The organism is Novosphingobium sp. AAP83 (assembly GCF_001295795.1).
Lineage (GTDB): Bacteria > Pseudomonadota > Alphaproteobacteria > Sphingomonadales > Sphingomonadaceae > Novosphingobium.
This window is the reverse complement of the sequence record NZ_LJHY01000020.1, coordinates 1-57671: the sequence shown is the minus strand read 5'-3', so window position 1 is coordinate 57671 and position 57671 is coordinate 1. Positions and strand designations below refer to the sequence as shown.

47 protein-coding genes, 1 tRNA gene and 1 pseudogene (1 of these 49 running past the window's edge) are annotated in these 57671 nt (G+C 59.6%); 26 read left to right on the top strand and 23 right to left on the bottom strand.

Going from position 1 to position 57671, the window contains the following annotated elements:
• The 3 genes in view from pspB to IP81_RS20195 are tightly spaced (at most 3 nt apart) and all read right to left on the bottom strand, a layout consistent with a single transcriptional unit that may run on beyond the window.
• On the bottom strand, positions 1-113 hold the start of the coding sequence (gene pspB, locus IP81_RS10795; protein ID WP_054108006.1) for an envelope stress response membrane protein PspB. Its footprint begins 193 nt before the window's first position; 113 of the gene's 306 nt are visible here — the first part of the coding sequence; the start codon lies at positions 111-113; the stop codon falls past the left edge of the window.
• A 3-nt stretch (positions 114-116) separates the two neighbouring features.
• Positions 117-953 (bottom strand): phage shock protein PspA, encoded by an 837-nt coding sequence (pspA, locus tag IP81_RS10790; RefSeq protein ID WP_054108005.1) that lies wholly within the window; start codon positions 951-953, stop codon positions 117-119.
• Positions 950-1108, bottom strand: coding sequence for a hypothetical protein (locus IP81_RS20195; protein WP_157573171.1), 159 nt, complete (start codon positions 1106-1108; stop codon positions 950-952). The genes pspA and IP81_RS20195 overlap by 4 nt, the downstream gene beginning before the upstream one ends.
• Positions 1109-1279: 171 nt before the next feature.
• Here IP81_RS20195 and pspF point away from each other — a divergent pair, with 171 nt between their 5' ends.
• Together pspF and recF are read left to right on the top strand one after the other, a co-directional pair.
• Positions 1280-2305, top strand: a complete 1026-nt coding sequence (gene pspF / locus IP81_RS10785) for a phage shock protein operon transcriptional activator (protein ID WP_054108004.1) — start codon at positions 1280-1282, stop codon at positions 2303-2305.
• Positions 2306-2346: 41 nt separating this feature from the next.
• Entirely contained in the window at positions 2347-3414 is a 1068-nt protein-coding gene (recF, locus tag IP81_RS10780; protein WP_054108003.1) for a DNA replication/repair protein RecF, read from the top strand.
• An 8-nt stretch (positions 3415-3422) separates the two neighbouring features.
• On the opposite strand, the gene IP81_RS10775 is transcribed toward recF, so the two are convergent.
• Positions 3423-5984, bottom strand: coding sequence for an ABC transporter permease (locus IP81_RS10775; protein WP_054108002.1), 2562 nt, complete (start codon positions 5982-5984; stop codon positions 3423-3425).
• The gene (locus tag IP81_RS10770; RefSeq protein ID WP_054108001.1) at positions 5981-6673 is read right to left on the bottom strand and encodes an ABC transporter ATP-binding protein; all 693 of its coding nucleotides are present in this window, start codon (positions 6671-6673) and stop codon (positions 5981-5983) included. The genes IP81_RS10775 and IP81_RS10770 overlap by 4 nt, the downstream gene beginning before the upstream one ends.
• A 68-nt stretch (positions 6674-6741) precedes the next feature.
• Between IP81_RS10770 and IP81_RS10765 the strand changes: the two genes are divergently transcribed.
• Positions 6742-7422, top strand: a complete 681-nt coding sequence (locus IP81_RS10765; protein WP_054108000.1) for an arylesterase — start codon at positions 6742-6744, stop codon at positions 7420-7422.
• 153 nt (positions 7423-7575) lie between these two features.
• On the opposite strand, the gene IP81_RS10760 is transcribed toward IP81_RS10765, so the two are convergent.
• From IP81_RS10760 to IP81_RS10750, 3 genes are all read right to left on the bottom strand, one after another.
• Positions 7576-7992, bottom strand: a complete 417-nt coding sequence (locus tag IP81_RS10760; RefSeq protein ID WP_054107999.1) for a DUF805 domain-containing protein — start codon at positions 7990-7992, stop codon at positions 7576-7578.
• Between the two features lie 53 nt (positions 7993-8045).
• On the bottom strand, positions 8046-8462 hold the full coding sequence (locus IP81_RS10755; protein WP_054108121.1) for a DUF805 domain-containing protein: 417 nt from the start codon (positions 8460-8462) through the stop codon (positions 8046-8048).
• Between the two features lie 156 nt (positions 8463-8618).
• Positions 8619-11306, bottom strand: a complete 2688-nt coding sequence (locus IP81_RS10750) for a TonB-dependent receptor (protein WP_054108120.1) — start codon at positions 11304-11306, stop codon at positions 8619-8621.
• 320 nt (positions 11307-11626) lie between these two features.
• On the opposite strand from IP81_RS10750, the gene typA reads away from it, so the two are divergent.
• The gene (gene typA, locus IP81_RS10745) at positions 11627-13453 is read left to right on the top strand and encodes a translational GTPase TypA (protein WP_054107998.1); all 1827 of its coding nucleotides are present in this window, start codon (positions 11627-11629) and stop codon (positions 13451-13453) included.
• A gap of 168 nt (positions 13454-13621) precedes the next feature.
• Here typA and IP81_RS10740 read toward each other — a convergent pair whose 3' ends face one another.
• Together IP81_RS10740 and IP81_RS10735 are read right to left on the bottom strand one after the other, a co-directional pair.
• Positions 13622-14743: a DUF262 domain-containing protein gene (locus IP81_RS10740; RefSeq protein ID WP_054107997.1), complete on the bottom strand. Its 1122-nt coding sequence runs from the start codon at positions 14741-14743 to the stop codon at positions 13622-13624.
• A gap of 10 nt (positions 14744-14753) precedes the next feature.
• On the bottom strand, positions 14754-15551 hold the full coding sequence (locus IP81_RS10735) for an FRG domain-containing protein (protein WP_082356103.1): 798 nt from the start codon (positions 15549-15551) through the stop codon (positions 14754-14756).
• A gap of 258 nt (positions 15552-15809) precedes the next feature.
• Between IP81_RS10735 and IP81_RS10730 the strand changes: the two genes are divergently transcribed.
• A complete protein-coding gene (locus IP81_RS10730) occupies positions 15810-16118 on the top strand; it encodes a DUF1778 domain-containing protein (protein WP_054107995.1) in 309 nt (102 codons plus the stop codon).
• Positions 16119-16502: 384 nt separating this feature from the next.
• Positions 16503-17696 carry a glycosyltransferase family 1 protein gene (locus IP81_RS10725; RefSeq protein WP_231626448.1) on the top strand — a complete coding sequence of 398 codons (1194 nt, stop codon included), beginning with the start codon at positions 16503-16505 and terminating at the stop codon, positions 17694-17696.
• Positions 17697-17706: 10 nt separating this feature from the next.
• Here IP81_RS10725 and IP81_RS21260 read toward each other — a convergent pair whose 3' ends face one another.
• A complete protein-coding gene (locus tag IP81_RS21260; protein ID WP_231626445.1) occupies positions 17707-18087 on the bottom strand; it encodes a PadR family transcriptional regulator in 381 nt (126 codons plus the stop codon).
• A gap of 9 nt (positions 18088-18096) precedes the next feature.
• Here IP81_RS21260 and IP81_RS21255 point away from each other — a divergent pair, with 9 nt between their 5' ends.
• From IP81_RS21255 to IP81_RS10705, 4 genes are all read left to right on the top strand, one after another.
• The gene (locus tag IP81_RS21255) at positions 18097-18411 is read left to right on the top strand and encodes a hypothetical protein (protein WP_231626431.1); all 315 of its coding nucleotides are present in this window, start codon (positions 18097-18099) and stop codon (positions 18409-18411) included.
• Between the two features lie 52 nt (positions 18412-18463).
• Complete coding sequence (locus IP81_RS10715; protein ID WP_054107992.1) at positions 18464-19786, top strand: replication-associated recombination protein A; 1323 nt, start codon at positions 18464-18466, stop codon at positions 19784-19786.
• The gene (locus IP81_RS10710; protein WP_054107991.1) at positions 19783-20655 is read left to right on the top strand and encodes a hypothetical protein; all 873 of its coding nucleotides are present in this window, start codon (positions 19783-19785) and stop codon (positions 20653-20655) included. Before IP81_RS10715 ends, IP81_RS10710 begins: the two co-directional genes overlap by 4 nt.
• 25 nt (positions 20656-20680) lie before the next feature.
• Positions 20681-20756, top strand: a tRNA-Thr gene (locus IP81_RS10705).
• Positions 20757-20778: 22 nt separating this feature from the next.
• Here the strand turns inward: IP81_RS10705 and IP81_RS21675 are convergent.
• The 3 genes from IP81_RS21675 to IP81_RS10690 form a co-directional block, all read right to left on the bottom strand.
• A complete protein-coding gene (locus IP81_RS21675; RefSeq protein WP_369800731.1) occupies positions 20779-21948 on the bottom strand; it encodes a hydratase in 1170 nt (389 codons plus the stop codon).
• A 361-nt stretch (positions 21949-22309) separates the two neighbouring features.
• Complete coding sequence (locus IP81_RS10695) at positions 22310-23449, bottom strand: ATP-grasp domain-containing protein (protein ID WP_054107990.1); 1140 nt, start codon at positions 23447-23449, stop codon at positions 22310-22312.
• The gene (locus tag IP81_RS10690) at positions 23446-24888 is read right to left on the bottom strand and encodes a cytochrome P450 (RefSeq protein WP_082356102.1); all 1443 of its coding nucleotides are present in this window, start codon (positions 24886-24888) and stop codon (positions 23446-23448) included. The genes IP81_RS10695 and IP81_RS10690 overlap by 4 nt, the downstream gene beginning before the upstream one ends.
• A gap of 76 nt (positions 24889-24964) precedes the next feature.
• On the opposite strand from IP81_RS10690, the gene IP81_RS10685 reads away from it, so the two are divergent.
• Together IP81_RS10685 and crtD are read left to right on the top strand one after the other, a co-directional pair.
• Positions 24965-25726, top strand: coding sequence for a hypothetical protein (locus tag IP81_RS10685; RefSeq protein ID WP_197274597.1), 762 nt, complete (start codon positions 24965-24967; stop codon positions 25724-25726).
• Positions 25727-25732: 6 nt separating this feature from the next.
• Complete coding sequence (gene crtD, locus IP81_RS10680; protein ID WP_054107989.1) at positions 25733-27250, top strand: 1-hydroxycarotenoid 3,4-desaturase CrtD; 1518 nt, start codon at positions 25733-25735, stop codon at positions 27248-27250.
• An 18-nt stretch (positions 27251-27268) separates the two neighbouring features.
• Here crtD and crtY read toward each other — a convergent pair whose 3' ends face one another.
• Complete coding sequence (gene crtY, locus IP81_RS10675) at positions 27269-28483, bottom strand: lycopene beta-cyclase CrtY (RefSeq protein WP_054107988.1); 1215 nt, start codon at positions 28481-28483, stop codon at positions 27269-27271.
• 242 nt (positions 28484-28725) lie between these two features.
• On the opposite strand from crtY, the gene IP81_RS10670 reads away from it, so the two are divergent.
• The 3 genes from IP81_RS10670 to IP81_RS10660 all read left to right on the top strand — a co-directional run bounded on the left by IP81_RS10670 (position 28726) and on the right by IP81_RS10660 (position 34676).
• Positions 28726-29910: an aspartyl/asparaginyl beta-hydroxylase domain-containing protein gene (locus IP81_RS10670; protein WP_054107987.1), complete on the top strand. Its 1185-nt coding sequence runs from the start codon at positions 28726-28728 to the stop codon at positions 29908-29910.
• A gap of 301 nt (positions 29911-30211) precedes the next feature.
• On the top strand, positions 30212-33154 hold the full coding sequence (locus IP81_RS10665; RefSeq protein WP_082356100.1) for a TonB-dependent receptor domain-containing protein: 2943 nt from the start codon (positions 30212-30214) through the stop codon (positions 33152-33154).
• Between the two features lie 85 nt (positions 33155-33239).
• Entirely contained in the window at positions 33240-34676 is a 1437-nt protein-coding gene (locus IP81_RS10660) for a sulfotransferase (RefSeq protein ID WP_054107986.1), read from the top strand.
• Here IP81_RS10660 and IP81_RS10655 read toward each other — a convergent pair.
• Entirely contained in the window at positions 34666-35664 is a 999-nt protein-coding gene (locus IP81_RS10655; protein WP_054107985.1) for a hypothetical protein, read from the bottom strand. The genes IP81_RS10660 and IP81_RS10655 overlap by 11 nt on opposite strands.
• Positions 35665-35784: 120 nt before the next feature.
• On the opposite strand from IP81_RS10655, the gene IP81_RS10650 reads away from it, so the two are divergent.
• The 7 genes from IP81_RS10650 (at position 35785) to IP81_RS10620 (ending at position 49046) form a co-directional block, all read left to right on the top strand.
• Entirely contained in the window at positions 35785-37578 is a 1794-nt protein-coding gene (locus IP81_RS10650; RefSeq protein WP_054107984.1) for a tetratricopeptide repeat protein, read from the top strand.
• An 881-nt stretch (positions 37579-38459) separates the two neighbouring features.
• On the top strand, positions 38460-38804 hold the full coding sequence (locus IP81_RS10645; RefSeq protein ID WP_054107983.1) for a hypothetical protein: 345 nt from the start codon (positions 38460-38462) through the stop codon (positions 38802-38804).
• Positions 38804-39538, top strand: a complete 735-nt coding sequence (locus IP81_RS10640) for a cellulose synthase operon protein YhjQ/BcsQ (RefSeq protein WP_054107982.1) — start codon at positions 38804-38806, stop codon at positions 39536-39538. The genes IP81_RS10645 and IP81_RS10640 overlap by 1 nt, the downstream gene beginning before the upstream one ends.
• On the top strand, positions 39535-43962 hold the full coding sequence (gene bcsA / locus IP81_RS10635; RefSeq protein ID WP_054107981.1) for a UDP-forming cellulose synthase catalytic subunit: 4428 nt from the start codon (positions 39535-39537) through the stop codon (positions 43960-43962). Before IP81_RS10640 ends, bcsA begins: the two co-directional genes overlap by 4 nt.
• The gene (locus tag IP81_RS10630) at positions 43959-47603 is read left to right on the top strand and encodes a cellulose biosynthesis protein BcsC (RefSeq protein ID WP_054107980.1); all 3645 of its coding nucleotides are present in this window, start codon (positions 43959-43961) and stop codon (positions 47601-47603) included. The genes bcsA and IP81_RS10630 overlap by 4 nt, the downstream gene beginning before the upstream one ends.
• 5 nt (positions 47604-47608) lie before the next feature.
• Positions 47609-48049 carry a hypothetical protein gene (locus tag IP81_RS10625; protein WP_054107979.1) on the top strand — a complete coding sequence of 147 codons (441 nt, stop codon included), beginning with the start codon at positions 47609-47611 and terminating at the stop codon, positions 48047-48049.
• Complete coding sequence (locus IP81_RS10620; RefSeq protein WP_054107978.1) at positions 48039-49046, top strand: glycosyl hydrolase family 8; 1008 nt, start codon at positions 48039-48041, stop codon at positions 49044-49046. The genes IP81_RS10625 and IP81_RS10620 overlap by 11 nt, the downstream gene beginning before the upstream one ends.
• 9 nt (positions 49047-49055) lie before the next feature.
• Here IP81_RS10620 and IP81_RS20905 read toward each other — a convergent pair whose 3' ends face one another.
• Together IP81_RS20905 and rsgA are read right to left on the bottom strand one after the other, a co-directional pair.
• Positions 49056-49220: a hypothetical protein gene (locus IP81_RS20905; protein ID WP_197274596.1), complete on the bottom strand. Its 165-nt coding sequence runs from the start codon at positions 49218-49220 to the stop codon at positions 49056-49058.
• A 2-nt stretch (positions 49221-49222) separates the two neighbouring features.
• The gene (gene rsgA, locus IP81_RS10615) at positions 49223-50245 is read right to left on the bottom strand and encodes a ribosome small subunit-dependent GTPase A (RefSeq protein WP_197274595.1); all 1023 of its coding nucleotides are present in this window, start codon (positions 50243-50245) and stop codon (positions 49223-49225) included.
• Positions 50246-50549: 304 nt separating this feature from the next.
• Here rsgA and IP81_RS10610 point away from each other — a divergent pair, with 304 nt between their 5' ends.
• Positions 50550-51401 (top strand): 23S rRNA (adenine(2030)-N(6))-methyltransferase RlmJ, encoded by an 852-nt coding sequence (locus tag IP81_RS10610; protein WP_054107977.1) that lies wholly within the window; start codon positions 50550-50552, stop codon positions 51399-51401.
• Between the two features lie 96 nt (positions 51402-51497).
• Here IP81_RS10610 and IP81_RS10605 read toward each other — a convergent pair whose 3' ends face one another.
• The 3 genes and pseudogenes from IP81_RS10605 to IP81_RS21490 form a co-directional block, all read right to left on the bottom strand.
• A complete protein-coding gene (locus IP81_RS10605; protein ID WP_054107976.1) occupies positions 51498-51815 on the bottom strand; it encodes a response regulator transcription factor in 318 nt (105 codons plus the stop codon).
• Positions 51816-51967: 152 nt separating this feature from the next.
• Positions 51968-52285, bottom strand: a pseudogene (locus IP81_RS21670) (KUP/HAK/KT family potassium transporter); the annotation flags it as partial.
• Positions 52286-52342: 57 nt separating this feature from the next.
• Positions 52343-52471 (bottom strand): hypothetical protein, encoded by a 129-nt coding sequence (locus IP81_RS21490; RefSeq protein WP_255352421.1) that lies wholly within the window; start codon positions 52469-52471, stop codon positions 52343-52345.
• A 158-nt stretch (positions 52472-52629) separates the two neighbouring features.
• Here IP81_RS21490 and IP81_RS10590 point away from each other — a divergent pair, with 158 nt between their 5' ends.
• The 3 genes from IP81_RS10590 (at position 52630) to alr (ending at position 56051) form a co-directional block, all read left to right on the top strand.
• The gene (locus IP81_RS10590) at positions 52630-53097 is read left to right on the top strand and encodes a GreA/GreB family elongation factor (protein WP_054107973.1); all 468 of its coding nucleotides are present in this window, start codon (positions 52630-52632) and stop codon (positions 53095-53097) included.
• Between the two features lie 135 nt (positions 53098-53232).
• Positions 53233-54771: an amidohydrolase family protein gene (locus tag IP81_RS10585; RefSeq protein WP_082356098.1), complete on the top strand. Its 1539-nt coding sequence runs from the start codon at positions 53233-53235 to the stop codon at positions 54769-54771.
• On the top strand, positions 54771-56051 hold the full coding sequence (gene alr / locus IP81_RS10580) for an alanine racemase (RefSeq protein WP_054107972.1): 1281 nt from the start codon (positions 54771-54773) through the stop codon (positions 56049-56051). Before IP81_RS10585 ends, alr begins: the two co-directional genes overlap by 1 nt.
• Positions 56052-56125: 74 nt before the next feature.
• Here alr and IP81_RS10575 read toward each other — a convergent pair whose 3' ends face one another.
• Positions 56126-56854, bottom strand: a complete 729-nt coding sequence (locus tag IP81_RS10575) for a Crp/Fnr family transcriptional regulator (RefSeq protein ID WP_054107971.1) — start codon at positions 56852-56854, stop codon at positions 56126-56128.
• Between the two features lie 267 nt (positions 56855-57121).
• Positions 57122-57574 carry a tRNA (cytidine(34)-2'-O)-methyltransferase gene (locus IP81_RS10570; protein WP_054107970.1) on the bottom strand — a complete coding sequence of 151 codons (453 nt, stop codon included), beginning with the start codon at positions 57572-57574 and terminating at the stop codon, positions 57122-57124.
• Positions 57575-57671: the final 97 nt, after the last annotated feature.

Below are 57671 nucleotides of genomic sequence, written 5' to 3'. Positions count from 1 at the left end.
TCGCCATTGGTCAGGGTGGCCCCCGTTTTCCACTTGGTGATGTAATGCAGGATCATCCACGGCAGGCCCACAAAGATGGCCAGAACTGCCGTCAGCGGAATCAACTCTTCCATGACTCAGCCTTCCTTGCCCAGCATGCGCTTCATCGCATCAAGCTCTTCGTCGATCTTGTCCTGCCCTGCCAAAGCGGCAATTTCATCGGCCAGACCGGGCTTGCTGCTTTCAGCAAGGCCCAGCGCATCGGCGCGGCCTTCGGCATAATCGACGCGGCGTTCAAGCTGGTCGAACCGTGCCATCGCCTCGTCCACCCGCTCGCTGGCCAGCAACGTGCGCAGACGGACGCGGTTTTCGGCGCTTTCAAGGCGCGCGGCAATCGCGGTCTGGCGGCTGCGGGCTTCGCGCAGGCGGGTTTGCAGCTTTTCGATGTCGATTTCATAAGCGCGCATCGCATCATCCAGCACGCCGATTTCGGCCTGAAGCTGCACCGCCATATCAGCAGCCTTCTTCTTTTCCACCAAGGCCGCGCGGGCCAGATCTTCGCGGTCTTTCGAAAGCGCCAATTGCGCCTTTTCCGACCAATCGGCCTGAAGCCGGTCCAGCTTGGCCACATGGCGGCCCATTTCCTTCTGATCGGCAATGGTGCGCGCCGCAGAAGCGCGAACTTCGACCAGCGTTTCTTCCATTTCCATGATGATCATGCGGATCATCTTCGAAGGATCGTCAGCCTTTTCCAACAAATCGTTGAAATTGGCGGCAATGATGTCGCGGGTCCGCGAAAAGATGCCCATCAGGTTTACTCCGGTGTTGAAAGATGATGACGAAAAAGCGGGGCCAGAAAAAGCAGGGCGGGCGCGATCATTTGTGCCGGGATTTGTGCGAAGGCGCTCCATTTCCGCATCAAGGCGGGTGATGCGCCGCCCCTCGGCCCGGGGCGGGCTCAGATCATCGCTCATGCAAGTTCACCGGTAATGGCCGCTGTCGATGCCATCACGCTGGGCACGGCATCGACTTGCTGGGTCAGCGCAAAGACGCACAGAACAACGATCGCACCAATGCTGGCAAGGCTGGCGCGTCCAAGCTGGGTGGAAAAGAAGTGGGCGGTGTACATCTTGCGAACCTTTCGGCGGGTGTTTCGGCCTCTCAGCCGGGATTGTTAATGTTATAGCAAAGGGTGTGCCAAACCGCCGAAGTGCCGGTTTATCGGCAAATTTGCGCATAAGCCTTTCCCTTAACCTAGGATATATTGCCAAACCTTGGGATTTATCGCTATTCATTGGCAATGGATCGGGAAGTTCAATTCATGGGGCAATCGGGCGCGTTCCTTGACGCGGTCGAACGTGCCAGCCGCGCCGCGCCGATGCGCCGCCCTGTGCTGGTGATTGGCGAACGCGGGACCGGCAAGGAACTGATCGCCGAACGCCTCCACCGCCTGTCCCCACGCTGGTCAGAACCGCTGATCACGATGAATTGCGCGGCCTTGCCCGAAACGCTGATCGAGGCTGAGTTGTTCGGGCACGAAGCCGGCGCTTTCACCGGTGCCACCCGCGCCCGCACCGGCAGGTTTGAAGAGGCTGACAAGGGCACGCTGTTCCTTGACGAACTCGGCACACTATCAATGGGCGCACAAGAACGCCTGCTGCGCGCGGTGGAATACGGCGAAGTCACCCGCATCGGTTCCAGCAAGCCGGTGCGCGTTGATGTGCGCATCGTGGCCGCCACCAACGAAGACCTGCCCAAGATGGCTGAACAGGGCCGCTTCCGCCCCGATTTGCTGGATCGGCTCAGCTTTGAAGTGATCACCCTGCCCCCGTTGCGTGTGCGCGAAGGCGATGTGGCCGTGCTTGCCGATTATTTCGGACGGCGCATGGCCGCAGAATTGCAGTGGGACACATGGCCCGGCTTTGCTCCGCAAACACAAAAGGCGCTTGAGGAATACCTCTGGCCCGGCAACGTGCGCGAATTGCGCAACGTGGTCGAACGCGCGGTTTATCGCTGGGATGATTGGACCAACGCCATCGCCAGCGTCCAGTTTGATCCCTTCGAAAGCGCGTGGAAGCCTATTTCGCCGCCCCGCGCGGCTGAGGCGGTGGACACCGCCCCCGCACGCAGTTCCCCTGCGCCCGCGCCCGATCTCGATGGCGTCAACGATCTGCGCGCCGCCGTCGAAGCCCACGAACGCACGATCATCGAACACCACCTCGCCCGCAACCGCTATAACCAGCGCCAAACCGCAAAAGCCCTCGGCCTCAGCTACGACCAGTTGCGCCACTGCATGAAAAAGCACGGGTTGATGGAGCGGGGGTAGGCTTTGCACCAAACCGCAAAACCCCCTAACGCGTCGCTCCTATGTCGCTCACCCGCCTCACCTTGCGCGATTTTCGCAATCATGCCGCCACGCGGCTCGAAGGTATGCGCGCATTCAACGTGCTGGTGGGGGAAAACGGCGCGGGCAAGACCAACGTGCTCGAAGCGATCAGCCTGCTTGCCCCCGGACGCGGCCTCCGCCGCGCGCAACCGGCGGAAATGGCCGGACGCAACGGCAGTGGCGGTTTTGCCGTAGCGGCTGAAATAGAAGACGGCGCGGTCCAGATCGGCACCGCCACCGATCCGCAAACCCCGAACCGTCGCATCGTGCGCATCAACGGCGCAGAAGGCCCCGCCGCGCGGCTTGGCGAATGGCTCTCGATCACCTGGCTTACCCCTGCGATGGACCGCCTTTTTGCCGAAAGCGCAGGCTCGCGGCGGCGCTTCCTTGATCGCCTCGTGCTCGCCCGTGATCCCGGCCACGCCCGCACTGCCACCCGCTATGAAACCGCGCTGCGCGAACGCAACCGCCTGCTTGGCGAAGCGTCTGAACCCGATCCGGTGTGGCTGGATGGCATCGAGGCGCAAATGGCCGACAGCGGCGCAGCACTCGCGTCATCGCGCGCCGCGCTGGTATCAGACCTCAGCCTGATCCTCGAAACCGTGCCCGAACACCCCTTCGCACGGCCCCTGCTCCACTATGCCAGCGAAGTACCGCTGAACCCCGAAGCCTTGCGCGCCAGCTTGCGCGAAGGCCGCCGCCGTGATCGCGCAGCAGGCCGCTCGCTCACCGGACCGCACCGCGATGATCTGGCCGTCACGCTCGCCGCCAAGAACGCGCCTGCCGCCGATTGCTCGACCGGCGAACAAAAGGCTATGCTGATCGCCATCGTCCTTGCCCATGCTGGCCTGACCGCAGGCGAACGGCCGCGCCTGCTCCTGCTCGATGAAATCGCCGCGCACCTCGACCCGATCCGCCGCACCGCCCTGTTTGAACGCCTCGCCCAATCGGGCGCGCAAGTGTGGATGACCGGCACCGAAATCGCCCCCTTCGCCGAAATCGCCGATGCCAGCGCAGTGTGGACCGTGCGCGAAGGGGTAGCGGTCTAAATCCTTGCCTACAGCTCGCGCAGCACTTGCGCAGGCCTTGTCCGCAACAAGCCAACCGAGCCTATAATCGCCAGTCCCATCACCAGCGCCACGCCGCCGCCCAGCACGCCAAGGATGCGCGGCCAATCGGGCAGCCAATCGAACTCGAACAGCAGCACGATCACCCCCCACGCAACGCCGGTGCCCAGCAACAAGGCAACGCCTGCCAGCAGTGCGGAAAGCAAGCCGTATTCGGCCAGCAACAGCACAAGCAATTGGCGACGGCTTGCTCCCAGCACGCGCAGGATCGTGTTGTCATACGTCTTGCGTTCACGCGCCGCCGCAATCGCGCCTGCCAGCACGGCCATACCCGCAAGGATCGCCACACTGGCCGCAGCAAGGATCGCCGTGCCCATTTGCGAAAGAATTTCCCGCGCCTGTCCCAGCACCGGCCCGATTTCAACCACCGAGCTTGACGGCAGGGCCTTGACCAACCCTGACAGGATCGCGCGGCGCACTTGCGGGGTTTTGGCGGTGGCGGGCAGGCTTACCGTGGCGGCAAGGTTGTGCGGGGCATCGGCGATGGCATTGGGGCTGAACACCAGCACATAATTGAAGCCCATGTTCTCCCAGTTGATCTGGCGGAACGAGGCGATTGTGGCGCTACGTTCAACGCCAAGGATCGAAACCGCAATCCGGTCGCCCAGTTTCAGGCCGAGCACGGTGCGCAAATCGTCATCAACCGAAACGAGCGGTTCGCCGGTGTAGCCGGGCGTCCACCACGCGCCTTGGGTCAGCACATTGCCTTCGGGCAAGGTATCGGCATAGGTCAGCCCGCGATCCCCGCGCAGCGGCCATGCGTTGTCGGGTATCTGCTTGAGGTCCGCCACGCGGGTCATCGCCGATGCCGGTCCATAGGCAACGATAGAGCCGCGCAGGGCCGCCACGGTGCGGATATCGGCAGCGGGCGCGGCCCGTTTCACCACGGCGGTGAACGCGTCCATCCGGTCACGCGGCACATCGAGCACGAAGTAATCGGGCGCGCGGTTCGGCACGCGGCTGACGATATTGCCATCAAGGCTGGTCTGCACGCCCGCTAGCAGCACGAAAGAGGCAAGACCAAAGCCCAATGCGACAACCAGCGCAGAGGTCTGCGCGCCGGGCCGGTGGAGGTTGGCCAGAGCCATGCGCGCGATTGCGCCCTTGGGCCGGGGCAATCGCGCGGCAAGAGCAGTCAGGCCCTTACCCAGCAATGTCAGCAACACGAAAAGCGCAGCAGCGCCGCCCAAAAACCCCGCCGCCAGCAGCGGCTGCGGCGCGGTACAAATCGCCAGCGCGGCAATCCCGGCAAGGCCAAGGCCCACTGGCAGGAGTACCGCGCGCCACTGCGAGGCCAGCGGATTCACCCGCGCCCGCATCAACGCCATCGCCGGAAAATCGCGCGCACGCACCAGCGGCGGCGCAGCAAAGGTCAGCGATATCAGCGCACCATAAGCCGCCGCAATGGCAAGCGCGCGGGCATCGATCACCAGCCCGGGCTCAATCGGCAGCAAGCCTTTCAGCGCTTGGCCGAGCAGCGGCGTGACCGAGATGCCAACCGCCAAGCCGCCAACGATCGCCAGCGAAGAGGCGGCGGCAAGCTGCAACAGGAAAATGCGCGCGATATCGCCACTGGATGCACCAAGGATCTTGAGCGTGGCGATGCTGTTGCGGCGCGCTTCGAGGTAGGAATTCACCCCGTTGCCGATACCGATGCCCGCAATCGCCAAGGCCGCCAGCGCCACCAGCACAAGGAACTGGCCCATGCGCGATACGAAGCGATCAAGGCTGGGCGAGGCCTTTTCGCGCGTGCGCACTTCATACCCTGCCAGCGGATACTTGGCCTTAATGCCCTCACCCAAGGCCACGGGATCGGCGCTGGCCGGAAGCTTCACGCGCAGCTTGGTGCGCACCATTGATCCGGGCTGCACCAGCGCCGAGGCCGCCAACGCTGCCTTGCTGATGATGATCGTGGGGCCGAGCGCGAACCCTTCGGCGAGCCGGTCCGGCTCACCACCGATCACCCCGCCGACAGTAAGCACGGCCTTACCGACCTGAATTCTATCGCCAACTTTGACGTCCAGGCGGTCCGCCACGCCCGGCGCGATCCATGCCGAAAGGCCCTGTGGCGCACCGGCTGCGGTTCCATCGGCAAGGGTGAAGCGCCCGTAAAGCGGCCACCGGTCGTCCACGGCTTTCAGTTCGACAGGCGTGGCGTTGGTAGCCCCCGCCGCGTCAGAAGAGGGTGGCCCGCCAACCCGCACCGCCATAGCCTGCAATCGCGCGCCTTCGGACACCTCGCCCATCGCGGCAATGCTCGTGCGCTCATCGGCAGATGGCTGCCGCGCCGCCAGCGTAAACTCCAGATCTGCGCCAAGCATTTCGCGCCCGCGCGTTTGCAATTCCCGCTCGATCGCGCCGGTCAGCGTGCCGATGGCGGAAAGCGCGGCAGTGCCCAGCACAAGGCAGACGAGCAGCAGCCGCAGGCCCTTGAAGCGCCAATCAAGCCCGCGCCGCGCAAGGCTCCAAGCCGCCCGCCATGACAGGTTCACGCGGCGCTATCCGATATGATGCGTCCATCGGCCAAGCGCACGATCCGTCCGCAGCGTGCCGCCAGCACCTCGTCATGCGTCACCATGATAAAGGTTGCGCCCGCTTCACCCGCACGGGCAAACAGCAGATCGGCCACAGCCGCGCCATTGGTGTTATCAAGGTTGCCGGTGGGTTCATCGGCAAAAAGAATGGCGGGTTTGGGCGCCAGCGCGCGGGCAATGGCAACGCGCTGCTGTTCACCTCCCGAAAGCTGCGCCGGATAATGGTGCAGGCGGTGGCCGAGCCCGACCGCGACCAGTTCAGCCTCTGCCCGCGCCATGGCATCTGGCATACCAGCCAACTCCAGTGGCGTTGCGACATTTTCCAGCGCAGTCATCGTGGGGAGCAAGTGAAAGGCTTGCAACACGATCCCGATACGTCCGCGCCGCGCGGCGGCAAGGCCGTCCTCGTCAAGTGCGGTGAAATCTGCTCCCGCCACGCACAGCGTGCCGCCGCTGGCCCGCTCAAGCCCCGAAAGGATCGCGAGCAGCGACGACTTGCCCGAGCCGGACGGACCGAGCAGCGCCAGCGTCTCGCCCGCGTTCACCGACAAATCGATGCCGCGCAGGATTTCAACCCGCGCCTCGCCATTGCCGAGCGAGAGCGTAAGGGCCTTGGCCGCGATTAGTTGGGGGTGGGTTCTTGTCACAAGCCTCAGGTGGCATAGATTGGTTGCAGGGCGCAACCGACACTTGGGGACGCGCCGCAGGAGTTACAATGCGCTACACCTCTTTGGTCGCCGCCTTTTTGATTGTGGGATGCTCTGCCGAAAAAGCGCCTGACCCCGCGCCTATGGCATCGCAATCCGCAGCGCCGGTACCAGCCAATGCGCCAGTAATCCTTGCGTTCGGCGACAGTTTGTATGCCGGATACCAGCTCAATCCGGGCGAAGGCTATCCGCCACGGCTGGAGGCCGCTTTGCTCGCAGCGGGAACGCCGGCGCGCTTGGTCAATGCGGGCGTTTCAGGCGATACCACCGCAGCGGCATTGCAGCGTCTGGTGTTCACGCTCGACAACCAGCCGGTGAAGCCTGCCCTCGCGCTGGTGGGGTTGGGCGGCAACGATATGCTGCGCGGGTTGCCCCCTGCCGAAACACGCGCCAACCTTGATGCGATCCTGAACGAATTTGACAAACGCCAGATTCCCGTTGTGCTGACAGGAATGTTGGCCGCGCCCAATCTTGGTGAGGATTATGCCTCAAAATTCAATGTGATCTGGCCCGAACTTGCCAAGAAACATAAAACCGGTCTGGTGCCGTTCTTCCTGCAACCGGTGCTGGGAAACAAGGCGCTGATGCTGGATGACAACGTGCACCCCAATGCCCAAGGCATCGAACGGATCGTCGCGGCCACGCAAACAACGGTGGCAACAGCGCTAAAAGCTGCGGTGGCAAAATAATAACCCGTTCACGGAAGCCACCCTTTTTCTTCCCCCCTCCCGTTTACGGGAGCCGCCCCTTCTTCCCCCCTCCCGTTTACGGGAGGGGTCGGGGGTGGGCCTTTCGGGGGTGGGCCTAACCTTTTATCCGATGGGCGCGCTCCCCTCACCCCCTCAGCGAAAAACATCCACCGGCGATGGATTCTTCGGATCAGCGCCAAACCGGTTGGTCCCACGCGTGCCGTCCAGACACATCAACACAAACAGCGCAAACCAGCCGAACAGCGGGATCAGCCACAGTAAAAGCAACCAGCCGGACCGGTCCTGATCGTGCAAACGCCGCACCGAAACAGCCAACCCCGGCACCACGCTCACCAGCCAGAACAAACCGCTGATCCAGCCCCCTGATCCGACCAGACGGCTGCCATAAACAAACGCCCCATTGCCGCGTTCAACATCGTTGGTTCCGAAAACGATGTTCAGCAGCACCATCACAAGGAAATAGAACAGTGCAAAGCCCCAATATTCCTTGCGACGCGAACGCCCGCCAAACTCTGCATAGCGGCGGTATGACAGGGTCATCCAGTTCATGATGGCGCTTTCGAGTTGTGGAGCGCGACACCTTGTCGCGCTCCAACAGAATTTCAGGCAAAAACGTCGGCATTTGTGGGATCTTTGGGATCGTTGCCAAAGCGATTGGGGCCGCGCGTTCCATCAAGGCACATGAAGATGAATACGATCAGCCCGCCCACATAGGGAATAAAGCCAAGCAGAACCATCCAGCCCGATTTGTCCTGATCGTGGAAACGACGCACCTGAACGGCAATAGACGGGATGATGCTGCCCAACACGAATACCGCCAGAGCCAACACACCCACCCAAAACAGCGGACCGGGTTCGGACTGGCCGCTTTCATCCATTGTCATGCCGCCTGCCAGCATCAACATCACGCAAAGCATTGCCAGAAGGAAATTGAACAGGATAAACATCCAATATTCCTTGCGCTGTGATCGCCCCGAAAAATCGGCATAGCGTTTGTACGGCATCAACATCCATTCCATCGTCATTCCCCCATTTGCGTCCCGCGCTGTCGCGCAGCGTGCGAAAATGACCACGAATTACGCTCGCCTGCAAGTATCGACCGTCACCATCGCTGTTGAAACAAAAAAGGGGGCCGCAAAGCCCCCTTCTTCGTCAGCAAATATGACCCGGCTGGATCAGAACACAAACCGTGCAGCAACACCATACGTGCGTGGCTGGTTGGGATAGCCGGACAGCGAACCGACCTGCGCAGGGCTATCGAAGATCTGCATCAGCGTGCGGTCATTCAGCAGGTTGCGTCCCCATACCGTCAACGACAGGCCGTTTTCAAACGCATATGTCAACGATGCGTTCATATCGTTGATATCCTGACGGAATTCGCGGGCCGCTGCCAGTGCAAGGCTAACATCGCGCGATCCATCGGGATTGCGCACCACAAGGCCGGGCAGGCCTTCGACCAGATTGAACGGCGCTTCGTAGTGGTAATCAAGGTGTACGATCACCCGGTCACCATTGGCCAGCGGCTTGTTGTAATCCAGCGCAAGCGTTGTCGACAGCGGCGAAACGCCCGCAGGCGTGGACCCGCTCAGGTCACCAAACGCTGACAGCAAGAAGCTATCAAATTTGGGATCGAGATAGGTCATGGCGACAGACAGTGTCAGGTCGTCGGTCGGGCGAACCGATCCGTCAAATTCGATCCCGAACACCGATTGTTTGCCTGCATTGGCCAGGAAGAAGCCGGTGCCGGTGAACAGGTTCGATTGGAAGCCCTGGATCGATTGCTGGAACACTGCAAAGTTGGCCGAAGCAACGCCCCAGTTGCCCTTCATGCCGAATTCGTAAAGCGTGGCATCTTCCGGCGCGGCAAAGCGGCTTCCCTGGCTAAGGTTGTTAACGGCAAGGTTGCGTTGCCGCAGCGAGATCAGATCGGCTCCAGTCGGGCGGCTATCGCGCGAAAGGTTGACCGAGGCAGCCTTATAACCCGTGGCGTAAGTGGCATAGACGTTGACCGTATCGGTCACTTCCCAAGCCAGACGCGCGATATAGCTTAGGTCGCCATCGCTAACCCGGCCCGCTTCCACAGCGTTTGGCACGTTCTGGAACGGTGGGAAGAATTGCAGCGGCGTCAGGCCCAGCAGCGGGTTAAGCGCAGGGTTGGTCGAAGCCGCTGTCGCGCCTGCAACAATCGCCTGGAAAATCGGTGCGGTTGCCGGCGCGCTGGCGAATGCCCCTACGGCAGCCTGATCGGCAGGATTGACCCCGCGCCCGATCAATCCTTGCGCAATACCCCCGGCCCGCGCAAGCGCAACGAAATCAAGCCCCGCAAACACGTCGTTCGAAGTGGTATTGGTCGAGAAGCGCTTGGTATCATGGGTATAGTTCAGACCGCCCGTAAGTGTCAGCCCATCGGTGATCTCGAAGTCGACCTGCCCGAATACCGAATAGGCCTCGTTCTTCAGGCGATAGCTTTCATCAAGGCCCTGCCCGTTGCCAAAGAATGTGCCCGCCAGATTGCGGCCCACCAGCGGCGATAACTGGGCTTCGAGTGCTGCAGCGTTAGTGCAGCGCGGGTTTGCTGAGGCGCAACCGCTCGCGCCTTGGATCAGCAGGTTGGCATAAGAACGCGCGTTTGCGCCCCAGCTGATTTCGTTGGTCTGGTTGACCGATTCATTGAAGTAGAAACCACCCAGCAGCAGGTTGACCGGACCATCCCAATTGGTGGCGGCGCGCAATTCCTGCGTAAAGGTGTTCAACCGCAGGTTCTGGAAGTTGCGGCCCAGCAGATCCACTGCGGTGAAATCCGAATCCTGATTGGTGATCGCATCCGTGCGGCGATAGGCCGTGATCGAGGTCAGGTTCACCGGACCCAGTTCATAGTCGATCTGGCCCGAAAAGCCCCAGTTCGTGATGTCGTTGGTCGATGCGAAGTTGTTATAGATCACATCGTTAAACTTGGCCGCAGGGTCGTTCACAACCGTCCGCCCCGCGCCGATCGCCTTGATCGCACCGGTTGCGGCCGATTGGCGGATGTTCACCACCGCGCAGCAGTTTTCATCGATCTTGGCATAATCGCCGATCAAACGCACCGAAAGCGCGCTGCTGGGCTCGATCAGGATCTGCCCGCGCGCGAACCAGCGGTTGCGCTCGTTTTCCTGAATGCCCGCGCCCAGATCGTCAACAAAGCCGTCGCGCTTGTTCAATCCGCCGGCGATGCTGGCCGCGATGGTTTCCGAAATAGGGCCGGTAATCACGCCTTTCAGCACCAGCGCATTGAAGTTGCCGTAGCTCGCTTCAACATTGCCGCCCAGTTCGAACTGCGGCTTTTGCGTGACGAGCGAGATCACGCCCGCGCTGGCGTTCTTGCCGAACAGCGTCGATTGCGGCCCCTTCAGCACTTCCACGCGCTGCACGTCGGGCAAATCGGCGATCATCGATGCCGAGCGCGAGCGGTACACGCCGTCCACAAACAGACCCACCGATGGCTCGATCCCGGCGTTGTTTGCGCCATTGCCGAAGCCGCGAATATAGAAGTTGGTGTTGGCCGAGCTTTGCAGCTGGTTCACGCGCAGCGACGGCACCAGCGAGGACAAGTCCTTGATATCGCGAATCTGCGCACGCTCAATGGCTGCTGCACTGGTCACCGAAACCGCAATCGGCACGTCTTGCAGCGTCTGCTCGCGCTTCGAAGCGGTCACGATGATTTCGCCATAGGCCGGCTCGGGCACTGCCCGATCAGTCGCAGGCTGCGCCTGTTCCTCAGCCGCGCTTTGCGCATGGGCGGTTGTGGCGATCGTCATGGCGAGGCCGCAGGCACCAAACATAAGAGCAGCGCGTCCGGTGCGACCAGCGAAGTTTGACTTCATTGCCTTGTTTTCCTTTTCATTTTCCGGCTGACACAAAACGCCTGCCTTTGCGGCTTAGACACATCAAACGGATGGACATCCAAAATCCCTAACCGCACCATTAAACCCGCCAACTGCGGGGAACAATCCGCCGCACCCCAAAAATGGTGATTTTCCGTGCATTATCCCCCACTGTTGCAAAAGAGTCACATTTCACCGGCAACGCCTTTTCGCATCAGCGTGCTTGCCGCAACGCACAATAAAGTATAAGCGCGCGCCGAAGATCGGAGCGGGCCTCGCTTGTGCCGAGCTCTGAGCGATTCCAAACCGAAAGCCAATTCATGTCCGCCCAACAGCGTAATATCGCGATCATCGCCCACGTCGACCACGGCAAAACCACCCTTGTCGACCAGCTTTTCCGCCAGTCCGGCACCTTCCGCGATAACCAGCGCATTGAAGAGCGGGCGATGGATTCCAACGACCTCGAAAAGGAACGCGGGATCACCATTCTGGCCAAGTGCACCTCGGTCGAATGGGAAGGCACCCGCATCAACATCGTCGACACCCCCGGCCACGCCGACTTTGGTGGCGAAGTGGAACGCATCCTCTCGATGGTCGACGGCGTGATCCTGCTGGTCGATAGCTCTGAAGGCGCCATGCCGCAGACCAAGTTCGTCACCGGCAAGGCGCTGGCATTGGGCCTCAAGCCCATCGTCGTCGTCAACAAGATCGATCGGCAAGATGAACGCACGCAAGAAGTGCTCGACGAAGTGTTCGACCTTTTCGTCAGCCTTGATGCCAATGACGAACAGCTTGAATTCCCCGTCCTCTTCGCCTCGGGCCGCAATGGCTATGCCAGCGATGATCCGCTGGCGCGCGAAGGCACGCTCACCCCGCTGTTCCAGAAGATCGTTGATCACGTGCCAGCCCCTTCGGCTGATCCCGATGGTCCGTTCAAATTCCTCGTGACCCTGCTCGATCGCGATAACTTCCTCGGCCGCATCCTCACCGGTCTGGTCTTCTCGGGGTCTGTGAAAACCAACCAGGCGATCCACGCGCTCGATAACGATGGCAACGTGGTGGAAACCGGCCGCGCCTCCAAGATCATGACCTTCCGTGGCCTTGAACGCGTCCCCACCGATGAAGCCGTTGCCGGAGACATCATCTCCATCGCAGGGCTCACCACCGCCACCGTTTCAAACACCATCTGCGATACCAGCGTCTCTGAACCGCTGCACGCCCAGCCGATCGATCCGCCAACGCTGTCGATGCGCTTTGCCGTGAACGATTCGCCGATGGCGGGCCGCGAAGGCACCAAGGTGACCAGCCGCATGATCCGTGACCGTCTGGCCCGCGAAGCCGAATCCAACGTCGCGATCAAGGTTACCGAAAGCAGCGACAAGGACAGCTTCGAAGTTGCCGGTCGCGGCGAATTGCAGCTTGGCGTGTTGATCGAAACGATGCGCCGCGAAGGCTTCGAACTCGGCATCAGCCGTCCCCGCGTGCTCTATGGTGAAGACGAGAACGGCAAGCGCACCGAACCATACGAAACCGTCGTGATCGACGTGGACGATGAATACGCTGGCACCGTCGTTGAAAAGATGGCCACGCGTAAGGGTGAAATGACCGACATGCGCCCATCGGGCGGCGGCAAAACCCGCATCACCTTCTCGGCCCCGTCACGCGGCCTCATCGGCTACCACGGTGAATTCCTTTCGGACACGCGCGGCACCGGCATCATGAACCGCCTGTTTGAAAAGTACGGCACCCACAAGGGCAAGATCGAAGGCCGCAAGAACGGCGTGCTGATCTCGAACGGCGCGGGCGAAGCCAACGCCTATGCGCTCGGCCCATTGGAAGAGCGCGGCATCCTGTTCGTCGGCGTCGGCACACCTTTGTATGAAGGCATGATCATCGGCGAAAACGCCAAGCCTGATGACCTTGAAGTCAACCCGATGAAGTCCAAGCAGCTCACGAACTTCCGTTCAACCGGCAAGGACGACGCCATCCGCCTCACCCCACCCAAGGTGATGACGCTGGAACAAGCCATCGCCTACATCGACGACGATGAAATGGTGGAAGTGACGCCCAAGTCCATCCGCCTGCGCAAAGCCATCCTCGACCCGAACGAGCGCAAGAAGGCAGGCCGCAAGAAAGAAGCGGCATAAGCAAACACAAAGGGCGGTCAGAAATGGCCGCCCTTTTTCACTTCCCCCCTCTCGCCTGCGGGAGGGGCCGGGGGTGGGATTACGACGCCCGCGTTTGACAACCTAAAACACCAACGACCTATCACTTTGATTTAGGGGTTATCGCACCCGTCGCTGTAATTCCGATTCTCACTCTATAAAAATTTGGTCTTTTCGAAATGCGGTACGAGGCGTCCTTACGGGTCCAAGGATGAACGCATTAATCCAATCAACAAAATGATCTTTCAAGAGGTCTATGCGTCCGTTATGGCTCTGTAAATCGTTAGTGCTGCGGTTTAAGGTGTCATATCTCGAAAGCCTTTGGTCAAGATCAAGAGCGCCGCTTCTACCTTTTTGCCTGTCACGATTCTTCTTTCTAGAATCCTCAAACCAAAGTAAAAATTCTCGAGTGTGACGGTGGAACTCAGGCCTTATCGACCTGACAAGCCAGTAGTACACTGGCAGCTGTCCGGCAGATGATAAAAGTCTATCTCGAGGGATAAAGACTTCATTCATGGCGCTCAGAGTATCAATTGCTCTACGACCTGCTAGTTCAAGTTCCGCTTTTGGGTCTCTGATTTTTGCAAACCTATCCAGATCTGTTTTTTTAGTAGGCATAGGTTTGTGGTGAAATTCAAAGTATAATACCTTTGCTGCGGCATTTCGATCACCCGCTCGACCAACGCCAAAATTAATTGTCTCTGTAAAGAATTCGTGCATGGATAGGGCGCGAATAATCTCGGATACGGGACCAGGTATCGCATTTCGCACCTCGGCTCCGGTTAGAGGCTTAGATTTGTTCAGGCGAATAAATATCTCATGGATATCCTCTTCATCATCCGAAAAAACACTCATAAAATCTAAAGAAGCGTTGTCAAATTCGTCCGCAATCCGCGGATAACGACTTTGCAAATCGCGATAACTTAATTTGCCTAAGTTAAATGATGTTTCTTTTTTGTAAATAAAATCATCATTCAATGTTATTTTATTTTCAAAAAAATCGAATACAGCTTCGAGCCTTTGTTTTCCATCTATTATGGCGTAAGGCATTTTAGCGGAGTTCAGTTGTGACTGTCCAAACTGAAAATCTGCAATATAAAGCTTAGGGACGTCAAATCCGTTGATAATGGTATCAATTAAATACGCTTTGTCCCGTGAAGACCAAAGTCGGCCTCTCCTCTGATAAGAAGGTCCAAAATCAATTTTGTCTCTGTTCTTCCACCACCAAATCAATGTCATCGACTTGTGAGGAGATATACGTAACTGACCCATTTGCTTTTTCCTAAAATCCAAATGACCTGGTGATTTCCATGGAAAGTCCATGAAGGTCAGGGAATACTGCCGACTCCGTTATACCTTTGCGTAAAATAGAATTGCGCACATCGAATATGGAATCTTTAGGTATTACTATTTTACTCATCGTTCCATCTACAAATGGTGCGCCTTTGTATTGATCTTCCATCGGGTCTTGGCACTTTCCAAAGAGTGCAAACATACCACGTTGCGCTACAATTCGTGAACTATTGTGAGTTCCGTATATCATAACTGGGATATTTTTTCGCTCGGCCAAGTCAGTTTCCGGACTAAAAGCCTTAATCTGTGGCTGGCTAGCGTCAATTATACCGCCGGTAAATCCGATATCGCTAAGAGACGCTTTGTTCCAAGCTGATGGGTTGAGTAGCCAAATAATAGCATCGCTCTGAGGGTCTCTGAAGTCTAACTTATTATTTGACATCAATGCGAAATACAACGCTATAAATGGGCTTTCTGTCCAATCTAAAAGGCGCGTGGGGACACCATAATGCTGCATGAAAAACATTTGGTCCCAAACATTATTAAACTGGTGTGGAACGAATGGTGGGGATTTTTGGGAAAAAATAATCGAAATTCGTCTTTCCACTTCTAGCAGTTCGGACTGTGTATTTGTCTCTGGATGACGATAAAGGGTGGGTAGTAATTTGAACTCTGGCCGACCACAGCCCCGATACCAGACAGTCTCATTCTTTTCTTGAAATTCTTCGATGGCATCGACAATTGCTGAAAATGTCGTTGCAGTTTTTTCGTCAACCGCTGCAGGCATAATAATTCCTCCGCGATAGAGCTAACTGATCTTCTTAAAGGCAGCAAGATTGAATTTCTGCGAAATTGGTGGGTCTATAGAATCGTCGAATTACAAAAATACGGTGCTACAGAAGTTCCGGGGACAGAGAATTTCCGGGGGCACTATACTTAACTAACTGAATTACGGGGGCAGGTGCGAAAACCCCCAAACACCAAACCGCACTGCCCTTGCCATGGACGCCACAATGGCGCACAAAATCCCCGCAAGGAGCAACACATGCTGGCCCACAACGACGCCTCAGGCGCCATCGATGAACGCAGCACCGAGCGCATGTCGTTCCGGACCAAGCCGCGCATCAAGGATGCTATCCAGAAAGCTGCGGCGCTTGCGGGGGTAGATGATTCCGTCTTCACGTTGAACGCGGCCTATAAAGCGGCGATGGATACGATTGCGGCGCATGAGCATACCATGCTCGCGCCGGTCGATCGTGAGGCCTTCTTTGCCGCACTTGACCGTCCGCCCGCACCCAACGCCAAACTGCGCGCCGCCTTTGCCCGCCATAACGAGACGCTTGCCAGCAAATGAGCGGCGATACGGCAGATGCCCAGTGCGTCTCCCCGATGCGTGTGGCTTCATAATAGCGCAGCTTTTGGGACGGTTCATCCCCTCGTCGTCATCGCGGGCTTGCCCCCGAGAGACGGGACAGGATGCATCCCAAAATTCCCCTGTCCTACACACCCCCGCCTGCCGTAACGTGCCCGCCATGGAACGCCCGCAACCCGCACTGCTTCAATCGACAAGAGCGATTAATTCCGCTCAACTGATCGGATCGGGTTTTTCTCCTGAACAGTGTAAACTGTGTAAACCCCCTTCGCGTTCGGGCGGCGAATTGCGGCGCGGGGCGGTTTGTTATGGCCGGATTGTTGCTGTCTCTCGCCAACCTGTGCAAACGGGGCTATGGGCACCGGCATGAGCGAAGCGATCCCTCCTGCCGCCTACCCGACCGACCTTTCGGGCCTGCGCGTGGCCCTGTTCAGCGGGAACTACAATTATGTGCGCGATGGCGCCAATCAGGCGCTGAACCGGCTGGTCGGCTATATGCTGCGGCAGGGTGCGGATGTGCGGGTCTATGCGCCCAAGGTGGAAAATCCGGCGTTTGCGGCCACCGGAACGCTGGTCGGCGTGCCCTCGTTCGCCATTCCGGGCCGCGCCGAATACCGCTTCCCGCTCTCGCTTTCCCCCCGCGTGCGGCGCGATCTGGCCGCGTTCGATCCGCACGTGGTCCACGTCTCGTCGCCCGATGTGGTGGCGCACCGCGCGGTATCGTGGGCGCGCGGGCGCAAGCTGCCGATCCTCGCCTCGGTCCACACCCGCTTCGAAACCTATTTCCGCTATTACAACATGGCGTGGATGGAACCCGTGGTCGAAGCGCTGATGCGCCGGTTCTATCGCCGCTGCGATGCGCTGGTCGCCCCGTCGGAATCGATGGCGCAAGTGCTGCGCGATCAGCGGATGAATTACGATATCGATATCTGGTCGCGCGGGGTGGATCGCGATGTGTTCAACCCCGCCGCGCGCAGCCTTGAATGGCGGCGCGAACACGGCATCGCCGATGATGACGTGGCGATCGGGTTCCTGGGCCGTCTGGTCATGGAAAAGGGGCTCGATGTCTTTTCCGATTCGATCGATCAGCTCCAGCGCAAGGGCGTGAAATTCAAGGTCATGGTCATCGGCGAAGGCCCCGCGCATGACTGGTTCACCGCGCGCCTGCCCGAAGCGGTGTTCGTCGGCTTTCAGGGCGGCGCAGACCTTGGCCGCGCGGTCGCCAGCATGGACGTCTTGTTCAACCCCTCGGTCACCGAAACCTTCGGCAATGTCACGCTCGAAGCCATGGCCTGCGGCGTACCGGTGGTGGCCGCAGCCGCAACCGGCAGCCAGAGCCTTGTCGATGATGGCGTATCAGGCCGCCTGATCGCGCCCGGCGCGGTCCGCCAGTTCGCCGAAGCGCTGCGCTCTTACGTCGAGGACCCCTCCCTGCGCGCGCGCCATGGCGCGGCAGGTGAAGAGCGCAGCCTCGAATTTTCGTGGGACCGGATCAATCAGGCCGTCGCCGATACTTACCTGCGGCTGGTGCGCCAAAAGGCACACCGCCGGAAGGGTTAGGCCGCAGGGGTTAGAGCCGCTCGATACGGCGCGCGGCCTCGTCGAGGATATCGGCGATGGCGTGCGCGGTTTCGGTGGCAAAGCCCTCGGCCATCGCGCGGTTGCGCAAGACCGCGTGCAGATTGCCCATCGCGCGGCGCACCGGCGGGCTCTCAGAACGTTCGCGCTGATCACCCACAGCCTTAAGCCGCGCGACGATTGTGGCGATCTCGTCAGACCTTGTGGCAAGTTCGCTGCGGCCTGCATCGGTCGCCGCAAAGGCCTTGCGCGGCCCTGCGTCCGCTTCTTCAACAAGAAGCCCTTCATCAACCAGCAAGGCAAGCGTGGGATAGACAACACCGGGACTAGGTGCATATTCGCCGCCCGCCAAATCGCCAACCGCGCGGATCAAATCATACCCATGGCGTGGTTGTTCGCTGACAAGGTGAAGCAGGAGCAGGCGCAATTCTCCGCCTGCAAACATGCGTGGGCCGCGGCGGCCTCTACCCCCACCGCCGCCATGACCGCCTCGATCGCCTCGACCGCCTCGACCGCCAAACGGTCCACTTTCGCCAAACGGGCCGTCACCGCCAAAGCGGCCACCCATCATCGCCATCATTTTTGCTGCACGCCGTTCAAGGCCGCTTCTATTGCAGCCGCGCTCATGGCGGCTATGTTCAAATCGCATTTTATATCCTTTGCCTTTTTGATGGCTCTAAGATATATCTTATTATGATCTTTGCAAGAGGCAGGTGCAATTTTTTTTGCAACGCTTTACCTTAGCTGAGATGGCCGACCTTTTCGCCCCGCAACCTCAAGACCGCCCGCCCCCATCGGCCAGCACGGACGCTCCGCTGGCGGACCGGTTGCGCCCGCACGAATTGTCGCAAGTGATCGGGCAGGATCACTTGACCGGGCAAGATGGCGCGATTGGCCGAATGGTGGCTGCCAGCAAACTGAACTCGATGATCTTGTGGGGGCCACCGGGCACGGGCAAGACCAGCATCGCCCGTTTGCTCGCCGAGGCTGTTGGCATGCGCTATGTGGCGATCAGCGCTGTTTTCTCAGGCGTTGCCGACTTGAAGAAAGTGTTTGCCGAGGCCGAAGCAATGACGCTGACTGGGCGCCGTACACTGCTATTTGTCGATGAAATCCACCGCTTCAACCGCGCGCAGCAGGACGGCTTCCTGCCGGTGGTCGAAAACGGCACGATCACGCTGGTCGGCGCGACGACAGAGAATCCCAGCTTTGCACTCAACGCCGCCATCCTGTCGCGCGCGCAAGTGTTGATCTTGCACCGGCTCGATGCCGCGGCACTGGGCAAACTGCTGGCAAGGGCCGAAGATGCCACTGGGTTGCGGTTGCCGCTCACCCCGCCCGCGCGTGAGGCGCTGATCGCGTCTGCCGATGGCGATGGGCGTTTCCTGCTCAATCAGGCAGAGACGCTGTTCGATGTATCGCTGCCCGCGCCACTCGATCCCGAAGGCCTCGGCAAGTTCCTGATGCGACGCGTGGCGGTGTATGACAAGGACCGCGACGGGCACTACAATCTGATATCGGCGCTGCACAAAAGCGTGCGCGGATCAGACCCTCAGGCGGCGCTCTATTACCTCGCACGCATGCTGGTGGCGGGCGAAGAGCCGCTTTACCTGCTGCGGCGGCTGGTGCGCATGGCGGTCGAGGACATTGGCCTGGCTGATCCGCAAGCGCTGGTGCAATGCCTCGCGGCCAAAGATGCCTACGAGTTTCTGGGCAGCCCCGAAGGCGAATTGGCGATTGTGCAGGCGCTGCTCTACATCGCCACAGCACCCAAATCGAACGCCGCCTACACCGCGCACAAGGCCGCGTGGAAATCGGCGCGCGAAACCGGCTCGCTCGCCCCGCCCCCCAATATCCTCAACGCACCAACCAAGCTGATGAAGGACATCGGCTATGGCGCGGATTATGCCTACGATCACGATGCGCCCGATGGGTTTTCCGGCGCGGATTACTGGCCCGATGGTTTGGCCCCGCAAACCTACTATCGCCCGGTCGAACGCGGGTTTGAACGCGAAGTGGCGCGGCGGCTCGAATGGTGGGACCGCAAACGGCGCGAGCGGGCGCAACCATGACCCCCAACCGGTTCGGGCATTTCGTAGCGATTGACTGGTCAGGCGCTGCGGGGGAACGGCAAAAAGGCATTGCCGTGGCAATGGCCGGGCGGGGCCACGATGCGCCGCGGCTGATCCGCCCCCGCCATCGCTGGTCGCGACACGAAGTGCTGGATTGGCTGCGCGACGAATTGCCCGGCGATGCGCTGGTCGGCATGGATCTGGGGATATCGCTACCCTTTGCCGATAAGGCCGCATTCTTTCCCGGCTGGACGCAAAGCCCGGCAGATGCACGGGCGCTCTGGGCCTTGGTTGACCGGATTTGCGCAGACGAGCCGCACTTGTCGGTCAACGCCTTTGTCGATCATCCGCAAGCCTCGGCGCATTACCGCCGCCACGGCGGGCGCGAGGGCGCGCAGTTTGGTGGCGGTCAGGGGCGTTTTCGCGTGTCGGAACTGGCACAACGGCGGATGGGGTGCAGGCCTTATTCGAACTTCAATCTTGTTGGTGCAGCGCAAGTCGGAAAATCGAGCCTTACGGGAATGCGCTTGCTGCACCAGTTGGGCAAAAGCGTGTCAGTCTGGCCTGTTGATCCCCTGCCCCCGCGCGGACCAGTGGTCTGCGAGATCTATACGACGATTGCCGCGATGGCAGCGGGACGCAGCGCAGGACGATCAAAAATGCGCGATGCCCGCGAACTGGACACCGCGCTGGCGACGCTGGGCTGCACCGCTTCAGGCATCACCGGACCGCTTGACGACCATAGCTGCGACGCAGTTATCACCGCCGCATGGCTGCGTATTGCGGCCCGCGATGCACATTTATGGGCACCAGCGGAACTTTCTTCAAAAATAGCACGCACTGAGGGCTGGACCTTCGGGGCAATCTGACGCTAGAGGCGAATCCACGACGCGGGCCGGCTTAGCTCAGTTGGTAGAGCACCTGATTTGTAATCAGGGGGCCAGGGGTTCGAATCCTCTAGCCGGCACCATCGCCTCAATCGCTTGAGGCGACTATCTCCAGATCGCGCGGGGCATGCGGAAGGGAAGCATTCCCTGCACAATCGTTGACCGGAACCGGTTGAGCGACAGGCTTTCGTGTACCGCTTCGACATTCTCGCCAAACAGCCGCGTCGAAAGCTTTGACCGCGCATAGAACGGGGCATCAACCCAGGTTTTTGCTACGCGCGGGATAAATCCCCGATCAGCCCGTGTAAGGCGTTCAATCATCCATGCGCTGCGGGGCAAACGGACTGGTGCGGGCTGCTCGATATCGTGCCAGTTGCCCATCCGATCCAGACGCAGCGCCAGATCAAACGGCGTGCCATCGCGGCGCTTACCTTCATAAAGCACCGCCACATCATTGCGCAAATGCGCGCGCGACCAATGCCAATCGTTAAACCCGTCTTCCAACGCTTCATCGCCAAAATTGGAATCGAAATAGCCTGCGCCCGACCAGCGCAGGCCGGGGTCTGTCATCGAGACCTCGACATGTGCGCGTGGAGCCACCGGATGCCAACGGTGGCGGCCTTCGGGATCAAGTGAAAAAGCGGTGCTGCCGATCATTTCAGGGCGGACCCGGATCGTACCGCGCACCTTATAAGGAAGAGGGGAAGAGACCTCGGCAATATCGATAACGAGCGTTTCACCATCCCAGCGCATTGCGCTGGGGCCAACGGAGAAATGGTGTTTGGCGCGATCAACGTCACGCGCGGTACGCTCGGTCATCGCCCAAGCCGATCCGCGGGGGCCGTTGAGCGATATATTGATGGCGCAATGGTTGTCGGGATTATGCCGCCCGCTCAGCTTGTAATATGGCGAGAACACGCTGCCGACAAAGGCGATCACGGTCAGGCCATATGCGCCGTCTGCGCTGGTGGCGTCAATGTACCACCAGGCGTAGCCCCCCGGCGGCACCGCACAATTAAAGCGCGGCCCTTCGGCTACCATGCGGCGGCTGGTCGGGCAGCGGGCGTATGGCTCATCGCGTCCGCGCAACAACATCCACGGATCGGTTGCAGGCTGGGGCGCAGGTTCCAGCAAACCGCCGACACGGGCAAGGCCCGTCCAAAGCGGGCTCCACCCGTCAAGCGAAACGGGCTCGCGTGTCAGCTCGGCAGGGCCCGCAGGCGCACGTCGGAATGTTCCGGCGGCGAAATCGCGTTGAGCATAGCGTGTACCCATATCCCGTTCTCCGCTTCAGCCATCGCGGTGCCAACGCCAAATCGCGGACGAAAGAGGACCGTCCGCACGGCAATGGCACTTCGCTCAACCTCTTGTTGATCCTGCCTCAACTATGTCCAATTTATTGGACATATGCAATTGTCCAATTATTCTGATTTTATGGAGCGTAAAACTGGTGAAACAAGACCGACCTTTCCATAATATCTCGTAAATTCAATAATATAAACTTCGCTTAAGCAATGAATACCATAACGCAGCAGTGGGCATTGCCAACGCTCAATCTGATATCCATCGCCAACCATGCATGTTGGCCCACCGAGTCGCAGGCGGCTTGAACGGTTTTCATCTGGACAGACCCGCGCTACGGTGCCCCATCTGCGTACCAACCCACGTCGCGCGTGGCGACTTCCCCAAAGGGTACACGCTCAGCCATAGCCATGCGCAGGATCGGCCATGAGGTGAACATCATGCTGAGGAACGGCCAAGGATCGGTCGCATCCCAACTGACATCGCGCGTCGTGAACAATCGGGCGAGTTGGTCTTTAAACCCACGGCGGCGGAACATGGCCAATTGGGCTTCGGTCAGGCAGGCGTAAAACTGCTGCAATTGCCGCTGCGGTCGTATCCGCACAGTTGCATCCCCCGCCGGGTCAAGAACGGCGCGGGCGATATCCTCGGCTTCCCAGAAATGGAGGCCGCTGGTGGCGCGGGGGTTGCATTCGATACCCCACACCTTGCCCGCTGCATCGACGATGAAATCGAACGCGATGAACCCGCTCCAGCCCGATGCGGTTACGAACGTCTCGATCCAGGCGCTAATCGCGGGACTTTCCACACGTTCAAAGCTGATCGCGACAGAGCCTGCCATAACCCTGCCCCGATAGACCATCGTGGCAACCGCGCGGCCATCGCGGGCAATGGTGCAACTGCTAAACTCCTGCCCTGCGATAAAGCGCTGGACGATAGCCGGAATGGCGGGGTCAGCCTCGGGCAGAACGGCACCTTTCGCCACGATCCGCACGCCGCGCCCCGAGCAGGAAAACACTGGCTTGACCACCACATCGCCGCCCTGCGCCAGTGCGCGGGCCTCCTGCGTGCCGAGCGCGTGCGTTTCGGGCACTCCAAGGCCTTGCGCGCGCGCTGCCTCAACGAACCCGGCTTTGTCATGCAGCGCCAACACCCGCTCTGGCGGCATTGTGAACACACGCACGCGGGGATCGAAGCGTTCGCGCGCATGGGCCACATGCATGGTCTCTTCGGACACCGGCACGACCAGATCGACATGCTCATCTGCAACGATCTGCGCGATGGCGGCATGATATGCTGCCTTGCCCGCGTGCGGGGGCGGCACGGCGAATTCGCGCGCGACATGGCGCGAGGCTCCCGTCAACGTCCAGCCAAACGGATCGGCAACCAGTACCCTGCATCCGGCACGGCTGAAGCCTCTTGCCAGATCGAGCGCCTTTGGCAGGCGTCCCAGCGTCAGCAAAACGGTGGTCATGATGCCACGTGGCTTACGCGCACCATGATCTGCTGGGCCGGGCGCGTGGTCAACCGGGCGGCCGGGCGCACGGCTTGGGGTTTGATGATCTCGAAATCGAAGCGCCGGAACAGGCGCGCGATCAACAGCACGGCTTCGGCCTGCGCAAAGGCTGCGCCTGCGCATACCCTCGGGCCAAGGCCGAAGGGTATATAGGCACCCGGCGTGAGCTCTGCCTCGCGTTCGGGCAGGAAGCGGTCGGGATCAAAGCGATGCGGATCGCGCCAATAGCGCGCATGGCGGTGCAGCACCCACGGCGCGACCATCACCAGAGCGCCGCGCCGCACTTTGCGTTCACCAATCATGGTCGCCTCGGTGGCAACGCGCGGCAGAAAGGTGATGGGCGGGTAAAGGCGCAAGGTTTCGCGAAAGATGTTGCGGATTGTGGGCAACTGCTTCGTCATTTCGAACGTGATCGGCTGCGAACTGCCTGCCAAAGCATGGATTTCAGCGCGGGCGCGGGCGACCAGCGCGGGCTGCATGGCCATCAGATAAAAGGCCCATGTCAGCGCGCTGGCGCTGGTTTCGTGGCCTGCCAGAAACAGCACACCAAGCTGGTCGATCAACTCCTCGCGGGTGAAGGCGGTTTGGGTGAAGTCGTCACGCGCAGCGACAACGGCAGCGGCGATATCGTCAAACCGTCCGCCATTCGGCCCCAGATGGGTGTCGAGCAAATCACCCAGATGGCGGCGGATCGTGTTGCAGGCAGCCAGCACGCTCTCGCTTTGCGGCACCTTGGTCCATGCCGGGTCCATGATCAGGCGGCGGATTTCGACTTGCGCCACACTGTGTTCGAAGATCGTGAAGGCATCGAACACATCATGCGCGGCCTGCGTTTCAAGGCCGGTGCTGAACACGGTGCGGCAGATGATGTCCGCTGTCAGATGGCTCATCGTCAGATCGAGCGACAAGGCGGTTTGCCCACTTGCATGCCGGTCCAGCATATCCTCGCAGGCTTGCGCGCCCTCCTCCATCGCCGGAAAGGCACGATTGACCCGCATCATGGTGAAAGCCGGATCGATCATCCGGCGCTGCCGACGCCATGTATCGCCCGATGAGACGAAGATCGAATCCCCGATCAGCGGTGCCAAAGCATCCACCATCAGATCGCTCTTGGGGAAGATACCTTCAGGATCAGAGAGCACCCGGCGCACCTGATCGGGCCGGTTGACGATCAGGATCTGGCGGCGCGAATAGCCCAGCGGGCCAACCTCGGTACGATAGGCATTTGCGGGCAATAAACTGAGCAAATCGCCATCGCCGCGCACTGCCACGCGCAATAGAGCCAGCACGGCAGCGCTGGCCTTCGGGCGTGGCGGCACAAAGGCGCGCGGCGACGCTCCGGCCTGCTTGCGGCGGTTTTTTTGAAGGGGTGCAATTTGGGTCAAAAGATCATCCATCGGCTTCCCCTCATTCAACTAAACTTTACACTACAATTGTCCAGTGCAATAGACACTCAAAGAGGGAGTACGCGCTGTGGATCTGTTCTTGTTCCAATGCCTGATTGCCGCGCACATCGTGGCCGGTGCGACAGGCGCTGTGGCGTTCTGGGTTCCCGTGATCGGTCGCAAGGGCAGCGTCAATCACCGCAAGTGGGGCCGCGTTTTTACCCGCACGATCTTGTTCACCGGATGCGTTGCGGTGCTGATGAGCCTGTTTACGCTGGCCAATCCGATGGGCGTCCACCCTCACCTCGTCGGCAACTTCGATTCCGGATTTGTCCGCGGCATGTTCGGCTGGATGATGCTGCACAACGCCATCCTGACGATCAATCTGGCGTGGTATGGTTGGCTTTGCGTGATCAACCGCCGCGATGTGGCTGCCAACCGCACCCGGCTCAATGTCGGCCTGCAATATGCAGTGATGATCGCAGCGGTAGTCTGTGCATGGGAAGGCGCGCAAATCAATCAGCCACTGATGATGGCCATTGCCGTGGTAGGCATGGCCACGGGCATCACCAATCTGGTGTTCCTTTATGCACGCAATCCCTCTCCGGTCGATTGGCTCAAGGAACATGTCAAGGCGCTGGTGGGTGCCGGTATCTCGGTTTACACCGCGTTTCTGGCCTTTGGCGCGGTGCGACTGGCACCCTCGCTGGCGTTACAACCGGCGATGTGGGCCATACCGCTTAGCGTGGGTCTGGTGATCCTGATCTTCCACCGGATGCGCATCGACAAGCAGGCAGGACTGGGCGTGTTCCGGCTGCTACGCCAACGCCAAACCGCCGATGCGGACTGACCGGCCATGGCACTAGCAACACGCCGCGTTGTGGTGGTCGGGGCTGGCATGGGCGGGCTGGCGGCTGCGGCTGATCTGGCACGCGCCGGCCTTGCCGTCACCGTAATCGAGCGGGCGCAGACTTGCGGCGGCAAAATGCGCCAAATCATGGCAGGCGGCAGGCCGGTGGATGCCGGACCGACGGTGTTTACGATGCGATGGATTTTTGAAGGACTTTTTGCCGATGCGGGCGAACGGTTGGGCGACCATCTTGATTTGATCGCTGCCACCACCTTGGCGCGTCACGCATGGCGCAGTGGTGGAACGCTGGATCTGTTTGCCGACATTGCGCAGTCTGCCGACGCAATCGGTACCTTTGCCGGGGCAGAGGAAGCGCGCGGTTATCTGGCCTTCTGCGCGCGCGGCAAAGATATCTACACCACGTTGGCAAAGGATTTCATCGCATCAGAGCGCCCGTCGGTGCCCGGTCTGGTGGCCCGGTTGGGCTTGGCGCGCATGCCCGATTTGTGGCGCACGATGCCGATGCGCACTTTGTGGAGCGCGCTTGGCGATCATTTCAAGGACCCGCGCCTGCGCCAGTTGTTTGGCCGTTATGCCACTTATGTCGGTGCATCGCCGTGGTCAGCCCCTGCCACCCTGATGCTGATCGCGCATGTCGAACAGAACGGCGTCTGGCTGGTCAATGGCGGGACACACCGGGTTGCCCAGGCGATCCAGAGCTTGGCGCAGCGGCAGGGCGCGCAGTTCCGCTTTGGCGTGCAGATGGACCGGATAGTGATCGAAAATGGCCGCGTTGCGGGCGTGCTTCTCGACAATGGCGAGCGGCTGGACGCCGATGCCGTGGTCTATAATGGCGACATTTCGGCCCTGACCGCCGAGGAACGCCCAGTCCCTGCCACATCGCCTGCTGCGCGGTCGCTCTCGGCGGTCACATGGTGCCTTTCAGGCCGCACGACAGGGTTTGATCTGGCGCACCACAATGTGTTCTTTGCCGAAGATTACGCCGACGAGTTCAAATCCATCTTTCGGGATCGCCGGATAACGTCTGCGCCCACGGTCTATCTTTGCGCGCAAGACAGGGGCGAAGGCACTGCCCATCCGGAGGGGACACCCGAACGTATGCTGGCGCTTATCAATGCCCCCGCCGACGGTGACCGCGCACCGCTTGATCAAGCCGCGATTGCCGATCTGACTGCGAAGGCCTTTGGCTTGATGGAAGCATGCGGGTTGAAGATTGAGCCCGGCGATGATCCGACCGTGACAACGCCGACCGGGTTTGAGGCGCTGTTTCCCGCGAGCGGCGGTGCGCTCTATGGTCGTGCAAATCATGGCATGATGGGAAGTTTCGCCCGCGCCGGGGCATCGGGCAAAGTGCCGGGGCTTTATCTGGCAGGCGGAAGTGTACACCCCGGCCCCGGCATCCCGATGGCCACAATGTCAGGGCGCATCGCGGCTGCGCGTATGTTGGCGGATTGGGCAGGAAACCGCAGGACTGTCAGTATTCCTGTCGGCGAAGGCTTCTGACCCTCGACTAACCCGCGATCAGCGTGGCGCGCCGGTTTGGGGCGGGCGTTCGGGCAGAGTCAGCGGATTTAGCGCAGGCTCACCCAGCACCGTGCCGATGGCCTTGAAGAACGGCACTGGCGGCTTGCCGGTCAGCACGCGCACCCGGTCTGCCAGCGTCGATTTTCCGGCGTAGAAGCGCTCGATCAACGCTGCATTCAAGCGGTAAAACCGTTGCAGCACAACAAAGCGCAAATGGGGCGCGGCCGTTGCAAAAAGCATCTTAGTCAGCATGCGGTAGAAACCGCCCGCACGCCAATGCTGCCCTGCCCAGCCTCGGCTCCACACCGCCAGAGCACCGCCTGAAACATCCTTCTGCTGCGCCAGATCGAGCGCAAAGGCCAGCGCCAGCGGGAAGGAATAGCCGGTCAGCGGGTGCAGCAAACCGGCGCGCACGCCTGCCAGAGCAACATCGGGCATTTCATGCTCGGCACGAAACGCTTCCCAATCGCCGCTGCCCACCACCGGCAGGCAACCGCTTTCCTCGCCCAGAACCTCGGCCACTTGCCATCCTGCATCGGCGCAATAAGCGGCGATCCGCTCACGCAGCAGCGGCGCGTCCACCTCTGGCCCATCGGCATAATAGGTATCTTCAACAAAGACTTCGTTTGCCGAAAACGGCAGGCAATAGACAAAGCGATAGCCATCATGCTGCGCCACTGTGCCATCCATCACGATGGGGCGTTCCAGCCCATGCGGCGTCGTGGTGCGGATCAATTGGCCAAGGAATTTCTGCCAGCCACCCGCCATATGTGGAAGGCCTGCCGAGCCCCGCGCATCAATCACCGCGCCGGCTTCAATCGTGCGCCCATCGCCAAGCGTGATCCGGTTGGCTGTTACATCGGCAATTTCGCAGCCGCATAACACCGCGTCTATTGGCAGTGCGGTGCGCACGGCTGCATCCAGCCGCTCGCTTGTGATGCTGTGATAGGGCGTGCGCAATTGACGGCGACCGCGCGGAAAACGCACCTCGTAATCATCCCACCGTGCCGCGATCAAAGGTTCAACCAGCGCGGTTCCGCCTTCGGGCAAATCTGTCGCAAAAAATGACCAAACGTGATTGCCACCAAGCCGGTCACCGCGCTCTATAACGAGCACGCGAAGTTCGGGCCGCAATCTGGCTAGCGCCAGCGCGATCAAACCTCCGGCGAGCCCTCCACCGAGCACTGCAATATCTGCACTACGGTCATCCATTCGGCATAAGTCTTAACATGGCCTCCGGTTAATGCAACTGCGCCCGCCCTGCAACGCGCCTGCTTCAGTGATACCGGCCACGAAGAAGCCGGACTGGCCTGCGTGAGCGAAGGTCCAGCTTTTGGCGTTGCTCTGCAAAACGCGCCCACCTCATCCGGTTCCCGACCCCATACTTCGGTCGCTGGCCAGAGCCGCAGATTGACTCTATGGCGCATAAAACACCCACATGCCCGGATGCCTTCATGACCAATGACCCAGCCACACTCAACCAGCAAGGCATGATAGCGCTGCGTCAAGGAGACGCCGCACGAGCGATCAAGGCATTTGCTGCGGCGGTTGCGGCAGATCCGGCTGAGGCTATTCTGCACTACAATCTTGCCAATGCACACGCTTTGGCCGGTAACGCAGCGGAGCAACTGGAGGCGTTAAACGCCGCGCTGGATTGCGATCCCTACATGCCGCACGCGCTGCTTTCGCGTGGCAAGCTGGCCGAGACTCAGGGCTTTGCGGTTGCCGCACTCGCAGATTTCAAGCGCTTACTGGCCGCCGTGCCCGAAGGCGATACCGCTGGCGGTCCCGGTTTTCAGACCGGACTGGCTCATGCGCGGGCAGCGGTAGCAAGCGATACGGCCAATCTGGCCAAACGGCTGGATGCGGTGCAGGCAGAAGCAGATGCAGCAGCCCCACCAGCCGAGGCCGAGCGGTTTCGCCATGCGGTTGATCTGCAACTGGGCCGTCGTCGTGCCTATGTTCACCAACCCCTGGTTCTCAATTACCCCTATCTGCCTGCCATCCAGTTCTTTGATCGCGGCCTGTTCCCTTGGCTACCACAACTGGAAGCGGCCACCCCGGTTATCCGCGAGGAGCTTAAGGCGCTGCTGACCAAAGGTGGTGACGGCTTTGCGCCCTATGTCCGCTATCCGCGCGGCGCGCCGGTGAACCAATGGGGCGAGCTCAATCACAGCGACGCTTGGGCCGCGACCTTTTTTATCGAACATGGCGTGCCCAACCCTGCCATGCGCGAACACTGCCCGCAAACGGCGGCGCTGCTCGAAACGCTTCCTCTCTTTGATTTGCCGGGACGCGGACCGGTGGCCTTCTTCTCCCTGCTTAAGCCCGACACTGCCATTCCGCCGCACACCGGTGCAACCAACATCCGTTCGATTGTTCACCTGCCGCTGATCGTTCCGCAGGGCTGCACCTTTCGCGTTGGTAACGAAGAGCGGACATGGATTGAGGGCGAGGCGTTCGTGTTTGATGACACGATCGAACACGAAGCGATCAATCCCACGAGCGAACTACGCGCCCTTCTGATCATCGATACATGGAATCCATTCATCAGTGCGGGTGAGCGGGAACTGATCGGGCGCTGGATGCGGGAACTGGACGCGCATGGACAGGGGCCGAGCGGCTTCTCGGCGGCCTAAAGCTTCAGGCCGCCTCGGCCGAAAAATTCATGAAAACCCCCAAATGCGAGACAGGTGGCAAACGGATCACAAGTTTGTTGCAACATTGCAACACTTCCCCCGCGTTATAACGCAGTGCACCCAAGCGCATTTGACTTAGCACAATAGTTACAACAGGTACGACCTCAGGCTTTAACCAAAAGCTTAAATGCGCTTTCCGGCTCCGGTCGAACAGCCAGCACCCAAGGAATGGTGGATTGCGACGCCTAGCTGTGAACAGCGGCCCATCGCATAGACACTTTTTGAGAAGAAGGATAAACACGTGAGGACTAACACTCTGAAGCGGCGGGCGCTTTTTGGCAGCTCCGCCCTCGTCTCCATCGCGCTTCTGGCCAGCCAGCCAGCTTTCGCGCAGCAGGCCTCGGCAGCTGAAGAAGCTGCTGACGATGCCGCTGGCGAACCCCAAACCATCGTGGTCACGGGCAGCTTGCTCAAGAACCCGAACCTTGTGCTGTCCAGCCCGGTGAACGTGGTTGGTGAAAAAGAAATCGCCACCCGCCAGATCAACAATGCGGAACAGCTCATTCGCGATCTGCCAGGCGTAGTTCCAGGTATCGGCTCGGCCGTTAACAACGGCAACGGCGGTGCAGCTACCGTCAACCTTCGTGGCCTCGGCAGCCAGCGCAACTTGGCCTTGATCGACGGTGACCGCATCGTACCATCGGGTTCAGGCGGCACTTTCGACCTTAATAACGTGCCGCTGGCCCTTGTCAGCCGCGTTGACATCCTCACCGGCGGTGCCTCAACTACCTACGGTGCTGACGCTGTTTCGGGCGTCGTTAACTTCGTCACCAAGTCCAACTTCAGCGGTCTTGATGCACGCGCATCCTATGGCCTGACCGAGCGTGGCGATGGCAACGCTTTCCGCGTCGACGTGACCATGGGCGGTGACTTCGCCGAAGGCCGCGGCAACGCTGTCATCAGCATGGGATACCAGAAGACCGATCCGGTCTATCAGGGCGATCGCGATTTCTCGCTCTTCCAGATCAACTCGTTCAACGGCCGCGCTGCCGGTGGCTCGCCGACCGGCACGCCTACCTCGTTCTGCCTTGATGACATCTGCGATACCAACTATCTGCAAAACAACGCGAACGGCACCGGTTTTGTTACGCCGGATCCCGACGGTTTCAACTTTGCGCCGTTCAATATCTTCCAGACCCCATTCGAACGCTACAACCTTTTGGGCCAGGCGAAGTACGAGATTGCCGACAACATTGAAGCTTATGGCCGCGGCATGTTCTCGAAGAACACCGTCAGCACGATCATCGCGCCATCGGGTATCTTCGGCGAAGAACTGACCACCAACATCAACAACCCGTTCATCTCGGCTGGTCAACGCGCCGCAATCTGCGCCGCAAACCCTGCCATTGACTGCTCTGCCGGTTCTACCGCTGAATTTAAACTCCCGGCTGTATATCGCCGCACCGTTGAAGTTGGTCCGCGCGTCAGCAAGTTTGTGACCACGATGTTCGACGTCAAAGTAGGTCTGCGTGGCAAGACCATCAACTTCGACGTCAGCGCTGCACGCGGTGAATCGAACCAGACCCAAACGCTGAGCGGCTACACGCTGAAATCCCGCGTTAATCAAGCTCTGCTGGCTGATAACACAACGACCTGCCGTACCACTTCCGGTGGCTGCGTTCCGTTGAACCTGTTTGGCGGCGAAGGCTCGATCACGCCTGCGATGGTCAGCTTCATCCAAGGCGTTTCGACCGTTGCGGTTGATACCGGACTTAGCCAGGTACGCGGCGTCGTTAACGGCGACCTCGGCATCTCATCGCCGGGCGCTTCGACACCGATCAACTTCGCTGCTGGTGGCGAATACCGTAACTACAGCTTCCGCCGTACTCCGGATAACCTGAGCCAGGTTCCGGGCGAACTCGGTGGTGGCGGCGGCGCTGTGCTGCCCTTCGTAGGCGGCTACAACGTGACTGAAGGCTTTGCCGAAGTTAACGTGCCACTGGTCGAAGACAAGCCGTTCTTCAACAACCTGTCGCTCGAAGCCGGTATCCGTCAATCGAAGTACAAGGTTGATGCAGCAGGCGATCCATCGTTCGACACCACTACCTGGAAGGTTGGCGCGAACTGGGAGCCCACCGATGGCTTGAAACTACGCGGCGGTTATCAGCGCGCGGTTCGTGCACCGAACATTGGCGAACTCTTCGCCCCGTCGGTAACGGGCCTCACCAATCTTGCGATCGACCCATGCTCGGGCACGAAAGCACAGGGTAATGCCAACCTCAGCGCAGTCTGCATTGCGCAGGGTGCTTCGGCAGCCCAGATTGCCGCCGGTTCGATCCAGGATCCAGCAGCAGGCCAAGCCCAATCCACCGGCGGCGGCAACCCGCTCCTGAGCCCTGAAGTAGCAGACACCTTCACCATTGGTGCTGTGTTTGCTCCAACCTTCCTGTCAGGCTTCAGCATGACTGTTGATTACTTCAACGTGAAGGTTGCTGGCGCTGTTTCGGCACCAACCCCATCGGACGTGATCAATGCGTGCTTCCAGAACGTGACTGCCGCTTCGGCTGCAACCGCTGCCTGCAGCAACATTCGTCGCAACCCGGTGAATGGCCGTCTGTCTGGCCCGGCCGGCACCACCTTCGGCCTGCCTACACCATTGTCGAACCTCGGACGTATCGATACCAGCGGTATCGATTTCACGGCCGCCTATGCGACCGATATAGGCTTTGCGCAGTTGTTGATGAACCTTAATGGTACCTACACCATCGACAACTACTTCCAGGCGACCCCGAGCTCAGTCAACCGCGAATGCGTAGGCCAGTACTCGGTAAACTGCGGCGCAATCCAGCCAAAGTGGGCACATAACTTGCGCACCACGCTGGACTTTGATGGCGACGTCAACGTTTCATTGCTGTGGCGTTACATGAGCGGCGTTGAATACGAACGTCGCTTGTTCGAAACACGTAAGGCGTTCAATGGCACCATCACTGGCAGCGGTGTGCTTGTTGGTGAGAAGCTTGATTTCAACCAGATCAGCGCTTTCAGCTACTTTGATCTGTCGGCAGGCTTCAAGATCATGGAGACGTTCACGCTGGATCTCCTTGTCGCCAACCTGTTCGACCGTAAGCCACCAATCGTCGGCGCAACCCTGGGCACCACCGCCCAGAACAGCGGCAACACCTATCCGTCAACTTATGACGCACTGGGTCGCCGCTTCACTGTCACCGTCGGCATGCGCTTCTGATCTTTTCGGAAGAGCAGATAAAAAAGGGGGTGGGCGCGAGCTCGCCCCCTTTTCTTTTGCGCCAAGCCATGAAAGAGGCTCCGCGATGAACGAACCCACACTTTCCCCCGAGATGATTGGCCAGGCCCTTACCGAACATCGCTTCACTGATGCTGCCCAGCTGCTTCAGGCTTGGGTTGAGCAACACCCGGACGACACCGATGCGTGGTTCAATCTCGGATTTTGCTTGCGTCAGATGTTGCAGCCAGCAGCGGCGTTGCACGCCTATCAGCGCGCGATTGATGCCGGTATCACCGAACCGGAACAGGCGCATCTGAACATGGCGGCGGTGAAGGCCGAAGTGTTTCACGATGTCGCTGGTGCCCGCGCCAGCTTGAACACTGCGCTTTCCTTGCAACCCGCATTCGTGCTGGCTTGGCAAAACCTGGGCCAGTTGGAAGAAGATGTGGGCAACGCCGATGCTGCGCGTGCTGCTTATGAATCGGCACTGCGCCACGCGCCGGGTCTTGGCCGCGCCCATGCCCGCATCGCCGGTATTGAGGTTTTTTCCGGACATGCTGCCGAAGGATTGGCGCGCGTGGAGCAGGCGGCGGCGCTGGCCACCACGCATGATGACCTGATCGAATTGTCGTTTTCTGCGGCCAATGCCCTCGATGCTCTTGGCCGCTATGATGAGGCCTTTTCCCATGCATTGGACGCAAACCAATTGCAGAAGCAGTCAACCCGGCTTGCCCACCGACAGTCCGATGTAACCGCGCAGATCGATGCGATGATTGCGCTGTTTCCGGAAGAGCCACTGCCCGCCGCCGAGATGACGGCATCGCCGATCTTTATCTGCGGCCTGTTCCGGTCGGGCTCAACCCTGCTGGAAACCCTCCTGAACCGCCACGCAGGTGTCACCATGGGAGGCGAGCTTGCCTATACGCCATGGTTCATGACGCAATATGGCGGCGATATCCAACCTGCAACGGTCGCCGATGCAGCCGCTCGCTTCCGCGCGGAATACGCCAGCTTTGCGCAAGGTGTACTGGGCGGTACCAGCGTCTTTACCGACAAGCGGATGGATAACTTCCTCTATCTCGGGCTGATCAAGCGCGCGTTCCCGGCAGCGAAGATCGTGCATGTAATGCGCAATCCGATCGACAATTTCCTGTCGATGTACTTCCTGCCCTTTGCCGACAACCTCACCTACGCCAACGATTTCGATGACATGCTGCACTATTACCGGCAGTATCGCCGCCTGATGGCGCACTGGCAGGTCTGCTTTGGCGAGGACATCATCCCCGTGCGCTATGAAGCACTGGTAGAGCAGCCCGAGGCCGTGATCGCCGACATCGCGCAGGCGGTTGGCCTTTCAGGCAAGGCTGAACAAAGCGACGCACAGATCATACGCACGGCGAGCGTCTGGCAAGTGCGCCAGCCTGTCCACGCCCGGTCGCGCGGGCGCTGGCGCAATTACGCTGCACACGTGGGCGAGTTGGCAGACTTGTTGCGTGCCGAGTATCCTGAATTCAGCGAATAAGCGGATTGGGCAGGTCAAGCGGAATCCCCTGCGATTCCGCGACCTTCTCTGTCCAGATTGCGACTTTGCCGATTTCGTCGGCATGGACATCCTCGGTAGCCCGCTCGCGTTCGCGGGCTTCGGCGCCAAATGCGGTGCCGTGCTTGCTGTGGCGGGTAAAGGCCGGACCTGCCACCACGGCCTGCGCATCAAGGCCAACGCCGAACAGACTGCCAAGCGCCGCCATTACATCAGCAGACCGCGCGGTTACCAGATCGCTGTTTAGTGTCCGCACCCGGCCTTCAAGCCGCACTGCCAGTCGTCCAAACAACTGCTGTTGCACCAACCAGCCCATAGCGGCCACTTGCAGATCGGATTGCGCCAGATAGTCCTGCGCGCCGAAACCGATATCATGCAGTCCTTGGCCCAGTTGCTTGACGAGAAGATCACGCACCCACAACCGCCCCTCAAGCCCTTTGCGTGCAATCGAGCCGAGATAGACGCGCAAAGGCGCGTGCAGCAGCAGGGCATGGGATTGCGGACTCAGTTGGAGCATCCCGGCGATGAGCGCATTAGTAATGTTGCTGGGCTTGACCACAATGCTCTCGCCCGGGCCAAACGGTCGAGCAAGCAACTTCAGGCTGGCGTCCATCGCTTGCGCCAATTGGGGGCCAGTGGCACCGCGCATCTGCCAGCCAGCCAAGTCGTTAAGCACCATCGGCTCCTTCAGCCCCATAGCAAGGCCGGGTAGATCGAAGGCACGGGCGAGCACGGACGAAAGACAGAAGGCCGAATGAAAGATGAAATGGACCGGGGCACGTGTCGAGTTCGACAGGGCATTGCGCGCCATGAATGTTTCCGGTGCGCTACCCAGATACTCTTCTGTCAGAAAGGTAGCAGAGGCGTGATCTTTACGGCTGAGGTGGCGAAAACGGAAACCGTCGGCGGCTTCATCAAATCGCCACGGAAACCAGAGCGGATCAGCGGCCAAGTGTGCGACAGTCGTCATGCTTTCTTTTGGCTGGTCGGCCTTTGCTTGTCCAGCAGTAGAAGGTCTTGACAGGCCGTCAGGAGGACTTCTGCTTTGCCTCTTGCAACGGGATGCGAGTGTGGCAAGGCTACGGGCTAAATGATGAACGCGACCGACATGAGCCTGTGCCAACAGGCACTCTCCTTCCTCAAAGCCGGCCAGCCAGCGCAGGCAGGTGCATCGCTGGCGCGGCTCTCGCCAGCGGCTCAGCAGCATCCCGATGCGTTCTATCTGGCAGCGTTGGCATGCGAGGGTCTAGGCCGTACAACAGATGTTGAGCCGCTGTTCGTGGCTGCCATCGAACGTGCGCCGCGCAATCCCGTTTACAAGAACAGTTACGCCCTGTTCCTGTCACGGCAGGGTCTTGGTGCTGAAGCAATTGCCGCGCTGGAAAGCGCCGTTGAAATGGCCCCGGATCATGGCGAGGCTTGGCTCAATCTTGCCTTGTTAAGACAGGAGCGCGGTGATCTGTCCGAGGCCGCCAAGGCGCTGGCCAGAGCAGAGGCACTGGCACCTGACACACCGCGCGTGCTTGCCGCCGCCGGTGCCTTGGCCCAAGCGCAGGGCGACTGCCCAAGGGCAAGGGCGGCCTTGATGAAGGCCGTGAAACAGGCGCCCAGCGATCTGGCCGCTGTATTGCGACTGGCCAAAGCGTTGGGACAACAAGGCGATTTCACGGCTGCTTTGGCGGCGCTCGGTTCTGCCGACGATCCCCAACTGGCCACGACACGTGCAGATCTATTGGCCGATGCCGGACGCATGGAAGAGGCAGAGGCCGCCTATCGCGCTGTTGCGACGCGCTGGCCACACCACACCGAGGCCCTCACCTCACACGCCTTCCTGCTGCCGCAACTGGGCCAGCGATCTGCGGCGCTCGATGTTTTCAGGGCCGTGCTAGCCGATGATGCTCCGGCGCAGGTATGGCGCGCTGCCTTGGCGGCGGCGCGCGGCATCAATGACGGCGCAACGCTGTTGGCTTGGGCAACCGAGGCGGAACAGAAGTTTGGGCCGACAGCAGAATGGCGACTGGCGCGGCTTACAGCGCTGCGGCTACAGGAACGCTATAGCGAGGCATTGGTCGAGGTTCGGACGGAGCAGGTGCGCTTCCCCGGTGAAACAGCGCTGGCCAATCACCGGGCGTGGCTGGCTTTGCGAAATGGTGAACTGGACGAGGCTGAAACTGCGGCACTCGCGGTCAGTCGCGCAACCCCGCTGGACCAGACAGCATGGAGCCTGTTGAGCATTATCTGGAGGCTCAAGAACGATACACGCGAAAGCTGGCTGATCGATTATGACAAATTGGTAATGACCAGGGATCTCGTAGTCCCGACTGGCTGGAGCAACCTAACGACGTTTCTGAGCGATCTCAAGTCAGTGTTAGAGCAACGCCATACGACGCTTAATGCACCCCCGGAACAAACATTGCGCGGCGGCACCCAGACACGCGGCGAACTATTTGCCACAACAGATCCAGTCCTGCTCGCTCTGCGCGATTCACTGGGGACGACGTTGGAGGGCTGCCTGGCAGGCCTGTCGCATCAGGCGGGGCACCCGTTCCTGGGCCGTCTCACCGGCAAAGCGCGGCTGGCGGGCAGTTGGTCGGTGCGGCTTCAGGGCTTGGGCCACCACGTCAACCATATCCACCCTCAAGGCTGGCTCAGCTCGGCCTTTTATGTCGCGCTACCACCCGAGATGGATGCAGATGGCGATGCCGGTTCGCTAACATTCGGTTCGCCAGATGCTGGCCTGGGACTGTCGCTGGTGGCCCGCCGGGTGGTAAGGCCGTCGGCCGGGAAGCTGACAATTTTCCCGAGCTATGTCTGGCATGGGACCTTGCCGTTTCAAAGCACATCATCAAGGCTGACTGCGGCGTTTGATGCTCTGCCGGTTTAGGCCCGGAATCAGAGTTTCTGCTGACACAAGCTAAGCCAACTAGAATTGCCACGTTTGACCTAACCACTTTCTGTCAAAATACTTGGCGCGGCAATAGTGTTACGCGTTTACGGATTAGCTGGTGAAGCAATATCGTCACGCGCAGCCGAGTCTAAATGGTCGTGAGAGACGTAAGAACGCAGCATCAACAACCTGTTCAACAAGGCACCGCCAGTGATCGCTTTCAACGCTTAGTCGGCCAACACTTATCCGGGCACGTTTGATGTGCTTGGTCGCGACTTCTTCATCTCGGCCCAGTTCAGCTTCTGATTCGAAACGAAGTCTAAACAAGGAAGGGCTCCCAATTCGGGTTACGCGCCCTTTTTTGGGTCTACGGCTGTCACGCAACATCAAACCATCTCCAAACTTGTTTGATTCACCTGTTGCGCAAGCGAACAACTGCAAGGAACGTGGTATCCCGCGTATCTCGGGCTCTGCATCCGAGGATAGCTCGCGATTATCCTCCGGTCGGCAAGTACACACACCCGCTTCGCCCTCGAAAACGCCAAAATTTAACAATTTTTTCGCTTGGACTGGCGCCTAACACATTTTTTTGGGGAAAAATTTCAGCGGCCCAGCCTTATCCCTCCTACAACGCTGGCTATTTGCAACGCCTTGCCAAGGATCGCCTCGGAATACCGTAATGATCTGAATTTATTAATTTAAATTTTGTGATTTTTTCAACGGCATGCTCCCACACAAACCGTACCCAGTCCGCCGCAGTGCCCAAAAACCCCTGACAATTCGTACCATACGCCCTTTGAGGCCGCCGCTGATACATTTTGGATTTGTTAACCAATTTATGTGAGGTATTACGGCATTCTACTAAGGGCAGATACTCGATGCGCGCTGATGTAAAGACTCTCTTCGACCGTCTTGGCAAAACCGATTTCCAGTATCACGATTTTGGTGATCGTTTCACCGAGGTCGAGACATGGCCAGTGTTCGAGGCCATTCTGCGCGATCCCCGCGTGCAACAGACCGTTATCGGCAGCGTTGTTGTAACGGCACGCGAACCTGAACCGGAACCGCGCGCGCATCAACCCCTGCCCTTGGCCGCTGCGCTTTCGCGCAAATATGGCGGACAGCAACAAGCTGCGCCCGCGCGCGCCGCGCCACAGGATCCGCAAGACGTGCGCAGCCTGCTTGCCCGGATATCCACTGCGGTCAGCAAGGGAACGCTCTGATGCCCTTGATGCTTGTTCAAGGCCTGCGGGGCGGCGTTGGAACAACAAGCCTCGTTGCCAATCTCGCCATAGGCCTTGCCCAGTCCGGTGTGCCTGTGACCGTCCTTGATATGGCCGCACGCAGCACCATGGCTTTGCACTTCGGTCTGGAGCCGACAGATCGCCTGCCAGCACTAGATGAAGGTCAGCCAAACGATGCCGTTGTGCACGGGGTTACGCTTCGCGATGCCTATACGATAGCAGACCGGGGCGATCTCGCTTATGGTTTGGCGTCGGGCGAAATAAGCTTCGATGATAACATGTTGTTCATTGCCGATGCAGGATCGTCGGATATGACCCTGTTTGAACAGCTCCGCCCGTACGCCGTGCTTGATATGTTGGTGCTTGCGCCTTCGGGCGAATGCCTGGTTAGCCTGCCCGAGGCGCTCGACGCCGCCGGGCCAAACACGCGTTTCGTGCTGAACAAGGCCGACGATACGCGCAAACTGGCGCGTCACGCCGCCGTGTTTGTGCGCGAACTGCTTGGTGATAAACTGCTCGCCACTATTCGCAGCGACGAAGCGGTTGTTGAATCCGCCGCCATGATCCATCCGCTGGTGCGCCATGCACCGGTCAGCGCCGCGCTGCACGATATCAGTGCGCTAGGCGTTCTGATCGCCGGTCTCGTGCCGGTTGGAGGCGCCGAAACCTCCGTCACTCGCGAAGCACCGCACAAGGCTAGCCACGCTGCATGAATGGTCTTTTAAAACGCGCACAGACCGTGCTCTCACTGGTGGCTTTGGTATTTGCCGCAGTCGTGGTGATTGGCGTTCCGCTCGACCTCACCCAGCAATGGTTAATGGCCGGTGGCACGATCTTTGGCACCGTATTGTTGGCCCGCACAAAATCGCGTAAGATGATTCTGACGCTCGGCATTTTGTCGATCCTGACGTCGACGCGCTATATGTTCTGGCGCACCACCCAGACGCTATCGTTCAATACCCTGCCCGAGTTTGTGTTCGGATCAGGGCTGTATCTGGCTGAAATGTACGCATGGGTGCTACTGCTGCTGGGCTTCTTGCAAACAAGTTGGCCGCTTGAGCGACCGGTGGTCGAAATAGAAGGCGAGCCAGACACCTGGCCAACCGTTGATGTCTATGTTCCGACTTACAACGAAAGCCTGGAGATCGTCCGAAACACGGTCTATGCGGCGATGGATATGGATTACCCGGTCGATAGGTTCCGGGTGTTCATCCTTGATGACGGACGGCGCGCGGATTTCCGCGCTTTTGCGCGTGAAGCGGGCTGCGGTTACATCACACGTGACAATAACCTCCACGCAAAAGCTGGCAATCTGAACGCCGCGATGAAGCAAACCGATGGCGAATTGATCGCTATCTTCGATTGCGACCACGTCCCTGTGCGGTCATTCCTGCAACTCAGTGTTGGCTGGTTCCAGAAGGACCCGGCCCTTGCTCTGATGCAAACACCGCACTTTTTCTATTCTCCCGATCCAGTGCAGCGCAACATTGCCTCGGCCCGTCACATGCCGGGCGAGGGCGATCTGTTCTACAATCCGGTTCAAGATGGCAACGATCTGTGGAATGCCACGTTCTTCTGCGGCAGTTGCGCAGTCATTCGCGCCGAGGCACTCGCGCAAACCAATGGCTTTGCCGGTGAAACGGTGACGGAAGACGCCCACACCGCGCTGAAACTTCAACGCATGGGGTGGAACACCGCCTATATCTCAACACGCCTTTCGGCAGGCCTTGCCACAGAACGCCTTGTTGTTCACATCGGCCAGCGTATCCGCTGGGCCCGCGGGATGACGCAAATCATGCGGATCGACAACCCGCTGATGGGCAAGGGCCTCAAATGGCAGCAGCGCCTTTGCTATTTAAACGCGATGCTGCACTTCCAGTTCCCGCTGCCGCGCATCGTATTTTTGACCAGCCCATTGGCATATCTTATCTTCGGCCAGAACATCATCCAGGCATCGGCCACGCTCATTTTTGCTTATGCGATGCCGCATTTGTTCTGCTCGCAAGTGGCCGCAGAACGTCAACAATCCGGATGGCGGCGGCCATATTGGGGGGAAATCTACGAGACTATTCTTGCGTTCCATCTGGTTGCCCCCACGGTGAAAACCTGGTTCCAGCCGCGCAAGGGCAAGTTCAACGTAACCGATAAGGGCGAATTGCTCGACAAGACGTTTTTTGACTGGGCCATCGTCAAGCCGCACCTGATTACGATCAGCCTGATCGTGGGCGGAATCTTGCTGGCAGTGTCCAAGTACCTGTTCTTCCAAAGCTACTTCAATGTGCAGCTCGATACGCTCGCGTTGAACCTGGCTTGGGCAACCTTCAGCTTGATCCTGCTGACCACCGCAGTGTCCGTGGCGCGTGAATCGCGCCAGGCGCGCAAGGAAATCCGTGTGGATGCAGCACTTCCTGTGACGGTCCACTTTGCCTCGGGTCATGTGGCCTATGGCGTAACCACCAATATCTCGATGGGCGGGGCCGCGATCCGCATCCCGGCGGGTGCGGCTTCTCCGGATACAATTGCCCGCCATATCGTGTTGTCGACAGGGACCGAAAACCTCGCAATCCCGGTCGACCAGATCCGGCGGCAGGGCGATATGGTTGCAGTGCAATTCCACAAGCTTGAGCATGTCGCCGCGCGCCAGATCGTGCGTGTTATCATGGGCCGGGCTGACGCGTGGCAGCGCAGCTATGCGCCCGAACGCGTCTCGGGCCTGCGTTCGTTCTGGGACATAATCTTGATTGATATCTTGACGATTAAGCGGGCACTTGGCCTCAATTTTGCCGAACGCCGATTTGAAAAAGCCGCAGTTGTTCAAAAAAGCGCCCAACCCGCAAAGCCGGTGGCACCGGCTGCGCCTGCGGCATCCAAACTGCTGAAGGCTGCGGGTCTGGCGTTCGGGCTGCTGGCATTGGGTTATGCCTTGGCGCCACAGTTCGCACTTGCCGCCCCTGTAACAACTCCCGCAGCAACAGCGCCAGAACTGGCTGCCGCTACGGCTTCAGATCAGCGGTCCGAACGCCTCACTTTCAAAGACTTGCGCATCCGCAACGCCATTCGTTTGCAGGGTACCCGCGGCGAAATCAGCATACCGTTCGGTGTCCGTCAGGATCAGGTTGTCAGCGCCGCATCGATCACCTTGCAAACGGCATGGTCACCAGCCTTGCTGGGTGACCGCAGCCAATTGGTGATCATTGTCAACGGCGAAGTCGTGCAAGTTGTCCAGCTTCTGCCGCAGAACTCGGGCGGCCAGCGGATCACAGTACCGGTCAACCCTGCGTTGTTTCTGCCCGGAGACAACCAGCTCAACTTGCGCTTGATCGGGCATTATGCACGCGATTGCGAGGATCCGTTCCATAGCCTGCTCTGGGCCAACATCAGCAATACACGTTCATGGCTTGACCTGACCCTCCAACCCCTGCCGAACACCCCGGATCTCGCCCGCCTGCCCGCGCCATTCTTTGAAAAGGGCATCAATACGGCCCTGAAAGTGCCATTCGTATTTCCCGGTCAGCCCCATCGCGGCGAACTCGAAGCCGCAGCATCCATCGCTTCATGGCTTGGTAGCCTTGCCAGCTATCGCGGCTATGCGTTCAAGCCTTCATTTGGTGCCGTACCCACCGGCAACGCGGTGGTCTTTCTCAATCGGGGCGATGCCATGCCGGAACTTGGCCTTGCCGTAACCGGACCATCAGCCGCGGTCATCGTCAACCCGACTGACCGGTTTGGCAAGCTGCTCGTAATCATGGGCCGTGACGACACGGAATTGCGGCTTGCCGCTGCTGCTATTGCCACCGGTAAAGGCCTGTTTGGCGGCCCAAGGATGAGCTTTGAGGGTGCGCGAATTCCCACTTGGCCGCGCTATGGTGCGCCGCGCTGGCTTTCAACAGATCGCGCGATGAAAGTCGGCGAGCTGGTTGAACCTTATGCACTGCAAGGCATGGGCCTGCCGCCCGGCCCGCTGACCGTGCGCTTCCGCGTCGCACCAGACCTGTTCTTCTGGCCGCGTCAAGGCGGCGAAGTCGATTTGCAGTATCGCTATCCCGTGGCCAGTTGGCTTGATCGCGATGCCTCGCGCCTCGATGTCTCGATGAACGGGCAATACCTCAAGTCTTTGCCCGTCACCGGTAGCTGGTGGAGCGGGATTTTTGGCAAGAGCGGCGTGAACAGTTCGGACAACACGGCAAGCGTGGTCATGCCGCGCTACAGTCTGTTCGGGCAGAACGAACTGGTGTTCGATTACAACCTGATTGTTGCGGACAAGCAGAAGTGTACCGGCATGCTACCTGATAACGTGCGCGTTGCAGTTTTGCCAGATTCAAAGATTGATCTGACAGCAGCCTATCATGGCATCGAAATGCCGGATCTGGCCCCCTTTGCCAGCGCTGGATATCCGTTCACAATCAGGCCTGATCTGGCTGAGACAACGGTAATCATGGCCAGTGATCCAACGCCCGCTGCGATTGAAGCATTCCTGACGCTGATGGGTCGGTTTGGCGATTCCACCGGCGTTGCCACAACAGGCATTACCATTACGGACCGTGCAGAAGCTTCACGCCTTGAGGATCAGGACATCTTGGTGATTGGCAGTACCAACCTTGCCGGGTCCGAAGAACTGTTTGCACCAGCACCACTGCGTTATGAAGGTGATGCCCTGCAAGTCGCGCAGAAAAGCCCGATGCAATATGTCGGCGCGCTGCTCAATAACCGTCCGCAAGCCGACAAAGCGGACATTGAAAGCGTGGTCCGAAGCGCGCGCGGCTTCAGCGGCTTTGTCAGCTTCCGTTCTCCTTATGGAAAAGAGCGCACGGTTGTGGCGCTTCTTGCCGAAGACACGGTCGAATTGCCAAAGCTGGTTGATGGCATGGCCGACGCCAAGATCAACGCACAGATTCAAGGCGATCTTGCGGTCGTATCGGGCGAAGGTATGGTCAGCTTTGCGATCGGGCCAACCTATTGGGTGGGCTCGCTGCCCGTCTGGATGAAGGTCGCATACTGGTTCAGTCAACGCCCCTTCCTGATGGCTTTGTCAACGCTGATCCTCGCTTTGGGGCTGACTGGGCCCGCCTTCCTCTTCTTCCGCCGTCAGGCTCGTGCCCGATTGGCTGCCATTGGCGATAAAGGTGAACCTAAATGACGCGCAAATCCGACCTTTTGCAGCGCAGCCTGATCTTGTGCCTGCTGGGCACCATGGCTCAACCAGGTACTGCGGCAGCTGAAGTTCCTGGCGTCAAGGCATTGATCGAGCAAGCCAAATACTGGCGATCCAAAGGGCGCAACGACCTTGCGGACCAAGCCCTGCGTCGTGCCCGGGCGCTTGATCCAAAAAGTGTGGAAGCAAAACAGGCGGCCCCAAAGCCTGCACCAAAACAGTTGCCAAAGCCTGCATTTGGACAACAGTCGGCACCGGTGGCCAAGGCACCAGTCGTCCGCCAAAAGGTTGCCGCCCCTGCTCCGAAACGCCAAGCTGAAGCCCGGCGGCCCAAGGCAACACCGGCCTCAACCGCAGGAACCGTGCGCGTTGCCGGCTTTTCGGCCTTGGATGCTGGCGATATCGACACAGCGGCCAACCGCTTCGAACGAGCGCTGACGTCTAATCGCAACGATGGCGATGCATTGGGCGGATTGGGCATTGTAAGGTTGCGCCAAAGCCGGTTTTCCGAAGCGCGCGATCTGCTCGAACGAGCATCACGCCAGCCCGGCGCATCTCGCTGGGCCGAGGCGCTCACCACATCGCGCTTCTTTGCCGGCGTCGAAGATGCGCGACGTGCGCTTAACGCTGGCATGACCGACAAAGCGCAAGCAATTGCCGAAGACGTCGTACGGATGAATTATGAAGAGCCGCAACCAGCTCTGGAAGCGTTGGCGGAAATCTACGAAAAGCAAGGCAGGTTTGCCGACGCGGCTGATCTTTACAGCCAGGCAGGGGACGGTGGAGCCGATAATGAATCGCGTTTGCGCAGCCGTGCTGCCCGTGGACGTGCGCTTGCTGCTGCGGCGCAAGGCGATGATTTCATGGCTGAGCAAGAGTTCCACAACGGCCTGTTGATCGACAGCAACGATCCATGGATCCGTTATGAATTTGCGCGCTTCATGATCCGTAAAGGTCGGCGCGTCGAAGCAGAATCGCTCATCGCCTCGTTGTCGCAGGCTACCTCGACCGACGCAATTTACGCAGCCGCACTTGTTCATCAGGACCTTGGCAATGCGCTCGCGGCTTCAGCCCTGATTGACCGTATCCCGGAAGGCCAGCGCACCCCTGCGATGCAAACTTTTGCGATCAGCATCAAGACCGAGAGCGCAATCCAACGGGCCAAGGCCATGGCCGATGTCGGGCAGAAGGCCGGTGCGATTTCGGCTCTGCGGCAAATTGGCGCGATGTCTACCCTGCCAGCTGCTCGCCGTGCCCAAGTGGCAGACGCGCTGTTTGATCTGAACGATACTGCCGCTGCATCCAGCATGGCCGCCAATGCCTTGAACGGTGAAATTACCGATCTTGCGGGATACGATGCAGTCGTTCGCGTCTTGGCCAAAACCGGACGCGAAGATCTGGCGCGCAAAGCCTTGCAAAAGGCGGCTCCGCTGGGCAACAGTTCAGCCGAAGGACAGCGGGCCTTGGCCAGAATGTCTGCCGGACTTGCTGTTTCTCAGGCTGAACGGATGCGCCTTGCCGGTCAATTTGCGCCTGCTTTTGACTTGTTGCAAACGGCCTGGGCGTCGATGCCCGATGATGTGGAAGTCCTTTCCGCTATTGCACGCCTGTACCAAAGCGGCAGAATGCCTGCCCGCGCGGCACAATCGTTCCAACTCGTACTAGCGCGCGAACCGCGCAACCGGGGTGCGTTGATCGGGCTTGCTGAAACCGCCCAAGCGGCAGGCGACCGCGCTTTGTCTGCCCGCGCCAGCGACAAGGCAATCGAGGCATGGCCTGATGATTATCAAGTTCGTCTAACGTTGGCACGCGTTGCCGAACAACGCGGCGATAAGGGCGCTTCGGTACGGCTGCTGAAACAAGCACGGTCGCTTTATACCCAACAGAACGCTGGCGCCTCAAGCGTGCAACAAGGTGGTAATCCGTTCGCGGCCGGCAATGTCCCCAACGATGGCAACCCGTTCCGCACACAAGCCATGTCTACGCCGCCGGCACCGGCACGGATAAATCCGTTCGCACTGGGAAATGGCACGCAGCTTCCGGCGGTTGGCATGGCAAACTTTGATCAGCCCGCCAGAGCGAGGCTTCAACCCATGTCTGCGAATGGATGGGACAACCCGGTTGCCACCCAAACCCGTTCGCAAGGCAATTGGGATAGCCCTGCCCCTGCGCGGTCACAAAGCGGATGGGACAATCCCGTCCCTGCCCGCGCGCAAAGTGGATGGGACAATCCCTCTCCCGCGCCGTCGCAAAGCGGCTGGGACAATCCCTCTCCCGCGCCGTCGCAAAGCGGCTGGGACAATCCTGCCCCGGCACGGGACCAAGGTGGGTGGGGCAATCCTGCCCCGTCCTATAGCCCGTCGCAGAACCAATTTGCCGCAGCACAGTATCAGCCTGTACCATCACCATTCCCCAGCAGCACCAGCCGCAATTATGGTTCGATGCCAATGGGCGGATCCGCTGACCCCATCATGGCCGGTATTGAATCCGATATCCGCGCGCTCACCAAAAATTCTGGGCCTAGGGTGGATTTGCAAACAGCCTATCGCCAGCGCAAGGGCGAAACGGGCCTTAGCCAATTCAGCGAAATCAAGGGTACGGCAGAGCTCTCGACCGGCCTGCTTGGAGGCCGCGCAAAAGTGCGTGCCGAGGCAGTTATGATTGATGCCGGGCGCCCCGAAGGCTCGGGCCTTGCTCGCTTTGGCCGCAACGCAACGATCGAAGCGCGCTCGATCGTTAACAGGGTGCCTTCACCGTTGGTGCAAGCTGCAACCCAGCAAGCATCGGGAGTTGCATTATCAGCCGGTTATGAAAATGATCTGGTACAGGCTGAAGTTGGCACAACGCCCATAAACATGGGGCGCACCAAGCTTGCCTTCCGTGCTGCGTTGACGCCACGCATAACGCCGAATCTGACCGCAAAGGTGTGGGTCGAGAAAAAACCGGTCACCGATTCCGTTATCTCTTACGCAGGCACGCGCGATCCCGTTTCGGGTGAGCGCTGGGGCGGGGTGATGCGCACCGGTGGTGGTGTGGCAGGCTCTTATGACAGCGAAGGCAATGGTGTGTATGGCGAGCTTGCCTATAGCCGCTATCGCGGTCGCATTGTTCCCAACAACTCGTCATTTGAAGCAAACTTTGGCGGCTACCTGCGTTTGTTCAAGGGCGAACATTCGCAATTGACCGGCGGCATCAACGCCAATTACCAAACTTATGACAACAACCAGAATCACTTCACCTATGGTCACGGCGGTTATTTCAGCCCACAGAACTTTGTCAGCATCGGCTTCCCCATCAACTACACACTAGAAACCGACAAGCTGGATGTGAAGGCCAACATTACCCCCGGTTTCCAAAGCTTCAAGCAGGAAGACACCGCGCTCTACCCCTCGGAACCCGGCTTGCAGGCGCAGCTTGACGCGTTCAAGCTCCTCAACACCGATGTGCGGTCACGTTATGATAGCCTCAGCCGCACCGGCTTTGCCATTACAGCAGGCGGTTCTGCCTACTACCGGATTTCACCCACCACCGAGATTGGCGGCAACACCTCGTTCAATACATTCGGAAACTTTGACGAATTCCGTTCAACAATCGGGATTCGCCAATCTATCGGGGGAACGAATTAAATCCGATGCCGCTTACCGCAACGTCATCTTCCCTAAGCGTACACGGCGTTCCGATCCTTCTGGCGCAAGTGGTGGCAGAGCTTTCAGATGTGGCCCCTGTTCCACAAATCCAAAGCTTCGTTTTCGCCCTAGGCCAGCGGTTGGCGACGCGTGTTTACCTGAACGATGCCGCAAGCCTGACGGAACTCGAAGACCAGGTGAATATGCTGTGGCGCGAACTTGGCATCGGGCGTTCGCGCATGGCGGCTGATGCCACTGCCATCGTCGTGCATCATGATCCCGGTCATTTGCCCGATGATGTGATTGAAGCCGAGGCCTTGCCCTATGTGGCCGAATTGGTGCGCGGAACGTTTGATGCATGTTTCCGGCGGCTTGGCAGCAGCGAAAAGACAAAGACTACCGCAAAATGGGTCAAACACATGATTGAAATCCGTCATGGCAGTTAATCGCCGAAGCTTCGGCCTTGGCCTGGTGTCCATTTTGACTGTAGCCTGCGCAAAAGTACCCGAAAGCAAAGCCAAGACAGGCGATGGTTTCTGGGCGCAGTTTCGTGAGCGCTTCATTTTGCCTTCAGGTCGCGTGATCGATAATGGCAACGGCAACATCAGCCATAGCGAAGGGCAAGGCTATGGCTTGCTGCTGGCCGCGATCAACAGTGACGAAGCCACTTTCGATGCGCTGGCAGAATGGACGCAGGATACGTTGGGCCGCGATGACATGGCGCTCCATGCGTGGCGCTATGATTCGCGCGAATTCAATCCGATACCCGACCGGAACAATGCCACCGATGGCGATATGCTGATTGCTTGGGCGCTTTCGCTTGGTGCCAAGAAATGGCGCAATAACAGCTATGCCGCGCGCTCCAAGGCAATCCGCCGAGCGATCCGTTCACGCCTGATTGTTCAACGCAATGGCGAACAGTTGCTACTCCCGGGGCTTGTCGGTTTTGTCGAAGCCGAGCGCGTGGTGATTAACCCCTCATATTACATCTGGCCTGCGCTTGATCACTTCCGCGCGGTTGATGGTGCGGCAGCGTGGGCGGCGGTAATCAATGATGGCATGCGGATCATGTCCCGCGCGCGCTTCGGGCCGTTCGGTCTGCCAGCAGATTGGCTTCAGGTTGATCCGACCGGCACCTGGATGCCAGCGATCGACAAACCGCCCCGCTTCGGCTTCGATGCCATCCGCATCCCGCTTTACGCCGAAGCCGGGCACCGCAAGACCTTGTCCGAACCAATCATCGCATGGTGGCAATCGTTGGCCACGTCAGGCCAGCCGATCCCGGCATGGATCGATCTGCAATCGGGAGAAGTCGCGCCTTATGGCCTGTCTGTCGGTGGCGAAGCGATCAAAGCGCTCGCGCTTGGCCAGCCCCAGCCCGAGGTTCTGGCATCCGACTACTACGCCGCCGTGCTGCAACTGTTTGCCCGCTACGTAAAGTAACCGCCAAGGCTACTTCGCAGGCCCGGCCTTCTTGGCCTTGTGTTCAGCCAGCAGCATATCCAGCTCTTCGATGCGCAAGCGTTCGGGCGTGCCCTTGGGCAGGCCCTTAAGGCGGCAGGCAGCCCACAGGCTTTTGCGCTCGGCTTCCAGCGCTTTGAGATAAAGGTCGGCCATCGTTACTTCCTTTTGCCGGATTTGGCCGGGCGGATCCGCCGCTCGGCCATTGTGCCGGTATTGTCCTGATCTTCGCTCGACAGCTTGCGCCAGCGGCCCAATCGCGCTGTATCAAGCGACCCGTCGTTGATCGCCGCCCGCACCGCACAGCCGGGTTCAGCCTCATGCGTGCAATTGGTAAAGCGGCATTCGAGCGTAAGCGCGACGATATCATCGAACACTTCGGCAAGGCCGGTAGCAGCGTCGGAAAGCTGGAATTCGCGCATTCCCGGCGTGTCCATCAACCAGCCGCCCTGCTCCAGCCGGTGCATCTGGCGCACCGTGGTGGTGTGGCGGCCTTTGCCGTCCTGTTCACGAACGGCTTGCGTCAGAATGCTGTCAGAACCGCGCATGGTGTTGACCAGCGTCGATTTTCCCACACCGGATGAGCCCAGCAGCGCTACCGTCTCTCCCCTACCGCAACGCGCGGTCAAATGCGCCACGCTGGCCGGATCACGCGCATTCACCGTCTCGACCGCAAGGCCCGGTTGCAGGCGATGTGCCCGCGCGATGTAGCTATCAAGATCGTCGGTCAGATCAATCTTGGTCAGCACCAGCACCGGCGTGACATCCACTTCGCGGCAAAGCACAAGATAACGCTCAAGCCGGGCAACGCTGAAATCCTGATTGCACGATGCGACAATGAATAGCGTATCGACATTGGCCGCGATCAACTGCAACCGCCGGTCATCGCCGGGCGCGGGCCGCTTAAACAAGTTGATGCGCGTAAGCACGCGCTGCGGCTCAAGGGTTTCGCGATCAATCAGCAACCAATCGCCCACCGTCGGCCGGTCTTCCTCGCCATGCGAAACCGGCAAACGCGACGAAATCTGCGCATCGATTCCGTCGCCCGCCACCGCAATCTCGCCGCGATGAACCGCCATAACGCGCACCGGCTGGCAAGTTTGTGCCTCCTCCAGCGTCACTTGCGCACTGAAAAACGATGTCCAGCCAAGGTCTGCAAGAAGGGTGTCAGGATCGATCATAACGGGTTGGCAAGGGCTTTCATGGGCACGCGATGTTATCGATCGGGATAGGATGCAGCCTCCAAGCACGTGGCAGCGCCAATGGCAATGACAGATGATGCTGGAGCGCTTCTAATGTAAGGCACTCTCGCGATGGTTAACAGATGGCCCGCGCTTACGCGGGCTTGAGGCTTGGTCCACAAGTGCTTTGAAGGTTTCCGCCGGACTCTTTACGAACGCGCAATTGATTCCTTCAATCGACTCGCACGCGGGCTCCGCGCCCGTCATCTCGTATGATGACAGACCCTCGGGATTTTGAATTACAATGAATTATCGTCATTCCTTCCATGCCGGCAATAGCGCCGATGTCGTGAAGCACAGCCTGCTGATCGCCCTCGTGCGCGCCTTGCAACTCAAAGAGAGCGCGCTGACCCTGATCGACACCCATGCTGGCTGCGGGCTGTACGACCTTGATGGCGAGGAGGCCGGGCGCACCGGCGAGGCCACACATGGCGTGTTGCGGGCCTTTACCGACTCGAGCCCCCTGCTGGACGACTACCGCGCCGTGGTTCAGGCGGTGAATGCGGGGCAGACATCAGATATCGGGGCCAGGCCGCGCCTCTACCCAGGCTCGCCGCAGATTCTGGCGCAGCTTCTGCGGCCGCAGGATTTCCTGATCCTTAACGAAAAGCATCCAGACGACGCCTATACGCTGCGCGGCGTGATTCGCGGCACATCCGCTGCCGTGCACGAGCGCGACGCCTATGAGCTTTGGCTGGCGATGCTGCCGACCAAAACGCCACGCGGCGTAGTAGTGGTCGACCCGCCTTATGAACAGACGGACGAACGCGCCCGCATCACAGCCACCCTCGCCGCCGCTCACCGCAAATGGGCGCATGGCGTGATGGTGATCTGGTATCCGCTGAAGGAGCGCTCCACGCATGCACAATGGAAACATCAGTTGCGCAAACTGGGCATCCCGAAATTCCTGCTCATCGAGCATTGGCTTTACGATAGCGATCAACCCGGCATCTATAACGGCGCGGGCCTTTTTATCATCAACCCGCCCTATGCTTTCACAGAAAGGGTGCCGCCTTTGCTGGAAGCCCTGCGCACCGTGCTAGCGCCGGAGGGGCATAGGGGCGAGATCACCGCTGATTGGTTAGACTATAAGTAGCAGGACCGGTCAGCCCCCGCCGCAAGGCGGCGGAATGCCAACTTCGCCGGGGGCCGGATTTGCTCGCCCTTTGACCAGCGCTACCCCGCATCCGCGTCATTCCCAAACCGGTAACCGATCCCCGGCTCGTTGCAGATCAATTGCTGTTGCGAGGGGTCGACATCGATTTTGCGGCCGAGCGACCGTACGGCGACGCGCAGAAACCACGATCACCGGAATATCGGCTATGCCCCGGATCGCGCCGAGCAGTTCCAGCCCTTCGCGATCGGGCAGTCCAAGATCGAGCAGAACCGCATCGATCCCGCCTTGCCCCAGCAGGACCAGCGCTGATCGGCCATCGCTTGCGCCAACCGCATGATATCCGCCGCGCGCCAGAACCGCGGCTTCATCATCGATACACAAGATACGGCTCATCGCGGTGCCTTCGTGACGGGCATGGCAAGGATGAAACTGGCCCCGCCCGATGGCGCGGTTGCGATGGTCACCATCATACCCATCGCTTCGGCAAAACCGCGCACGATGGCAAGGCCCAAGCCGCTGCCATTGGTGCGATCACCGCCTTCGCCCCCGACAAGCGCCGCCGCCAGTAGCGGCACCCAGCCGCCCTCCATCACGCGCAGGATGTTCGCGCCGAAAAAGAACACGTCGAGCGCAAGAAGCGGCGCGATCAGCACAGTCGCCCAAACAGGGTTCCAGTGCCACCTGCGCCACGCGATGACGAATGCAAGGCAAGTAGTCACAACCATCGTTCCGGTCACCGCGATGCCATAGGCCGCCGCCATCGCCTTGAGCGCCAATGCACCCTGCCCCAGATAATTGAGCGTCAATGCAGGCCACACGAAGGACAGGCAGCCAAGCTGGATAGGCAAGCGGCCAAAGCGCCCAAAGTAATGGCAGGCACCCCCATCACTTCAAACGCGGGTATGGAGCCCCTCCACCGCCTATAGCACTGAGAGCGCTGGCGTTAGGATTGCATCGCCATAGACCACACCAATGGCCCCAAGCGTAAGCGCTGCAATGGCTGAGCGGAATGGTTTGGCGGCGAGATCGGTGCTGGAATCGTGTTTCAATGGACCTGTCCTCAAGGAAGCGGACCGCCGATTGCGCGCTTTGTGCGTTAAGTTGCCATGCGGATTTGCATAGCTTTGCGTAAAGTCTGCATAAAGTTGCGGTTGCATCTCTCGCCGGGACAGTTGATCTGGCTAGCTGTGAAATGGAGTTTCAATCAATGAGTGTCGCGTTTCGCCGCGAAGGCGATGACGAACATATGGAGCCGAAGTTCGAGCTGCCGATCCCGCCGGGGCCTAATCTGGTCACGCCGCGCGGGCTGGCGCTGATCCGCGCCAGGCTGGCCGAACTCGAAGCGCAATTGCCCGCTATCACGGATGAAGAAGCGATCAAAAAGGCGCGGCGCGAATTGCGCTATTGGGGAACCCGGCAATCGACCGCACAACTCGTGGACTGCCCCGATGGCCGCGTGGTTGCGTTCGGCACGACGGTCAGCATCCGGCTAGGTGGCAAGCTGCGCGAAGTCACCATCGTCGGCGATGACGAAGCTGATCCCGCCAGCGGCCTGATCTCGTTCTCTGCACCGCTAAGCCGCGCGCTGCTTGATGCCGAAGTGGGTGAACTGGTTGACTTTGCTGGCAAAGTTGAGGCGATAGAGATCATCGCCATTGCCGTGCGGGACGAATAGCAAGCCAGAATGCGGCTTCATGCAACAAAAATTGTTCCAATTTTATCAGTGCCTTAAGCGGCCAAAAGGCCACTACCACACTTGCTATAATACAATGACCTGTCCCAACCTTGCGCGGAAAGGGGAGGACAGGTCTTGGATACATCAAACTCCAAACGCGCTGCCACTTGGCTCACGATCTGCACAGCGGCCTTCGCGCTGGCGCATCCGGCAGCAGCATCTACGCTGATCACCGGCGCAGCGGTCTATGACGGCACTGGGGCGCCTGCGCAGAACGTGTCTGTCCGCATCGATAAAGACGTGATCGTGGCCGTTGGCGCTCTGCGCGCACGCAAGGGTGAAACAGTGATCGATGGCAAAGGCCTGGTGCTATCCCCCGGTTTTATCGATGCGCACAGCCATCATGATCGCGGCGATTATGCCGATCGTGCGATGCCGCCGCTGCTGGCGCAAGGCGTCACCTCGATCGTGATCGGGCAGGATGGCGAAAGTGCCGCCGCCTTTTCCGATATTGCCGCCAAATTTGCCGCACGCACGCCCGCGATCAACCTCGGCTCCTATACCGGCCACGGATACTTGCGCGACAAAGTGATGGGGGTTGATTTCAAACGTATCGCCACGCCAGCCGAAGTTTCCGCCATGCAAGGGCTTCTGGCGGCAGATATCAAGGCGGGATCATTGGGCCTCTCAACCGGCCTCGAATACGATCCCGGCATTTACTCCGATCATGCCGAACTGCTCGCGCTCACCCAGACCGCAGCGAACCTTGGCGGGCGCTACATCAGCCACATGCGCAACGAAGATATAACCTTCGATGCCGCGCTCGACGAACTGCTCGACCTTGGCGAGAAGACGGGCATTCCGGTACAAGTCTCGCACCTCAAGCAGGGCGTGGTGGATCGCTGGGGCACCGCCAAGGGCGTCATCGCCAAGCTGGATGCCGCCCGCGCCCGGGGTATCAAGGTGACTGCCGACGTCTACCCCTACGAATATTGGCAATCGACGCTGACCGTGCTGTTCCCCAAGCGCGATTTCACCGACGTTGAAGCGGCGCGTTTCGCACTGACACACCTTACCACGCCCGAGGGCATGCTACTTGGCTTCTATGCACCAGACCCGGCGCTGGTGGGCAAGACCATCGCGCAGATCGCTGCAGCGCGCGGCGAGGAACCGGCCAAGACCTATCTCTCGCTTATCCAGACCGCAGAGGCGTGGAAACTCGCCAATCCGGAAAAGGGCCGCGCTGAGGCGGTAATCGGCACCGCAATGGACACCCGCGATGTCGCCGATTTCTTTGCGTGGGAACACAGCGTACTCTGTTCCGATGGCATGATCGGATCGCGCCATCCGCGTGGCGCGGGGGCTTTTGCCAAAGTGCTGCGGCTCTATGTGCGCGAACAGAAGAGGCTGACCATGGCGCAAGCGATCCGCAAGATGACCGCACAAACCGCCGAGCAACTCGGCATCGCCGGACGCGGCACCATCCGCAAAGGCTACAAGGCCGATCTTGTCTTGTTCGATCCTAACCGCATTACCGATAACGCCACGGTAGAGGTACCGGGAGCCTTGGCCGAGGGCGTAGCGATGGTCATGGTCAATGGCGTGGTCGTGGCCGACAAGGGTAAGCCGACCGGCGTCTATCCCGGCCAGATCATTCGCCGAGGCATCTATTGATGCAACGCCGCGCGTTCCTCACCGGCGGCGCAGCACTGGCCGGTGTGACGGCCGGGCAAGCGCTGGCCGCTCCGGTGCTGAGCGCCAACAATTCCGGCCTCACACTTGCCAAAGCAGCACGGCGCAATGGCTGGATCGAGATTGATGCCGCAGCGTTCGAGGCCAATATCGACGCGGTGCGTGACTGGGTCGGTCCGGCGCGGCTTTGCGCGGTGATGAAGGCCGACGCTTATGGCAATGGCATCGCGCTCCTGATCCCTTCGATCATCGCCAAGCGCGTAACCGATGTTGCCATCACTTCGAACGACGAGGCGCGCGTGGCGCGGGCTTTGGGCTATCGCAGCAGGCTGTACCGCATTCGCACAGCAACGCCCGACGAGATGGAAGACGCCTTCGCCTTTGGCGTAGAAGAACTGGTGGCTAATCCGGATGCCGCGCTGCGGCTACAGCAGATGTGGCGCAAACGCTCAAAGAAGCGCGCCCTGCCCGTCCAGCTTGCGCTCAACGCGAGCGGCATGTCGCGCAACGGGGTGGAACTTTCAACCGACTATGGCAAAGCCGATGCGCGGACGCTGCTGGGGCTCGAAGGCCTCACCATTCGCGGCGTGATGACCCATTACCCCAGTGAAGAAGCCGACGACATTCTGGGCCAGTTGCGCCACTTCCACGAAGATCTGGCATGGCTGCAAGCCCAAGGCTTGCCGCAAGCCAATCTGTTGCGCCACACCTCCAACACCTTTGCCGCACTCAAACATCCAGAAACGCGGCTCGATATGGTGCGCATCGGCGGCGCGATCTATGGCGATCCGGGATCATACAAGACCGACCGCTTTATCCAGACGATGACCATCAAATCACGCGTTGCGGCGGTCAACCGCTATCCGGCGGGGCAGACTGTGAATTATGACCGCACCTTCCGGCTCGAACGCGAAAGCTGGCTGGCGAATATTCCGCTGGGCTATTCCGATGGCTTCCGGCGCGGGTTCAGCCACTCCAACCGGCCAGAGTTTCCCGCCGATAACCGCAACCGCAGCGAAGTGCTGATCGGTGGCAAGCGCTTCCCGATTGTCGGGCGCGTAACGATGAACACGCTGATGGTCGACGTCACCGGATCGCAAGACCGCATCCGCCTCGATGATGAGATCGTGTTGTTCGGCGCGCAAGGCGATCAGCGCATTACGCAGGCCGAGTTCGAAGCGAACAGTTCCGCTTATGCGCCCGAAATGCTTAGCGTTCTGGGCACTGCCCTGCCCCGCGTGTTAGGGCCTCAAAAGAAATGATTGCCCTGCCCGCACAAACCCTGTTTTTTGCGGCCGTGCAGGGATTGCAGCACATCCAACGCCTATCGCTGCACTCATATATCGTTGCTCAACGTCTGCTGCGAGAGATGCAGATACCGCTCATTGAAATCGGCAATCGCGCGCAGCTTGCGCCAATCGGGGATCGAGATATGGCCGCGATGCGGTTGAATAAGATTTTCGGACGCAAGATCGCGCAATACGCGATTGGCGTGGACCGCACTTAGGCCAGTCGCGTCGGCAAGCTGCTCCTGAGTCATCGGCAGGTCGCGATTGTCGGGATCGTTGAATTGCATCATTTCGCAGCGCAACATGAATTCGCAAATGATGTGCGCCATCCGGCTTCGCGCATCACGTCGCCCCAGATTGAGCACCCATTCCCGAAAAATCGCAGCGTCTACCAGCACATTGATAAACACGGCTTGCGCAAAACGGGAGCGCTTGTGAAACAATCTTTGGATTGCCGCACGCGGGACAAAGGCAACTGGCCCTGCAGTAAGCATTTGCACGCTGTGATCGGCGACATCCAGAAACAGGTTTTGAAAATCCAGTGCATCGCCAGGAATATGGATTGCCAAAATCTGGCGCTGACCATCACCAGTCAAAAGCTGCCGGAATGCAAAACCCGAAACCAGCACTTCACAACAGTCTACATCTTCGCCTTCGCGGATGACATAATCATTTGCAGACAGCGCCTTAATAACAACGGGAAGATCAAGGACCGCCTGCTGATCTTCCTCGCAAAGAATGGCGCGCTGTTTAAGGTTGCGCAAAAGCAATCCCATCGGATTCCGAGATGTCAGCATAAAAGGCAGCTTCCGTAAACAGCAGGAGCATGTCGTCCTTAAAGTGGCACGACCACAACGGGATCTCTAAAGATAACTGGCCCGCCATGTGCTGCTGTAAACGATCGAGATCGACTTTTGGCTACGAGAAGCCCTGGCGCACCCGCAATTCTATTTTGAAAGCCATGGCGACTGGCCACCAGGTTCGCACAGGCTCGCTTTGATGCGCTGCGGTCTGCGCGAAAACAATGGCCCGCGTGTGGTAGCTTACCCCGGTAAGCTTGCCGTTTGCCGCAAAGCCTCACCCAGCGCGAGGGCCGTAGCAGTGGCAAGATTCATCGAGCGGACCTGAGGCCGCATCGGAATGCACACTCGCTCCTGACAGGCATCTGCCACTGATGCCGGCACGCCTGCGCTCTCTTTTCCAAACAACAGCACATCGTCAGCCGCATATTCAAAGGCGTAGGATGATCGTTTGCTTTTGGTGGTGAACAATACCAGCCGGCGCGAGCCGATAGCAGCCTTGAATGCCGCAAAATCAGCATGGCGGGTAAAGTTTACGTGGTCGATGTAGTCCATTGCAGCCCTGCGAACCCGGCGGTCCTCCCACGCGAACCCCAGCGGTTCGATAAGGTCAACATCTGCCCCAAGACAGGCCGCAAGGCGCAGAACAGCACCAACATTGCCGGGGATTTCCGGCTCAAACAGGGCAATACGCATCGGCGCTGATTGGCGCGGGCAGGCCGTTTTGGCAAGCCCTTGCCTAGGCTCAGGACCTATTAAATCACTTGCGGTGGGAACGATTGATTGATTCAAT

What these genes read in the sequence shown, in the direction of transcription:
- pspA (WP_054108005.1), bottom strand. Translation starts at nt 953, where the DNA reads ATGAGCGATGATCTGAGCCCGCCCCGGGCCGAGGGGCGGCGCATCACC.
- IP81_RS20195 (WP_157573171.1), bottom strand. Translation starts at nt 1,108, where the DNA reads ATGTACACCGCCCACTTCTTTTCCACCCAGCTTGGACGCGCCAGCCTT.
- pspF (WP_054108004.1), top strand. Translation starts at nt 1,280, where the DNA reads ATGGATCGGGAAGTTCAATTCATGGGGCAATCGGGCGCGTTCCTTGAC.
- recF (WP_054108003.1), top strand. Translation starts at nt 2,347, where the DNA reads ATGTCGCTCACCCGCCTCACCTTGCGCGATTTTCGCAATCATGCCGCC.
- IP81_RS10765 (WP_054108000.1), top strand. Translation starts at nt 6,742, where the DNA reads ATGCGCTACACCTCTTTGGTCGCCGCCTTTTTGATTGTGGGATGCTCT.
- IP81_RS10760 (WP_054107999.1), bottom strand. Translation starts at nt 7,992, where the DNA reads ATGAACTGGATGACCCTGTCATACCGCCGCTATGCAGAGTTTGGCGGG.
- IP81_RS10755 (WP_054108121.1), bottom strand. Translation starts at nt 8,462, where the DNA reads ATGGAATGGATGTTGATGCCGTACAAACGCTATGCCGATTTTTCGGGG.
- IP81_RS10750 (WP_054108120.1), bottom strand. Translation starts at nt 11,306, where the DNA reads ATGAAGTCAAACTTCGCTGGTCGCACCGGACGCGCTGCTCTTATGTTT.
- typA (WP_054107998.1), top strand. Translation starts at nt 11,627, where the DNA reads ATGTCCGCCCAACAGCGTAATATCGCGATCATCGCCCACGTCGACCAC.
- IP81_RS10740 (WP_054107997.1), bottom strand. Translation starts at nt 14,743, where the DNA reads ATGGGTCAGTTACGTATATCTCCTCACAAGTCGATGACATTGATTTGG.
- IP81_RS10735 (WP_082356103.1), bottom strand. Translation starts at nt 15,551, where the DNA reads ATGCCTGCAGCGGTTGACGAAAAAACTGCAACGACATTTTCAGCAATT.
- IP81_RS10730 (WP_054107995.1), top strand. Translation starts at nt 15,810, where the DNA reads ATGCTGGCCCACAACGACGCCTCAGGCGCCATCGATGAACGCAGCACC.
- IP81_RS10725 (WP_231626448.1), top strand. Translation starts at nt 16,503, where the DNA reads ATGAGCGAAGCGATCCCTCCTGCCGCCTACCCGACCGACCTTTCGGGC.
- IP81_RS21255 (WP_231626431.1), top strand. Translation starts at nt 18,097, where the DNA reads ATGGCGTGGTTGTTCGCTGACAAGGTGAAGCAGGAGCAGGCGCAATTC.
- IP81_RS10715 (WP_054107992.1), top strand. Translation starts at nt 18,464, where the DNA reads ATGGCCGACCTTTTCGCCCCGCAACCTCAAGACCGCCCGCCCCCATCG.
- IP81_RS10710 (WP_054107991.1), top strand. Translation starts at nt 19,783, where the DNA reads ATGACCCCCAACCGGTTCGGGCATTTCGTAGCGATTGACTGGTCAGGC.
- IP81_RS21675 (WP_369800731.1), bottom strand. Translation starts at nt 21,948, where the DNA reads ATGGGTACACGCTATGCTCAACGCGATTTCGCCGCCGGAACATTCCGA.
- IP81_RS10695 (WP_054107990.1), bottom strand. Translation starts at nt 23,449, where the DNA reads ATGACCACCGTTTTGCTGACGCTGGGACGCCTGCCAAAGGCGCTCGAT.
- IP81_RS10690 (WP_082356102.1), bottom strand. Translation starts at nt 24,888, where the DNA reads ATGGATGATCTTTTGACCCAAATTGCACCCCTTCAAAAAAACCGCCGC.
- crtD (WP_054107989.1), top strand. Translation starts at nt 25,733, where the DNA reads ATGGCACTAGCAACACGCCGCGTTGTGGTGGTCGGGGCTGGCATGGGC.
- crtY (WP_054107988.1), bottom strand. Translation starts at nt 28,483, where the DNA reads ATGGATGACCGTAGTGCAGATATTGCAGTGCTCGGTGGAGGGCTCGCC.
- IP81_RS10670 (WP_054107987.1), top strand. Translation starts at nt 28,726, where the DNA reads ATGACCAATGACCCAGCCACACTCAACCAGCAAGGCATGATAGCGCTG.
- IP81_RS10660 (WP_054107986.1), top strand. Translation starts at nt 33,240, where the DNA reads ATGAACGAACCCACACTTTCCCCCGAGATGATTGGCCAGGCCCTTACC.
- IP81_RS10655 (WP_054107985.1), bottom strand. Translation starts at nt 35,664, where the DNA reads ATGACGACTGTCGCACACTTGGCCGCTGATCCGCTCTGGTTTCCGTGG.
- IP81_RS10650 (WP_054107984.1), top strand. Translation starts at nt 35,785, where the DNA reads ATGATGAACGCGACCGACATGAGCCTGTGCCAACAGGCACTCTCCTTC.
- IP81_RS10645 (WP_054107983.1), top strand. Translation starts at nt 38,460, where the DNA reads ATGCGCGCTGATGTAAAGACTCTCTTCGACCGTCTTGGCAAAACCGAT.
- IP81_RS10640 (WP_054107982.1), top strand. Translation starts at nt 38,804, where the DNA reads ATGCCCTTGATGCTTGTTCAAGGCCTGCGGGGCGGCGTTGGAACAACA.
- bcsA (WP_054107981.1), top strand. Translation starts at nt 39,535, where the DNA reads ATGAATGGTCTTTTAAAACGCGCACAGACCGTGCTCTCACTGGTGGCT.
- IP81_RS10630 (WP_054107980.1), top strand. Translation starts at nt 43,959, where the DNA reads ATGACGCGCAAATCCGACCTTTTGCAGCGCAGCCTGATCTTGTGCCTG.
- IP81_RS10625 (WP_054107979.1), top strand. Translation starts at nt 47,609, where the DNA reads ATGCCGCTTACCGCAACGTCATCTTCCCTAAGCGTACACGGCGTTCCG.
- IP81_RS10620 (WP_054107978.1), top strand. Translation starts at nt 48,039, where the DNA reads ATGGCAGTTAATCGCCGAAGCTTCGGCCTTGGCCTGGTGTCCATTTTG.
- IP81_RS20905 (WP_197274596.1), bottom strand. Translation starts at nt 49,220, where the DNA reads ATGGCCGACCTTTATCTCAAAGCGCTGGAAGCCGAGCGCAAAAGCCTG.
- rsgA (WP_197274595.1), bottom strand. Translation starts at nt 50,245, where the DNA reads ATGATCGATCCTGACACCCTTCTTGCAGACCTTGGCTGGACATCGTTT.
- IP81_RS10610 (WP_054107977.1), top strand. Translation starts at nt 50,550, where the DNA reads ATGAATTATCGTCATTCCTTCCATGCCGGCAATAGCGCCGATGTCGTG.
- IP81_RS10605 (WP_054107976.1), bottom strand. Translation starts at nt 51,815, where the DNA reads ATGAGCCGTATCTTGTGTATCGATGATGAAGCCGCGGTTCTGGCGCGC.
- IP81_RS10590 (WP_054107973.1), top strand. Translation starts at nt 52,630, where the DNA reads ATGAGTGTCGCGTTTCGCCGCGAAGGCGATGACGAACATATGGAGCCG.
- alr (WP_054107972.1), top strand. Translation starts at nt 54,771, where the DNA reads ATGCAACGCCGCGCGTTCCTCACCGGCGGCGCAGCACTGGCCGGTGTG.
- IP81_RS10575 (WP_054107971.1), bottom strand. Translation starts at nt 56,854, where the DNA reads ATGGGATTGCTTTTGCGCAACCTTAAACAGCGCGCCATTCTTTGCGAG.
- IP81_RS10570 (WP_054107970.1), bottom strand. Translation starts at nt 57,574, where the DNA reads ATGCGTATTGCCCTGTTTGAGCCGGAAATCCCCGGCAATGTTGGTGCT.